The organism is unidentified bacterial endosymbiont, assembly GCF_918797525.1.
In the GTDB taxonomy this organism is placed as follows: Bacteria; Pseudomonadota; Gammaproteobacteria; order Enterobacterales; family Enterobacteriaceae; genus Enterobacter.
In genome coordinates, this window is sequence record NZ_OU963893.1 from 1,952,523 (window position 1) to 2,009,113 (window position 56,591).

Genomic DNA, 56,591 nt, shown 5'->3' on the forward strand with positions numbered 1-56,591 from the left:
ATGGCGATCGTAATGCGCTCAAAGGCCCTATTACGACGCTGGCAGAAGATCTGGCGAAGCTGCGTGGCGTTCTGGGTCTGGACTGAGCACGATGAACAAGCATGATGATGACCACGTTGCTGAACCTTCACGACGTCGATTATTAAAAGGGGTAGGGGCACTGGCCCTCGCCAGTGGGTGTCCGGTGGCGCATGCGGCAAAACCGCAAAGTGCACCAGGCACGCTGTCGCCGGGTGCTCGCATGCAGACGCAGCCGTTTTATGCTGAGCACCAGTCGGGCATTCTGACGCCGCAGCAGGCCTCCATGATGCTGGTGGCCTTTGATTCGCTGGCAAGTGATAAAGCCAGTCTGGAACGTCTGTTCCGCTTGTTAACCACGCGCATTGCCTTTCTTACCGCGGGCGGTCCGGCGCCGGACACGCCCAATACGCGTCTGCCGCCGATGGACTCCGGTATTCTTGGGGCGTTTATTGCGCCAGATAACCTGACCATCACCGTTTCACTGGGGGCGTCGCTGTTTGATGGGCGTTACGGGCTGGCAAAACAGAAGCCAAAAGCACTGCAAAAAATGACGCGCTTTCCGAATGATTCTCTCGATGCAAGCCTGTGCCATGGTGACGTGCTGCTGCAAATTTGTGCTAACATCCAGGATACGGTGATCCACGCTCTGCGCGATATTATTAAGCACACGCCGGATCTGCTGAGCGTGCGCTGGAAGCGGGAAGGGTTTATCTCCGATCACGCTGCCCGCAGTCAGGGTAAAGAGACGCCGGTTAATCTGCTGGGCTTTAAGGATGGTACGGCTAATCCCGATAGCAGCGATAGAGCGTTAATGAACGACGTGGTGTGGGTGAGCGCAAACCAGGGCGAGCCAGCGTGGGCGGTTGGAGGCAGCTACCAGGCGGTGCGGATCGTTCAGTTCCACGTTGAGTTCTGGGATCGTACACCGCTTAAAGAGCAGCAGACGATCTTTGGGCGCGACAAGCTGAGTGGCGCACCGCTTGGCATGACGCACGAGCGAGATGTTCCGGACTACGCCCGCGATCCGAATGGCGAGGTTATTGCTCTGGACAGCCATATTCGCCTCGCCAACCCGCGTACCAAAGAGACACAGTCGAGCCTGATGATGCGCCGCGGCTACAGTTATTCTCTGGGCGTGACCCACTCGGGTCAACTGGATATGGGATTGCTGTTTGTCTGCTATCAGCACGATCTGGAGAAGGGCTTCCTGACCGTACAAAAGCGGTTAAACGGAGAGGCGCTGGAGGAGTATATTAAACCCATCGGCGGCGGTTATTTCTTTGCGCCGCCTGGTCCGCGCGATCAAGGCGCATATCTTGCTCAGGGTCTGCTGGAGGCGTGAACATTGCCCCTGCGACAGTTCGCGGGGACATTATTTTTTTATATGACTCTTTTCTTATAATATATCTGTAATATTACTGTATTAGACTGAATCCACTGCAGGTGAAGTCTTAAAAGTTGCGTATGGGTAAAATAAATGTTGCATTTATGATAATCCCTGATGTACTTAAGATAAGACAGCGGTAGTACCCGGCAGTGATGTTAATCACAATGGAGATCGCGAATGGTTGCGTCCTGTAGTGGACAAGGTAAACAAAACAACCGCAACACCCGGCGCGGAGGCTCTGACTCCGGCAGCGATTTCTTCACCACTCACGTATCCTCCTCCTCTTCAGAACCTCTTTCTACCGACGTGCAAAATGGTGCGCGTAGCCGTTCTGTTGCGTCAAGACCAATAGCAAGTAATGGCTTAAAAGGAAGCCAACCCTCTGATGTTCGTGCGCATAATCGTGCCGATGCTGGCACGTGTGATGAATACCAACAACTCAAGGTGCTATCCATGGGAAGACAAAAAGCAGTGATCAAAGCTCGTCGCGAAGCAAAACGTGTGCTGAGACGGGATTCGCGTAGCCACAAGCAACGTGAAGAAGAATCGGTCACCTCGCTTGTGCAGATGAGTGGCGTAGAAGCAATTGGCATGGCGCGGGACTGCCGTGACACTTCTCCAGTTGCCGCGCGCAATGAAGCTCAGGCGCACTACCTGAATGCTATCGAGAGTAAACAGCTTATCTTTGCGACCGGTGAAGCCGGATGCGGGAAAACGTGGATCAGCGCAGCCAAAGCTGCGGAGGCGCTGATCCATAAGGACGTGGAGAGAATTATCGTTACCCGTCCGGTACTGCAAGCTGATGAAGATCTCGGCTTCTTGCCCGGAGACATTTCAGAGAAATTTGCTCCCTACTTCAGGCCTGTTTATGACGTGCTGGTCAAGCGCCTGGGGGCATCTTTCATGCAGTACTGCCTGCGACCAGAGATTGGTAAGGTGGAAATCGCGCCGTTCGCCTATATGCGCGGACGTACATTTGAAAATGCGGTCGTCATTCTTGACGAGGCTCAAAATGTGACCGCTGCGCAAATGAAGATGTTTTTAACGCGCCTCGGGGAAAATGTGACGGTTATCGTTAATGGCGATATTACCCAGTGTGACCTGCCATCCGGCGTAAAATCCGGCTTGAGCGACGCGATGTCACGTTTTGAAGAAGATGAGATGATTGGCGTGGTTCGCTTCACTAAAGATGACTGCGTGCGCTCAGCGCTGTGCCAGCGCGCGCTGCAAGCGTACTACTGAGTTTGCTGTTGTATTCAAGGCCCGGGAAGCCGGGCTTTGTTTTAGAGGCTTACGCTTCCCTCGCCCCGATCGTATTGCTGACAAGTAACAGGCGAAAAAAAAGCCCGCATTTTCATGCGAGCTCTTTCTTAAATGTGGCGGTGAGAGAGGGGTTCGAACCCTCGATACGTTGCCGTATACACACTTTCCAGGCGTGCTCCTTCAGCCACTCGGACACCTCACCGTGTTGTTTCGCTGCCTGACCGCTTGGGGGCAACGGGGCGCTACTATAGGGAGTTGCGCTAAAACGGTCAAGCAGATTTTATGCGTAAATGCTTGTTCGGTTATGCAGTAATCAGCTCTACCTGGTGCTCAACCAAAAAAAAGCCCGCATTTTCATGCGAGCTCTTTCTTAAATGTGGCGGTGAGAGAGGGGTTCGAACCCTCGATACGTTGCCGTATACACACTTTCCAGGCGTGCTCCTTCAGCCACTCGGACACCTCACCGTATTGTCATCCCGTTGTTGCCGGAACGGGCGCTAATGTAAGGAAAAGCCGAACAGCCGTCAACCCACTTTTTCAGTAAACTGGCGCGTTTAGACAAACTTCAGACAACCTGATTCCTTAATGTGCTGAAAGCGGCTTTTTTATCAGCAACACGGTAGACAAAAAAATTTGTTATGCTGATTTTCCAGTTGAAAAATGAAAACAAAATAGCGCAATAAAAGGCAGGAATGAGTATGGATATTATCTTCTATCACCCCACGTTTGATGCGGCTTACTGGATTAAGGCGCTTTCCGCAGCGTTGCCGGGCGCGCGCGTGCGTGAATGGAAAGGCGGTGATAATGAACATGCAGACTATGCGCTGGTCTGGCATCCGCCGGTTGAGATGCTTCAGGGCCGTAAACTGAAGGCCGTTTTTGCCCTCGGGGCCGGAGTGGATTCCATTCTGAGCAAACTGAAAGCACACCCGGAAATGCTGCCTGAAGATATTCCCCTGTTTCGTCTTGAAGATACCGGCATGGGCCAGCAAATGCAGGAGTATGCCGTCAGTCAGGTACTGCACTGGTTCCGCCGCTTTGACGATTATCAGGCTTTTAAACAACAGTCGCACTGGGAGCCGCTGGCGGATTATCAGCGTGAAGATTTCACCGTCGGTATTCTGGGCGCGGGTGTGCTGGGGTCGAAGGTTACAGAAGCCCTTGCCCCGTGGGGATTTCCACTGCGTTGCTGGAGCCGTAGCCGCAAGGATTATCCGGGCGTACAGAGTTTTGCCGGAACTGATGAACTCCCGGCGTTCCTGAAAGAGACCCGTGTGCTCATCAACCTGCTGCCTAACACGGCAAAGACGGTCGGGATAATTAATGCAGATCTGCTGAATCAACTGGCCGATGGGAGTTATCTTATGAACCTGGCGCGCGGCATTCATCTGGTTGAAAGCGACCTGCTGGCTGCCCTGAACAGCGGCAAACTTAAAGGGGCGATGCTGGATGTATTCAGCCGCGAGCCGCTGCCGACAGACAGCCCGCTTTGGGCCCATCCTCGTGTGGCAATGACGCCGCACGTGGCGGCGGTGACTCGTCCCGCAGAAGCGGTGGCCTATATTACCCATACAATCAGCGAGATGGAGCTGGGCCACGCGGTGACGGGACAGGTCGACAGGCAGCGCGGTTACTAAGTGACACCCGGCGTTAGCCGGGTGTATGCTAATATTTACTGCCGATAACGGTTATCCTTTGGAAAAACTCTACCGCAGTGGCCAGTTTTTGTTGACCACTACAGTATGGCGCCGATTGATGAATTTGCCGATCTTTACTTGTGTGATGGAATAAAAAATGAATGAATTTTCAATCATCTGCCGTGTGCTGGGTACGCTCTATTATCGCCAGCCGCAGGATCCGTTGCTGGTTCCGCTGTTCACCTTAATTCGTGAAGGGAAACTGGCGCAGAACTGGCCGCTGGAACAGGATGATTTGCTTGAGCGTCTGCAAAAAAGCTGCGATATGCAGCAGATTTCTACGGATTACAATGCACTGTTCGTCGGCGAGGAGTGTCGCGTCTCGCCATACCGCTCGGCCTGGCAGGAAGGGGCAACGGAAGCGGAAGTGCGTACGTTTTTGTCTGAGCGCGGTATGCCGCTCACCGATACGCCAGCCGATCACCTCGGTACGCTGCTGCTGGCCGCCTCGTGGATTGAAGACAATGCAGGGGAGGGGGAAAATGAAGCCATCGAAACGCTTTTTGAAGAGTACCTGCTGCCATGGTGCGCTACTTTCCTCGGTAAAGTTGAGGCGCATGCGACGTCACCCTTCTGGAGAACGCTGGCTCCCTTGACCCGTGATGCGATCGCCGCCATGTGGGATGAATTAGAAGAAGAGAATAAAGAGTGATTAGCATCACATAAATTCTGCAACGATGAGCTATAACTTGCATATAACATGCTCACGATCGCATTTTTATGGCGCACTTCTGCTAAGATGCGCGCCATGAACATATTAGTTTGTATTGCGCTTACAACAGGCATTCTCTCCGGGCTTTGGGGATGGGTGGCGGTATCTCTGGGTTTGCTTAGCTGGGCTGGCTTTCTTGGTTGTACGGCTTATTTCGCCTGCCCACAGGGCGGAATTAAAGGGGGGGTTATCTCTGGCTGCACGCTGATGAGCGGCGTTATCTGGGCGCTGATCATTATGAAGGGTAGCGCTCTTGCCCCGCATCTGGAGATCCTCGGCTATGCGATGACGGGCGTGGTGGCATTTTTAATGTGCATTCAGGCAAAGCATATCCTGCTGTCGTTCGTACCCGGAACATTTATGGGCGCATGCGCGACCTTCGCAGGAGAGGGGGACTGGAAGCTGGTCGTCCCTCCCTGGCGCTGGGGTTAGTGTTTGGCTTTGCCATGAAGAACAGCGGCCTGTGGCTGGCGGCGCGGCGGGAAAAGATGCAAAACATCACTGCGGTGAGTGAATAAAAAGGCGAGGGAACGATCTCGCCTTTTTTATGCGCTTCCACTCAGGTATCAGGAGGCACCGACATTTCGCAGTATTTTATAAGGATCGGATCCGGGCTTTGGCCTCCCTGAGCGTTTCAGGGGATTAACGCCCGGGGTTATCGTTTGCCGATGACATAGCTTGCGAGCTTTTGCGCGAAATAACGCTCACCGCTGAAAATATCCTGTAGGCCCTCCACCCGCTGATGTTCTTCTCCAGTGACATAATATCGCAGCAATGGTCTGGCCCGGGTGAAGCCTTTTGATCATTCCTAAAATCAATGAGTTGAACGGGGTGGCGACAATCGTACATTGTTACTATGATGTTAATAGGTGCTGAGCAAAATACGCGTTCTGTAGCCTGATGTGGCGTTTGCCGTAATGGAGCCTTTACCCCTCAAGGACGATTTTCATTGAGGAGTACTTATGGTGACCAAATTTTTTACTCAGCTCGTTACAGGCCTTGGCCTGATTCTCTCTGCTTCTGTGACGCCAGCCTTTTCAGCGACGGTTGCTGACGGTGGCGTGATCCATTTTCGTGGCGCCATTGTCGCCGATCCCTGTGAGATAACACCGCAACAGCGACAGCTTGCGATGTCATGTCCTGAAAATAACCGGATGCAAACCCGGATGGTCAGCTATGAGGACGCCCTTAACGGTAAGATAAGCAACGCCAGCCTTGCCACTATGAATATGTCATGGCTCAACCCTGAAAAAACGCTCGCGATTGTAAAAATTGAGTATCGCTAAGCGTCTCTCTTGCGCCGATCGGCGCAAGAGGTTTTGCCGCGATAGTTTTTTCTCAGGACCTCCTCTGCGATACACTGGAGTAAAAGGCGGGTAGCAGAGGGTATTTATGAGACCGCAAATTGAGGTTATTCACGGCGATATCACGACGCAGCACGTCGACGTGATCGTCAATGCAGCAAATTCATCGCTCATGGGCGGCGGGGGCGTGGATGGGGCTATCCATCGCGCTGCAGGGCCGCAGTTGTTAGAGGCCTGCAAAGCGGTGCGCCAGCAACAGGGGGAATGCCCGCCCGGGCATGCCGTTATCACCCTCGCGGGCGAACTGCCGGCAAAAGCGGTGATACATGCCGTGGGGCCGGTATGGCACGGAGGCGAGCAGCACGAGGCCCGCCTGCTGGAAGACGCATACCGTAACTGTCTGCGTCTTGCCGCTGATAATGGCTACCAAACGATGGGCTTCCCGGCCATTAGCACGGGCGCGTACGGCTATCCTAAAGCCGCTGCGGCGGCAATCGCCGTTGATACCGTGTATCGCTATCTGTCCCTCAAGCCACTGCCGGAGAAGGTATTTTTTGTCTGCTTTGAGGAAGAGACGGCGCAGCTTTATCTGCGCTTGTTAACCCAGCGCAGGCAAGAGTTAGAGTCCTGAAATGCACAGCGGCGCACCGGGGGGCCGCTGTGCTATCAGGCTTTGGTTTGCGGTTTTCCCGAGAAGAGGAATCGCAGTAAGGGGATGCGCAGATGGATCTCGTAAAGCACCACCGCAATGCCAATCACAAAGACCAACCCGGTGAAGAAACCCAGCGTGTTTGAGGCGATATGCGGCGTAATATAGGCCCCGAAGAACAGCGTCAGCGGATGGTGAACAAGATAGATAAACAGCGATGCGTTGACGAAATAGGTGACCCGGCTGGATTTAAAATTCAGCAGACGGTGGCCTGCCGCAAACACCACATTGACCATCCACAGGCCGAGCAGCATGGTAATCACGCTCTCCGTTTCGTACATCCAGCCATCGCCGCTGCCGTAGCGTTGATTCAACAGATAGGCCACGAAAGCCACTGCCGCACCGAACATGTACCAGGGGGAGGGCGTCGTAAACAACGCTTTCAGCTTCGGATAGATAAAGGCCAGCGCGCCGATTAAAAAGAAGGGGATGTAATACAGCGTTTGCATCACCACGAAATTGAACAACCCATCGCTCAGTATGGGCGGATAAACAATAAACAAGGTCCGTCTTATGGCCGCCCAGGCGATACCCAGCAATAAAAAGAGTAACGACAGTTTACCCAGAGTAACGTTAGCAAAGAAAGCGTCGGCGCCATCGCTCAAGTGGCGGCGCAGGCGGCTGAAAATGAGCACACTCACCGTCGTAAGCACCACCAGCACCAGCAGGAACCAGAGATGGGACACCAGCTCCCAGACCAGGGTGTTATATTTTTCGTATGGCGAAAGCGTAGGCCAGATCTGCGTTTTACCTTTAACGTACTGTAACATCATGAACTGAGGCAGCGTCAGCAGTGGAATGGCGGTGAGCATTGGAATACCGACGCGCTCCACGCGCACTTTCCACCAGCGCTTTATCGGATAGCGCAAAAACAGCATATATGAGAAATAACCTGAAATGACAAAAAATACCTGCATACGGAAGGCGTGTATAAAGTCATTAAAGAGGGTGAGCCACCATGAGGGCATTTGGCTGTTTACGTGCCAGGTATGGCTGGAGTAGATCAATGAAATGTGAAAGGGGATCCCTAATAGCATCAGCCATGCCCGGATCGAGTCGAGGAAGTATTCACGTTGTACAGGTGTTGTGCTCATATAGCTTTGTGCATTCTCAGACTTTTCGCCTTATCCCTAAGGCTCAATGTGGTTACATTCGAAGCCAACCCTACACCAAGACCGACACCCTGTCTCCAGGATAAGCACGCAAAGTGAAAAGCGGGTTCTTTCATTTGTTTAATCCCTGAGCCAGCGAGCTGAACAAAGCAGTGATAATGTTGTCGGATTGCCTGAGTTTCCATTAAAATGGATCGGATCGATATAAGCACACAAAGGGGGAAGTGCTTACTTATTATGAAACATAAACAACAAATGATGAAAATGCGTTGGTTGGGTGTTGCAGTGGTGTTGTCCCTGTATACCTCAGCGGCACTGGCCTTTACCATCGACGATGTCGCAAAACAGGCAAAATCGATGGCAGGCAAGAGCTATGAAGCGCCGAAAAGTAACCTGCCCTCCGTCTTTCGCGACATGAAGTACGCGGACTATCAGCAGATCCAGTTTAATCATGACAAAGCCTACTGGAACAAAATTAAAACCCCGTTCAAGCTTGAGTTTTATCATCAGGGTATGTATTTCGACACGCCTGTTGCTATCAATGAAGTGACGGCGACCGCAGTACATAAAATTAAGTACAGCCCGGATTATTTCAATTTTGGCAACGTGCAGCATGACAAAGACACAGTTAAAGACCTGGGCTTCGCTGGCTTTAAGGTGCTTTACCCGATCAACAGCAAAGATAAAAACGACGAAATTGTCAGCATGCTCGGCGCCAGCTACTTCCGCGTGATTGGCGCGGGGCAGGTATACGGGCTTTCGGCCCGTGGCCTGGCCATTGATACCGCGCTGCCTTCAGGGGAAGAATTCCCACGTTTTCGTGAATTCTGGATTGAGCGTCCAAAACCTGCGGACAAACGGCTGACGATTTACGCACTGTTGGATTCCCCACGCGCGACAGGGGCATACCGCTTCGTGATTATGCCAGGGCGTGACTCGATTGTTGACGTGCAGTCCAAAGTTTACCTGCGTGATAAAGTGGGCAAATTGGGCGTTGCGCCGCTGACCAGCATGTTCCTGTTTGGGCCTAACCAGCCGTCGCCGGCGACGAATTTCCGTCCTCAACTGCATGATTCCAACGGTCTTTCTATTCATGCTGGTAATGGTGAATGGATCTGGCGTCCGCTGAACAACCCGAAACACCTGGCGGTGAGCAGCTTTGCGATGGAAAACCCACAAGGTTTTGGTCTGCTGCAACGCGGCCGTCAGTTCTCTCGCTTTGAAGACCTGGACGACCGCTACGACTTGCGTCCAAGCGCTTGGGTAACACCAAAAGGCGACTGGGGTAAAGGCAAGGTCGAACTGGTTGAAATTCCAACCAACGACGAAACCAACGATAACATCGTGGCTTACTGGACGCCGGATCAACTCCCGGAAGCCGGTAAAGAGATGAACTTCAAGTACACCATTACCTTTAGTCGTGATGAAGATAAGCTGCATGCGTCGGATAACGCCTATGTCATGCAGACCCGCCGCTCTACGGGGGATGTGAAGCAGTCTAACCTTATCCGTCAGCCTGACGGTACCGTGGCATTTGTGGTGGACTTCACGGGCCAGGAGATGAAAACACTCTCTCCAGATACAGCAGTGGTCGCCCAGGCCAGCATCGGTGATAACGGTGAAATCGTTGAGAATTCCGTACGTTACAATCCGGTAACCAAAGGGTGGCGCATGACTCTGCGCGTGAAAGTGAAAGATCCAAAACAGACCACCGAAATGCGTGCTGCGCTGGTTAGCAACGATCAGCCGCTGAGTGAAACCTGGAGCTATCAGCTACCTGCCAATGAATAATACATCTGAATATATCGATGCCCTGCCGCTGACGGATAGTGAGAAAGCGGCACTGCTAAAGAGCGACATTCGCGCCGTGCAAACGGCGCTGGATGGTGAGCATCATCAGTTTACCCGTGATGATGACACCCCGCTGGGGTCAGTAAAGGCGCGTCTGGAGCAGGCATGGCCAGCGTCGCTGGCAGAAGGGCAGTTGATCAAAGACGACGAAGGACGCGACCAGCTCCAGGCGATGCCGAAGGCGACACGTTCCTCCATGTTCCCCGATCCGTGGCGTACCAACCCGGTCGGCCGTTTCTGGGATCGCTTGCGTGGGCGCGACGTTACCCCGCGCTACCTGTCGCGTTTGACTAAAGAAGAGCAGGCCTCCGAGCAGAAATGGCGTACCGTGGGAACCCTGCGTCGCTACACGCTGCTGCTGCTAACGCTGGCGCAAACGGTGGTCGCGACCTGGTATATGAAAACCATTCTGCCATACCAGGGCTGGGCGCTGATCAACCCGTTTGACATGGTGGGCCAGGATATCTGGGTATCCTTCATGCAGTTGCTGCCTTATATCCTGCAAAGCGGCATTCTTCTGCTGTTTGCCGTTCTCTTCTGCTGGGTATCTGCCGGTTTCTGGACGGCGCTGATGGGCTTCCTGCAACTGCTGATGGGGCGAGACAAATACAGCATTTCAGCGTCGACGGTCGGGGATGAACCCCTCAATCCCAAGCACCGTACCGCGCTTATTATGCCTATCTGTAATGAAGACGTTGACCGCGTGTTCGCGGGGCTGCGGGCAACCTGGGAGTCCGTAAAGGCGACCGGCAACGCTGCCCATTTCGACGTTTACATCCTGAGCGACAGTTACAACCCGGATATCTGCGTGGCAGAGCAAAAAGCCTGGATGGAGCTGATTGCTGAAGTGCAGGGCGAAGGCCAGATTTTCTACCGCCGCCGCCGCCGCCGTGTGAAGCGTAAAAGCGGTAACATTGATGACTTCTGCCGTCGCTGGGGGAATCAGTATAGCTACATGGTGGTGCTGGATGCAGACTCCGTGATGAGCGGTGACTGCCTGAGCGGTCTGGTTCGCCTGATGGAGGCTAACCCGAATGCCGGTATCATTCAGTCCTCGCCAAAAGCTTCTGGTATGGACACCCTCTATGCGCGCTGCCAGCAGTTCGCGACTCGGGTTTATGGGCCGTTGTTTACTGCCGGTCTGCACTTCTGGCAACTGGGCGAGTCTCACTACTGGGGCCACAACGCCATCATTCGCGTGAAACCGTTCATTGAGCACTGCGCGCTGGCGCCATTGCCAGGTGAAGGCTCCTTTGCCGGTTCCATTCTGTCCCACGACTTCGTGGAAGCGGCGCTGATGCGTCGCGCAGGGTGGGGCGTCTGGATTGCCTACGATCTGCCTGGATCGTATGAAGAGCTGCCGCCGAACCTGCTGGATGAGCTTAAGCGTGACCGTCGCTGGTGCCACGGTAACCTGATGAACTTCCGCCTGTTCCTGGTGAAAGGGATGCACCCGGTGCACCGTGCGGTATTCCTGACGGGGGTGATGTCCTATCTGTCTGCACCGCTATGGTTCATGTTCCTGGCACTCTCAACCGCGTTACAGGTGGTACATGCCCTGACGGAACCGCAGTACTTCCTGCAGCCGCGTCAGCTGTTCCCGGTGTGGCCGCAGTGGCGTCCGGAACTGGCAATCATGCTGTTTGCCTCAACCATGGTGCTGCTGTTCTTACCTAAGCTGCTCAGTATCATTCTTATCTGGTGCAAAGGCTCGAAGGAGTACGGCGGATTCTGCCGCGTGACGATCTCTCTGCTGCTGGAGGTATTGTTCTCCGTGCTTTTGGCTCCGGTTCGCATGCTGTTTCACACCGTGTTTGTGGTCAGCGCCTTCCTGGGATGGGAAGTGGTCTGGAACTCACCACAGCGCGACGATGACTCTACGCCGTGGAGTGAAGCCTTTATGCGCCACGGTTCCCAGCTGTTGTTGGGCCTGGTGTGGGCCGCTGGCATGGCGTGGCTGGATCTCCGCTTCCTGTTCTGGCTGGCACCTATCGTCTTCTCGCTGATCCTGTCACCGTTTGTGTCGGTGATCTCAAGCCGCTCGACGATAGGTTTGCGAACCAAGCGCTGGAAGCTGTTCCTGATCCCGGAAGAGTATTCACCGCCGCAGGTACTGGTTGATACGGACAAATACCTTGAGCTTAACCGTCGCCGCTCTTTGAGTGATGGCTTTATTCACGCGGTGTTCAACCCGTCATTCAATGCCCTCGCGACGGCTATGGCGACTGCGCGTCACCGTGCAAGTCAGGTGCTGGAAATTGCTCGCGATCGTCACGTTGAGCAGGCTTTAAACGAAACGCCGGAAAAACTGAACCGCGACCGTCGTCTGGTTCTGCTAAGCGATCCGGTCACCCTGTCCCGACTTCACTATCGCGTGTGGTCTGCGCCGGAGAAATACTCTTCGTGGGTGAACTACTATAAGACACTTGAGCTTAATCCACTGGCGCTGAAGGCGAAGTAAGTCCCAGGACTGGCTATAAATAAAATACCGGCGTAATGCCGGTATTTTTATGAGGTGAGAAATGAAAATAGTCATCGTGGTGATGATGACACTGCTGCTGAGCGGCTGTGGAAGCATCATCAGTCGCACCATTCCAGGCCAGGGACATGGCAATCAATATTATCCTGGCGTTAAATGGGACTTGCGCGATTCGACATGGCGTTACCTGACCGTGCTTGATTTGCCGTTCTCGCTTATTTTCGATACGTTGCTGCTTCCCATCGACGCCAGCCATGGCCCCTACGAGTAAGCCGGTTTAGCGCTCATCCCACTCATCGGCCGCGGCCCGGCCTTCTTCTGTATCCAGCGGTGGCTCAAGCTGGAATTCACCCTCATCCCACTCATGCAGGGTATTTTCTTCCAGCCACTCCTGACGCAATTCAATTTCGTCAAACTCGCCGTCGAAAACGGCCTGGGCAGCTTCGCCGCTCAATAATGGCAAACATTCCCCGGCCTGACTGTCATCAGCAAAGAATTCGGCCTGCCACATGATGTCCCCGTCCTGCAGAACATATTTTTGGATATTGAACTGCTGCACATCGGCATCTTGTTCCTCAATGCCGGGATTATCGGCGAGGAAGGCTTCACGAGCAGCATCAATAGCTTCTTCCAGTGTGCTATAGAATGCATATTCTTTGTCAGACATAATGAGTTCCTCAATGATTAGGTTTATCAAATGTATAGGCGTCTGAATGCGAACTGTCAAAGCGTATGTGTATAGCAGATTACGTGCTCTGTCTTACAGAGGAAGTCCGAATTGAAAGTTGTGGTATTGCTGATATGCGATCTTGAGTATTCTTTAAGCGTGCAGCCTTATACGTATTTGTCGTGTCTTTACATGGTGGCGTATTATTCAGGTGCCCGGCGCAACGTCCTGGATAAACTGAACCACGAGTAGAAAGCATTAAACAGGACCACGCCCGCCGTAACGATAAAGACGGCGCGAAAGCCGAACGTGGCGGAAATCCCTGCCCCGACCAGCGGCCCGGTCACATTGCCGATATCCCGAAATGACTGGTTATAGCTAAAGATACGACCGGCAATCTGGTTGGTAGAGTTATAAACCAGTAAGGTCTGCACCGCGGGTAACAATGCGCCATCCGCTGCGCCTAATAAGAAGCGCAACAGGCCGAGCTGCCACGGGGCGTGCACCATCGACATGGGGATAAGCAGCAGGACGGAAATAATCAGCGCACATATCAGGATCTTCTCAGGACCCACGCGATCGCCCAGTTTACCCAGCCTCGGCGCGCTGAGCAGTGCCGCCACGCCGGGTACGGAGGCAATGAGCCCGCTGATAAACGCAATATTACTCACGTTGCCCGCCAGATCCCGTACATACAAGGTCAGGATAGGGGCAATGGAGCCGGTCGCTACCTGAATAATCAGGGTCGTCACAAACAGGCTCAGCACCAGCTTAGGATTTTTCAGCGAGGTGAGCACATCCCTGGCGTTAAGCATCTCTTTTTTGGCAATCGGCGTGAAATTTTCACGGATGCACAGCATCGTGACGATAAAGCACAGGAACAACACACTGGCGGTGATGAAAAAGACCGGCCGCAGGCCATAGCAGTCTGCCAGTAACCCACCCGCAAGCGGGCCAAGCAGCGCGCCGCTCACGCCCCCGGTGGAGAGCGTTCCCAGCGCCCAGCCGCTTTTATGCCGTGGGATCTGCGTGGCAATCAGGGCATTTGCATTCGGGATAAACCCGCCCAGCAGGCCAAGTAACGCACGCAGGATCAGGAACTGCCAGACGTTCTGCGCCACTCCCATCAGCGCCATGATAATGGCCATTCCCAACGCAGAGCGCAGCAGCATGATTTTACGCCCCTTACGGTCGGCCAGCCCACCCCAGAAGGGTGATGCAATAGCCGAAAACAGGAAGGTAATGCTGAAAACCAGGCCAGACCACATATTTAGGGAACTGTGTCCCGTTACGCCCAACTGTTCAACGTAGAGAGGAAGAAAGGGCATGACCAGGCTAAACGCCGCCCCGGTGAGAAAACAGCCAAGCCAGGTAACCGTGAGGTTACGCTTCCAGTTTATGGGGACATCTGAGGGTGACATAACAATCCGCGTGACGAGGTGCAGGGCACCATTAACAAGAGAGTAATAAGCCTGCTAATTATGCGCCAGGGTGATGACTGCTGCAATGCGGGAGAGCTTTTAAAGCTAAAACAGCATGCGGCCGGGATGGCCGCATGCGGATCAGTAGCGCGAGGGAACGCCTTCCGGACGGGTTTTGAAGCGGCGATGAAGCCACATGTACTGCTCCGGAGCGAGCATAATGCATTTTTCGACTATGCCGTTCATCCAGCGGGCCGTCGTCTCAGCATCGTCCAGCGGTGGAGACAGCTCCGGTTCCAGCATGATTAACTGGTAGCCTGAGCCATCCGGTTTACGCCGGGGCACAAAGGGAACAATCGCGGCTTTAGACATTCGCGCCAGCATCCAGGTACCGGTGGTTGTTGCCGCCTCATCAACGGCAAAAAAGGGAACAAACACGCTGGACTGTGGGCCGTAGTCGTGATCGGGAGCATACCAAATCACCTCACCTGACTTCAGAGCACGGATCATCCCCTTTAGATCTTTACGGTCGATCATGCTTTTATTGGAACGCATGCGTCCCCAGGTCTGTAGCAAGTCAATAACCGGGTTGTCATTCGGGCGATAAACGCCAATCCCGGGAGCCTGCATGCCGAACATACGCGCACCGATCTCCAGCGTAAGAAAGTGAACGCCAATCAACAAAACGCCAGTCTTATTGGCCTGAAGCGTATGTACTGGCTCCATCCCGGTGCCAGCAACTTCCGTCCAGCGGGCCATGCGTTTGTCTGACCAGAACCACGCCATCCCTGTTTCAATCAACCCCATTCCAACGGATTCGAAATTTTTCACTACCCTCTCTTTACGCTCGGCAAGGCTCATCTGCGGAAAGGCGAGTTCCAGGTTACGGTAAGCAATACTGGCGCGGCGTTTCATGAACGTCAGGGCAAGACGCCCCAGCCATTTTCCCGTATGAAAAAGAACAGGATAGGGAAGCTGCACGACAAGCCACAAGATGCCGATTCCTGTCCAGGTTAACCAATGGCGGGGATGCAAAAGGGCGGGAGTAAATTTGGGTAACTGGGTCATGTCTTTCCTGTGTTCTAACGTCCTGTCTGGCTAGTATCTCATTTTTTGCAGCATAGCCAAAATGTGTCTCTTCGAAACGTGCCCGAAAGCGGTAAATGTAAAACCTGTTTCATCAGACCGTATGAAATGTAGCGTAAAATGTATGGATGTAAATTGGCTTTGTTTGCTATATGATGCCGACCGATTTTAATTCTCACACACGATTGCAGGACTTGTACACCATGCCAGTGTTACACAACCGCGTATCGAATGAGATGTTGAAAGCGCGCATGTTAGCTGAAACCGAACCGCGCACAACGATCTCATTCTACAAATATTTTACTATTAACGATCCGCAAACCACCCGCGATCGTCTTTATCAAGCCTTCACTTCGCTGAACGTGTTCGGGCGCGTCTACCTCGCGCGCGAGGGGATCAACGCGCAAATTAGCGTGCCGGAAAGCAACGTTAGCGCATTCCGTGCTTTTCTGTATGGTTTTGACCCGGCCCTCAATGGGTTACGGATGAACATAGCCCTGGATGATGACGGTAAATCGTTCTGGGTACTGCGTATGAAAGTGCGCGATCGCATTGTGGCGGATGGCATTGACGATCCAGGTTTTAATGCCGGTGATGTGGGCGAGTATCTCAAGGCTGCCGAAGTAAACGCGATGCTTGATGACCCGGATGCTGTGTTTATTGATATGCGTAACCACTATGAATATGAAGTGGGCCATTTCGAGAACGCGATGGAAATCCCGGCGGACACCTTTCGCGAGCAACTGCCAAAAGCGGTTGAGATGATGCAGGAGCATAAAGACAAAAAGATCGTGATGTACTGCACCGGTGGGATCCGCTGCGAAAAAGCCAGTGCCTGGATGAAACATAACGGCTTCAACAAGGTCTGGCACATTGAAGGCGGCATTATTGAATATGCTCGCCGTGCCCGTGAGCAGGGTTTACCGGTACGTTTTATGGGTAAAAACTTTGTCTTCGACGAACGTATGGGCGAGCGCATTTCAGATGATGTCATTTCGCATTGTCATCAGTGTGGTACGCCGTGCGACACGCATACGAACTGTAAAAATGACGGTTGTCATTTGCTGTTTATTCAGTGCCCGGGCTGTGCCGAAAAGTTCAACGGCTGCTGTAGTGAACTGTGCAGTGAAGAGAGTGTGCTGCCGGAAGAAGAGCAACGTCGCCGTCGCGCAGGGCGTGAGAACGGGAACAAGATCTTTAATAAATCCCGTGGCCGGCTGAATACCAAACTCGGTATTCCCGATCCTGAGTAAGAAGAGCGCCCGGGAGAACGAACGTTCGCCGGGCCGCTTTTTTATGATTTCTGCTTAACCCCTTCAACAGAGATAATCAGTTCCACATCCTTGGAAGCAGGGCCTAAATCCGTTGTGATATTAAAATCTTTCAGGCTAATTTTGCCCGAAGCTTCAAAACCTGCGCGTTTGCCACCCCACGGATCGTCGCCCTGGCCAATTAATTTCGCATCCAGAGTGACCGGTTTCGTCACGCCGTTCAGCGTCAGATCGCCGGTAATATCCAGCTTATCCCCCTCCTTTTTCACCTCTTTAGAGGTGAACGTGGCCTGCGGGAATTTAGAGACGTTCAGGAATTCAGCGCTGCGTAAATGTTTATCACGTTCAGCGTGGTTCGTGTCCACGCTGTTGGTATTAATCGTCACACTGACTTTATCGGATGCAGGATTTTTCTCATCAAAGCTGAATGTCCCGTCAAAATCCTTGAAGGTGCCATACAGCCAGCTATAGCCAAGATGTTGAATACGGAAATTGATGAAAGCGTGCTGGCCTTCTTTATCAATTTTATAATCAGCCGCAACGGCTGAACCGGTGGTGAATAACAGAGAACCTAATGCGATACCTAACAGGCGTTTTTTCATTTTATGCTCCAGAGTCAATTGACGATCGGCCAAGCATGCGCTTGAGCGTATCGTCTTTATCGATGAAATGATGTTTGAGGGCGGCAAGCCCGTGTAAAACCGAAAGGATCACCACGCTCCACGCCAGCCAGAGATGGACAACCCCGGCGGTGTCAGCCTGTACGCCTGCATCGGCAAGCGTAGCGGGGATCTCAAAAAGCCCAAAGACGCTAACAGGCTTTCCGTCTGCCGTTGAAATCAGATAGCCGCTAATCAGGATGGCGAAGAGCAGAGCATAAAGGGCGATATGCGCAGCAACGGCACTCAAACGAGTGAATGAACTGTGGCTTTTCGGTGCGACAGGCGGTGGAGAAATATGTCGCCAGATTACACGAATCACCAGCCCCATCATCAGCAGAACACCGATGCTTTTATGCAACTCCGGCGCCTGATGATACCAGCCATCGTAATAGCTGAGCGTTACCATCCACAGCCCAAGTCCGAACATGGCATACACGGCAACAGCAAATATCCAGTGCAAGCCTATGGATATCAACCCGTAGCGCCGGGAAGTGTTACGCAATTGCATAGCGGTTACCATTCTCAAATATTAGAACAGATAAAATGAATGGCAGAGAAAGATATTGCAACTGAAATAAATAGATAATTATTTTTATTTTTCTTATTTCAGCTATTTTGAAGGTATTGCGTAAAGCTAATTCAGTGGCTTCGAGTAAGCCGCATACATAGCCTCGGTTATGTTTAAAAAAATTCAAAGTAGTGTCAGTAATTGTCAGTGCTTTTTAGTAAAATACTCTGCTTAATAAAACGGCTCCGCATATTCGGAGCCTGGAGGGGTTATCGGGTATACCCGTCACATTTCAAGTTGCATGTGCGTTGGCTGCACCTTGACTTAATTAGGGTATAAAACGCGAGAGCGAGAAAGGCGTGAGATCAAACGGTGGCGTAATACCCTGGGCAAACTGGGCGGCAATCTCACCTAAAACGGAAGCAAACTTAAAGCCGTGACCGCTAAGCCCGGTAATGAGCAAGGTGTTGGCATGTGAGGGTAGGGTGTCAATGATAAAATCTTCATCTGGCGTGTTGTCGTAGGTACAGGTTGCGCCATAAAGTAGGCCACCGACGCCGGGTAAGATATTTCGCAGAAATGCAAAGGCTTCAGAACCATCCTCGGGACAGGCGCCGAAAGGTTTGCGGTCTTCCTGAGAGGTGATGATTTGGCCCCCGTTGTGTTTACCAATTTTAAGCGCGTCTTTCTCCGACGGGAAGCCGTAGAACTGGTCTCCGTTGGGCAACTCGCCGGTAAATGCCGGGAATTTATTCTGCGAACTGTAACGACCATCAGACTGGAACCATGAGAAGACCTTGCGCACTGGCTGTACGGGCAGGTTGGGTACGAGCCGGGTAACCCAGGTTCCTGCGCTAATCAGCAGACGCGTCGCTGAATATTCGCCGTCCGGGGTAGTGACCGTTACGCCTTTAGCGTGGTGCGCAATGGCTTGCACCGGACAATTGAAAAGCTGGGCACAGCCTGCTTTGGCAGCGAGATCGATCCAGGTTTTAATCGCGGCCTCACAGTGCAATACACCAGAGTTAGCTTCATACAGCCCGATATAATCATCCGGAACGTTAATTTCCGGCCAGCGTTGCATGATGCCTGGCGCATCTAACCGCTCTACATCAAGATTAAAAACCTTTGCGCTGTGTTCGACGGTAGCGAGAAATTCAGAACGGGCAGGGCCGAGGTTGATCACGCCCGTGCGTTCGAATATCCGTTCTTCGCTCAGCGTTGCCAGCTCATCCCACAGCGTCTGGGCGCGGAGCACCAGCGGAACATAGCGTTCACCTTCACCGTAAGCGTGACGCATGAGTCGGGTATCGCCGTGATGGCTGCCTTCCGAGTGCGGCGGCAGGTGGGCATCTACCATCAGTACCTTTAAACCGGCCCGGGTGGCATAATAACCGGCGGCGGATCCAACGGAGCCGCTACCCATAACGATTAAGTCGTATTCCATAGGTATCTCATAAACTAACGCTTTGTTAGCAGAGTAATTAACATCCGCAGGAGATACAAGGGAGAAATAAATAAGGCACCGCGAGGGTGCCTGTTGAGTGAAAAGTGGGCAGAGGATTAATGCCGTTTATACTCATTTTCCTGGTAGTCACCAGACTCGATTTTGGCAATGCCTGCTTCTAAAATAGAAATAAACTGACGAGCGACATCTGTCGTAAGCCATAGCGTTTGTCCAACTTCCGCTTCTTCACGGTTGAGTTGATCTGGGGTCTGGTAGTGCAAACGCAGCATCAGCGCATCGTAGCTATCTACGGTACTGATATCCCAGCCGACGAGCGGGTGGGTCTGGATGACATCACTATTCTTTACCATGATAACCCCCTTAATGCGTGTTAGAAGACAACGGCTTTGAGGTTCAATGCATGTTTTTCTGAAAGCAACTTCAGTATACAAGTAATAAGGGCTACGAAGAGAAAAATAAATAGCTGGCAACACATTTTTCTGTATTTTAGGATTCTTCGAACAATAAAACACCATTTTGTTCACGATTTTCTAAGAAGATGCTGAATTATTTTGAGCTTTGAAGGTTTAAGATAACAAAAAAAGCCGGGGCGACCCGGCAAAAAACACAATGAGGGAGAACGTTTTAATCGGTAATGAACCAGTCTTCGGCACTTTCCCACGTTTCCTGCAGGATTTCGCTGATCCGGTCTTTATCTTCTTTTGCGCCGCCAAGGACGGACAGATTGTTTGCAGTGGCGTACCTTACCGTGACGGCGCTGGGGTTTTCTGGAAAGGTAGAGTGAATACGACGGGATAACTCACCTGCCAGTGCATCGAGTGCGCCAGCGGGTAATACGGTAGTTTTGGCTACGGTGACTTCAATACGCATAAATGCCCCCTGTCTGATATACTGGTTATTTATACAGTTAAGTCATCCTTTTGGCAACAAGGGGCTGCGATTTTCTAGCGTTTTACCGTCCAGCGCACGGTTTCACCAGCCAGGAAGGGGATCAGCGTGTCATCCGTCAGAGGAATAGATTCCTCAACCAGGCGCTCTTTGCGCTCCAGCTCAATAAACGTCTCGTTCATCGGCAGGCCATAAAAACGCGGACCATTAACAGAACAGAAAGCGTCAAAATGGTCCAGCGCGTTCATCTCTTCAAACACGGTCGCGTAGCTCGCGAGCGCGGTAGGGGCGTTGAAACAGCCCGCGCAGCCACAGCACGATTCTTTACGATGCCGCGCATGGGGGGCGGAGTCGGTACCCAGAAACGCGCGTGAAAAACCGCTGGCCACCAGTTCACGCAGCGCCTGCTGGTGGATATTTCGCTTGAGAACGGGAAGGCAATACAGATGCGGACGAACGCCGCCAACCAGCATATGGTTGCGGTTAAACATCAGGTGCTGAGGCGTAATAGTGGCGGCGATCAGTTCGTTACCCTCGCGCACATAGTCGGCGGCATCTTTGGTGGTGATATGTTCAAAAACCACCTTCAGCGCCGGGAGGCGCTGGCGCAGCGGCTCCATTACGGTTTCGATGAAACGGGCTTCACGATCGAAGATGTCGATCTCGGCGTGGGTGACTTCACCGTGCACCAGCAGTGGCATGCCCAGTTTTTGCATCCGTTCCAGAACCGGCATGATGGCGTCGATGCTGGTGACGCCGTGGCTGGAGTTGGTGGTAGCGTTGGCCGGGTAGAGTTTCGCGGCGGTGAAAACCCCTTCGTTAAATCCGCGTTCCACGTCGTCCGGGTCGAGTGAGTCGGTCAGGTAGCAGGTCATCAGCGGGGTAAAATCATGCCCGGTGGGAACGGCATCCAGAATACGCTGGCGATAAGCGATAGCGGCATCGACGGTGGTGACTGGCGGAACCAGGTTAGGCATGACAATCGCGCGGCCATAGATTTCGCTGGTATAAGGGACGACGGTATTTAGCATATCGCCATCACGCAGATGGATATGCCAGTCGTCTGGGCGGCGGATTTTAAGAACCTGGGGTTGTGCAGTCATGGAAGCTCCGGCTTGTCAGAATTCAGTCACAAGGATGGCTGTTTATGCCGGACACAAATCATAGGCGGAAACGTTTTCGTTTGCACATGTTTCCGTAAAAAAAGGGGCGCGTTTGCGCCCTCAGGTTAATCAGTAAAAGGAATGATGATTTGTCCTGGCTTCACCTCTATACCTTTTGCATATTTTTTCGCGAGCGCTTCTCCCTTGCTTTTATCTTCACTTAAGACATACGCCGGCTGTTGATTAAAATAATTGCGTAGCGATTGATTGAGGTACGGCAACAGAGTTTGCAGAATCGGCTTCATTTTGTCCGGAGAGACCTCTGCATCGACCACTTCCATTTCCTGCAGGAAAATGGCCCCTTTTTCTTTGTTAAAGACCGGCAGCGCTTTCAGCTTTAACCTGATATTGGCTTTCTGATTACCAAAGAGCGACGTCATGTCCAGCTTTGCATCACCGGCAAGGGTAATTTTGTTTGGCTCTTCACGCCCAATCTGGCTGGTGAGGTTGCTGAGCACGATATGCGCATCGGCAAGCCCAGGTACGCCAATGTCCTTAGAAAAATTGTTATGTTTTTCCAGCGCCTGATTAATTTCCTGTTCGCTGACAGTATATTGTGTGAGTTGATTACAGCCTACCAGCAGGCCGCTGACAATGAATGCCGCGGCAATGACAATCTTTTTCATAGTGTTCCTCAACGAAAAATCAGCGCTTCAGTCCTGACAGGCAGTATGTCAGGGTAAAATGGCAGAAACCAGCAGAATAAACTGATAAGAATGGCGGGAACGACGCGCGCCAGAGAGAAGGGCCAGGCAAAATTTTTACAAAAAGGGTGCGTTGATACAGAGTTCTCATCGAAAAATGTGAAAAGAGGTCAAAATGGTATGTCACTGTTTTCACAGACGGCGCAGGCGCAGGTATAGTAAAGCTAATGGCAGAGATGAAGTGATGGGAAGGAGTGGTATCGATGTTTGGCTATCGCAGTAATGTGCCAAAAGTGCGTCTGACAACGGACAGGCTGGTCGTTCGTCTGGTGCATGAGCGTGATGCCTGGCGGCTGGCGGACTATTACGCCGAGAATCGCCAGTTTTTAAAACCCTGGGAACCCATTCGGGATGAAAGCCATTGCTACCCGTCAGGCTGGCAGGCGCGTCTTAGCATGATCGCGGAGTTTCATAAGCAGGGAAGCGCATTCTATTTCGCACTGCTGGATCCACAAGAAAAGGAGATCCTGGGTATCGCCAACTTTTCTAACGTGGTGCGTGGATCGTTTCACGCCTGTTATCTCGGTTACTCCCTCGGTCAGAAATGGCAGGGGCAGGGGATGATGTATGAAGCGTTAATGGTCGCGATCCGCTATATGCAGCGTACCCAGCATATTCACCGCATTATGGCCAACTACATGCCGCATAATCAGCGCAGCGGAAATTTACTGGCGCGTTTAGGGTTCGAGAAAGAGGGCTATGCCAAAGACTATCTGCTGATTGATGGCGAGTGGCAAGACCACGTTCTCACCGCATTAACCACCCGGGACTGGACCGCAGGCCGTTAAGGAGAAACCATGAAATATCAGTTAAGCGCGACTGAAGCGCGTGTTATCGGCTGCTTGCTGGAAAAACAGGTCACTACGCCGGAACAGTATCCCCTCTCGGTGAATGCCGTCACGATGGCGTGTAATCAAAAGACCAACCGGGAACCGGTGATGAACCTTGGTGACCATGAGGTGCAGGAGGTGCTGGATGAACTGGTTAAGCGCCACTATTTGCGCACCGTCAGTGGTTTTGGCAACCGCGTGACCAAATACGAGCAGCGTTTTTGTAATTCCGAATTTGGTGATTTGAAGCTGAGCGGCGCTGAAGTGGCGGTGATAACCACCCTTTTGCTGCGCGGGGCACAGACGCCGGGCGAGCTACGTACGCGTGGGTCGCGAATGCATGAGTTCAGTGATATGCAGGAAGTCGAGAAGACGCTGGAGGGGCTTGTCTCGCGTGAGGACGGCCCTTACGTGGTGCGGCTGGCCCGGGAGCCGGGTAAACGCGAAAGCCGCTATATGCATCTGTTCAGCGGTGAGGTTGACGCCGCCGCGCTGGCGAGCGAATCTGACGCGCCAGTGGCCCATGGCAGTCTGGCGGCGCGCGTGCAGGCGCTGGAAGAAGAGGTCGCCGGGCTAAAGCAACGTCTGGGTGCCTTGCTGGCTCACCTGGGAGATTAAGATGACAACATTACGCGTAGGCGTGGTGGGGCTCGGCGGCATCGCACAAAAAGCCTGGCTTCCTGTCTTAGGCGCAGCAACGGACTGGACGCTGCAGGGTGCATGGTCGCCAACGCGCGAAAAGGCGCAGCGCATCTGTGTAACCTGGCGGATGCCTTATGCCGCATCGCTGCGGGATTTAGCTCACCAGTGCGATGCGGTATTTGTCCATACCTCAACCGCAACCCACTACCAGGTGGTGAGTGAACTGTTGCATGCCGGGGTTCACGTCTGCGTTGATAAGCCGCTGGCCGAAAACGTGCAGGATGCAGAGCGTTTGATTGCGCTGGCCGCGCATAAAAACCTGACGCTGATGGTGGGGTTTAACCGCCGCTTCGCGCCGCTCTATCAACAGTTGAAAACACACTCCGCTACACTGGCCTCGCTGCGGATGGACAAACACCGTACGGACAGCATTGGACCACACGATTTGCGTTTTACGCTCCTCGATGACTATCTCCATGTGGTCGACACCGCGCTGTGGTTGTCGAACGGCAACGCACAGTTGAAAAGCGGTACTCTGAGGACCAATGACCACGGAGAGATGGTATACGCTGAGCACCATTTTGCCGTAGAGCACATGCAGGTCACCACCAGCATGCATCGCCGCGCCGGTAGCCAGCGGGAGTCAGTGCAGGCCGTTGCGGACGGGGCGCTGTACGACATCACCGACATGCGCGAGTGGCGAGAAGAGAAGGGGAACGGCGTGGTCGCCCCGGCGGTGGCAAGCTGGCAAAGTACGCTCGAACAACGCGGGTTTGTCGGTTGCGCCCGCCACTTTATTACCTGCGTGCAAAATCAGACCGTTCCGGAAACTGCCGGCGAGCAAGCCATCATGGCGCAGCGTATTGTTGAACGGCTCTGGCGGGACGCCATGAGCGAATAATTCGCTGTAACAACTGCCAATAGCAATTCGTCTAAATCGGGGTAGACTAAGCGCTTCTTCAACGCCTGCTTTGCAGGCGTTTTGTCATAGGGTTGTGGAAATTCACGTTAATGAACTTATTAAAATCACTGGCCGCTGTCAGCTCAATGACCATGTTTTCCCGCGTGCTCGGTTTCGCGCGCGATGCCGTGGTGGCAAGGGTCTTTGGCGCCGGGATGGCAACGGACGCCTTTTTCGTCGCCTTTAAATTGCCCAACCTGCTGCGCCGTATTTTTGCCGAAGGGGCATTTTCGCAGGCCTTCGTGCCGATCCTCGCCGAATATAAAAGCAAGCAGGGCGAAGACGCCACGCGCGTATTCGTCGCCTATGTCTCTGGTCTGCTGACGCTTGCGCTGGCGCTGGTCACGGTAATAGGGATGCTGGCCGCGCCCTGGGTTATTATGGTGACGGCGCCGGGGTTTGCCGACACGGCGGACAAGTTTGCCCTGACCACTCAGCTACTGCGCATCACCTTTCCTTATATTCTGCTGATTTCGCTCGCCTCGCTGGTGGGGGCGATCCTGAATACCTGGAACCGTTTCTCCGTTCCGGCGTTTGCGCCGACGTTTCTTAACGTTAGCATGCTCGGTTTTGCGCTCTTCGCCGCGCCGTATTTCAGCCCGCCGATCCTCGCCCTGGCGTGGGCGGTGACCGTGGGCGGTGTGCTGCAGCTGGCGTATCAACTGCCGCATCTGAAGAAAATTGGCATGCTGGTGCTGCCGCGCATTAATTTTAAAGATGCCGGTGCCATGCGGGTCATTAAGCAGATGGGGCCAGCTATCCTCGGGGTGTCCGTAAGTCAGATCTCCCTTATTATCAACACCATTTTTGCCTCTTTCCTGGTCTCCGGCTCGGTCTCCTGGATGTACTATGCGGACCGTCTGATGGAGTTCCCCTCCGGTGTGCTGGGGGTGGCGCTGGGCACCATTCTGCTGCCGTCCCTGTCAAAAAGTTTTGCCAGCGGTAACCATGATGAATATTGCCGCCTGATGGACTGGGGGTTACGTCTTTGCTTCCTGCTGGCGCTGCCAAGCGCGGTCGCACTGGGGATTTTGGCGAAACCGCTGACGGTCTCTCTGTTCCAGTATGGTAAATTTTCTGCCTTTGACGCCGCCATGACCCAGCGTGCGCTGGTGGCCTATTCGGTCGGGTTAATCGGCCTGATCGTCGTGAAGGTCCTGGCCCCCGGGTTCTACTCACGTCAGGATATTAAGACGCCAGTGAAAATTGCCATTGTGACGCTGATCATGACCCAACTGATGAACCTGGCGTTTATCGGCCCCCTGAAACATGCAGGTTTGTCATTGTCGATTGGTCTGGCGGCGTGTCTGAACGCCGGGCTGCTGTACTGGCAGTTGCGTAAGCAGGATATCTTTACGCCGCAGCCGGGCTGGGCTCGTTTTCTCGTGCGCCTGGTGGTTGCGGTGCTGGTGATGGCGGCGGCGTTACTGGGCATGATGTACGTGATGCCGGCGTGGTCACAGGGGACCATGCCCTATCGTCTGCTGCGTCTGATGGCGGTTGTGGTGGTTGGGATGGCGGCTTATTTTGCCACGCTGGCGGTGCTGGGCTTTAAGGTGAAAGAGTTTACCCGCCGGACGCTATAAACAACAAAAGGGGAGTTCACCGCCCGGTGCTCCCCGCTGCCTGATTTGACGCCTGTGCCTCAAATCGAAATCTTTTTTCCACCGCTGATACGTGCGGTCGCTGCCTGGCCATCCGCCCCGTACAGTCCCGTCTCTTTATGCGGCTTTAATACCTCAAGCGCTTGCTGATTACGCACTATCTGCCCTTCCAGCAGCCAGCCGTTATGCTGATTGAGTTCGCGCAAATGCTGGGTTTTTTCTGTAATGGTCTGCCAGCGTTCTAAAATCTCATCGTTAGCGCTGCGCTGAGCGTTTTGCTCTGCGCGACGCTGCTGCTCCAGGTAGTCCAGCGTCGCCAGAAGCGAACTTTTGTCTTCAGTGATGCGCTGCAACGCGCTGCCGCTAATCTGACCGGAAGAGAGGTGCTGCTGTTCCGCGTCCATGACCGTTTTCAGGTCGTTCAGGACAACCGTCATGTGATCCAGTATTTCTGACAGTCGACTCATACGGTTAGTTACTCTGTAATAAACTCTGTGTGTCCTGAATCAGGGCGTCTGCGATTTTGCTGGTGTCCATTTTCAGTTCGCCGTTACGAATAGCCGTTTTCAGCTGTTCAACGCGTTCCATGTTGATATCGCTACTGCCTGGCTGCATCAGTTTTGCCTGAGCATCGCTCAGGGTCACGCTGGTACTGTTGGCGGTTGCCGGTTTTTCCAGACGCGTTTTCTGCGCTGGTACGTCATTCGTTTCGCGAGGTTGTACAGTACTTACTGGCTTCAGGGCTGATGTACGATCAATGCTCATAGTATGGTCCTCATCGAGGGTTCGCGGCGTTTGCGCCTGACTTCATCATTCGTTGATTATTTATCGGCAGCCGCCGCGATTTCTTTAAAAAGATTACAGGTTAATCAGAATTTTCCCATCAGAATCGACGGTCCCGCTCACCACCTGGCCTGAGGACATTCTGACCCGGGCATTTTGCGCCACTGCGGCATTGTTTAATGCCTTCCCTTCACTGTTGATACTAAAGCCGTCTCCGCTGGCGACCACCATCACCTGTTGACCCGCTTTTACCCGCCAGGCCTGACGCAGCATTGAGATCTGTATTGGCTGGCCGGGGGCAACATCGCGCAGGCTGACCGCATCCTGCGCCTGGTTGATTTCAAGCATCGCCAGCGGAGGGAGTTGATCAAGTCGCCCGCGTTTAAGCGTCACGCTATTGACCTGCAGCACGCTGCCCCGGGCGATGGGAAGGGCGGCGACAACATAATTGCCCATCGCCTTCACGGCAACCTGTAAATAGCGTTTTTCATTGGTACAACGCGCCAGCACATTCACATTGCCCCACAGCTTTGTGCTGCCCGTCACGCTGAATGACGGATGTTCGCAGGAGGGGTAAAGATTTGCCGGCGTGCGCACGGTGACGGCGACTTCATCGCTAAAGCCTGCCAGTTGCTGAGCAAAATACTCCGTCAGCCGTTCCTGTAAACCGTCTGCGTGAACCAGAGGGCTTAAAAGCATGAAGGTTGCCACCAGGCCACATTTCAACGTCCGCATCGCAAGTTCCACCGTTTCCAGAGTTGTGAGGATTCTACCTGCTGCGGTTTTGCATCAACGGAATAAATAGCGACGCATTTTGCGCTTATTCCGTCGATAAGAGCGACGGCTTGAGATTTAAGCTGTGAACTGAAATTTTGCCATCAGCGGAGGAGACATGCTCGATAAACTCGACGCCGCGTTACGTTTTCAGCAGGAAGCGCTCAATTTACGCGCCCAGCGGCAGGAGATTTTAGCCGCGAATATCGCCAACGCCGATACCCCAGGCTTTCAGGCGCGCGATATCGATTTCTCCAGTGAACTTAAAAAGGTCATGGAGCGTGGCCGTGCCGAAGGAACCGGTGTCGCACTGGCATTAACATCCTCTCGCCATATTCCTGCTCAGGCGATGACTGCGCCAACCACTGACTTACTTTATCGCGTGCCCGACCAGCCTTCTCTTGACGGTAACACCGTCGATATGGACCGGGAACGTACACAGTTTGCCGATAACAGCCTGCAATACCAGACGGGGCTGACGCTTCTCGGTGGACAAATTAAAGGCATGATGAGCGTCCTGCAGGGGGGCAACTAATCCATGGCTTTGCTGAATATTTTTGATATTGCCGGTTCGGCGTTAACCGCCCAGTCCAAACGTCTGAACGTTGCCGCCAGTAATCTGGCTAACGCCGACAGCGTGACCGGGCCAGACGGACAGCCGTATCGTGCCAAACAGGTGGTCTTTCAGGTTGATGCCGCACCGGGCGCGGTAACCGGCGGCGTAAAAGTCTCTGACGTGGTTGAGAACCAGGCGCCGGACAAACTGGTGTACGAACCCGGCAACCCGCTCGCGGATGCCAGCGGTTACGTAAAAATGCCTAACGTGGATGTGGTTGGCGAGATGGTGAACTCTATGTCTGCCTCACGCAGTTACCAGGCAAACGTCGAGGTGCTGAACACCGTGAAGAGCATGATGCTCAAAACACTCACACTCGGTCAGTAAAGGAGATTCGCATGTCCATCGCAGTAAATATGAATGATACCGCCAATACGGGCGTAGCCAGGACGAGTTCCACAAATTCACTAACGGGCAACAGTGCCAGCGATCTGCAAAGCAGCTTTCTGACGCTGCTGGTGGCCCAGCTAAAAAACCAGGACCCGACCAACCCAATGCAAAACAACGAACTGACCACGCAGCTTGCGCAGATCAGTACCGTGAGCGGCATTGAGAAACTCAATACCACGCTGGGCTCCGTCTCCGGTCAAATTGACAATAGCCAGTCGCTGCAGGCGGCCAACCTGATTGGACACGGGGTGATGATCCCGGGGACCACCATTCTGGCCGGTAGTAGCACCACCGATGGCACAACCACCACTTCAACCACGCCGTTTGGCGTTGAGCTACAGCAGGCGGCTGACAAGGTGACGGCAACGATCACCGACTCGTCCGGCGCGGTGGTACGGACGATTGATATTGGCGCGCTGAGCGCAGGCGTTCATACCTTTACCTGGGATGGCAGCATGACCGATGGCACTACGGCAGCGAACGGTTCCTATAAAGTGAGCCTCAGCGCCAGCAACGGTTCAACCCAACTGGTGGCCCAGCCGCTGCAGTTTGGGCTGGTACAGGGCGTGATCAAAGGTAGCGACGGCAGCAAACTGGATTTGGGTACCACGGGTACCACCACACTCGACGAAGTTCGGCAGATTATCTAAGCCTTTACACTTATCAGGAGTAAGTCATGGCCTTTTCTCAAGCGGTCAGCGGCCTGAATGCTGCGGCCACCAACCTGGACGTCATTGGCAATAACATCGCCAACTCCGCGACCTATGGTTTCAAATCCGGTTCTGCTTCTTTCGCAGACATGTTTGCCGGCTCTAAAGTGGGCCTCGGCGTGAAAGTCGCGGGCATCACCCAGGACTTTACCGACGGAACCACCACCAACACCGGCCGTGGTCTGGACGTTGCCATCAGCCAGAACGGTTTCTTCCGGATGGTCGATTCCAACGGCTCGGTATTCTACAGTCGTAACGGCCAGTTCAAGCTGGACGAAAACCGCAATCTGGTCAACATGCAGGGCCTGCAGTTAACCGGTTATCCGGTTGCCGGAACGCCATCTACGGTTCAGACCGGTGCGAACCCACAGGCGATTAATATCCCGACCACGTTAATGGCCGCGAAGTCCACCACCACGGCTTCCCAGCAGATTAACCTGAACTCTACTGATACTGCGCCAACAACGGCCTTTGATGCCACGAATCCCGACACCTACAACAAAAAAGGGACCGTGACCGTCTTTGACAGCCAGGGTAATGCGCACAACATGAACCTGTTTTATGTCAAAGATGCCAACTCTGCTAACGCCTGGAAAGTGTATGCCCAGGATGGAAGCGTGGAGGGTAGCGCAGCTACGCTTGCCACAACGCTGACCTTCGATAACAACGGTATTCTGACCGGTGGTGCAGATGTCAATATCACTACCGCGGTCATCCCGGGTGCGACAGCAGCCATCTTCGCGATGAGTTTTGCTAACTCCATGCAGCAGAATACCGGTACGAACAATATCGTTGCGACTAGCCAGAATGGCTTCAAACCGGGCGATCTGGTGAGCTACCAGATCAACGAAGACGGTACCGTTGTGGGCAACTACTCCAACGAACAGACCCAGGTTCTGGGGCAGATCGTGCTGGCGAACTTTGCCAACAACGAAGGCCTGCAGTCTCAGGGCGATAACGTCTGGTCTGCCACGCAGTCTTCGGGCGTCGCTCTGTTGGGAACCGCCGGAACCGGTAACTTCGGTACGCTGACCAACGGCGCGCTGGAAGCGTCTAACGTCGACCTGAGTAAAGAGCTGGTGAATATGATTGTCGCGCAACGTAACTATCAGTCGAACGCGCAGACAATTAAAACCCAGGATCAGATCCTCAACACGCTGGTTAACCTGCGTTAAGCGGCTAACAGGAACGCGCAATGGATCACGCAATATATACCGCGATGGGCGCGGCAAGTCAGACGCTCAATCAGCAGGCCGTCACGGCCAGCAACCTGGCAAATGCCTCCACGCCGGGGTTCCGTGCGCAGCTCAATGCACTGCGTGCGGTACCGGTAGAAGGTCTGTCCCTGCCAACGCGCACGCTGGTAACAGCATCGACGCCTGGCGCAGATATGACGCCAGGCCAGATGGATTACACCTCGCGTCCGCTGGACGTTGCCCTGCAGCAGGATGGCTGGCTGGCAGTACAAACGGCCGATGGCGGCGAAGGATACACCCGCAACGGTAATATCCAGGTGAGCGCCACGGGGCAGTTGACTATCCAGGGGCATCCGGTCATGGGCGAAGCTGGTCCGCTCACGGTGCCTGAAGGCTCAACGCTGACCATCGCTGCAGACGGCACTATCTCGGCGTTGAACCCGGGCGACCCGGCCAATACCGTTGCGCCTGTCGGACGCCTGAAGCTGGTCAAAGCGGAGGGTAACGAAGTGCAGCGTGGCGATGACGGTATGTTCCGACTGACCCAGGCGGCTCAAGCCACGCGTGGGGCCACGTTGCAGCCAGACCCGAGCATTCGTGTGATGTCGGGTGTTCTCGAAGGCAGTAACGTCAAGCCGGTTGCAGCGATGACCGACATGATCGCCAGCGCCCGTCGTTTTGAAATGCAGATGAAAGTTATCAGCAGCGTGGATGAAAACGCGAGCAAGGCTAACCAACTGCTGGCTATGAGTTAACAGGACTCCTTATGATCAATTCTTTATGGATCGCGAAAACCGGCCTGGACGCGCAGCAAACCAATATGGACGTAATTGCCAACAACCTGGCAAACGTCAGTACCAACGGTTTCAAGCGCCAACGTGCCGTATTCGAAGATTTGCTTTATCAAACAATCCGTCAGCCGGGTGCGCAGTCTTCTGAGCAAACGACGCTGCCGTCCGGTTTGCAGATCGGGACCGGCGTGCGTCCGGTGGCAACCGAGCGTCTACACAGCCAGGGCAACCTGTCTCAGACCAACAACAGTAAAGATGTGGCGATTAAAGGTCAGGGTTTCTTCCAGATCCAGCTCCCTGACGGAACCTCAGCCTACACCCGCGACGGCTCTTTCCAGGTGGATCAGAACGGCCAACTGGTTACGGCGGGCGGCTTCCAGGTTCAGCCTGCGATTACCATCCCGGCGAATGCTCTGAGCATTACCATTGGGCGTGATGGCGTGGTCAGCGTAACCCAGCCGGGCCAGGCTAACCCGGCACAGGTTGGACAGCTCAACCTGACCACTTTTATGAACGATACCGGCCTTGAGAGCATTGGTGAGAACCTCTACACCGAAACGCAATCCTCCGGTACGCCAAATGAAAGCACGCCGGGCCTGAACGGTGCGGGCCTGCTGTACCAGGGGTATGTCGAAACGTCTAACGTCAACGTAGCGGAAGAGCTGGTGAACATGATCCAGGTACAACGCGCGTATGAAATTAACAGCAAAGCAGTGTCGACGACCGACCAGATGCTGCAAAAACTGACGCAACTCTAAGGTGTAGTCCGGTGCGGTAAACACCGCACCGGCTCCCTGTTTTCGAAGATGAAGGCGATGCAAAAAAACGCGGCATTTCGTTATCCGATATTGACAGTTCTGGCAGTCACCCTCAGCGGGTGCGCCTTGATCCCGTCTAAACCATTGGTCGAGGGTGCCACTTCCGCCCAGCCGGTTCCCGGGCCTGCGCCTGTGGTGAACGGTTCAATTTTCCAGACCGCACAGCCGATTAACTATGGTTATCAGCCGCTGTTTGAAGACCGTCGTCCACGTAATGTCGGCGATACGTTGACCATTGTATTGCAGGAGAACGTCAGCGCGAGTAAGAGTTCGTCGTCGAATGCCAGCCGCGATGGCAAAACCAATTTTGGCTTCGACACCGTCCCACGCTATCTGCAGGGCCTTTTCGGCAATGCGCGTGCTGATGTCGAGGCGTCTGCCAGCAATACCTTTAACGGTAAAGGTGGCGCGAACGCCAGCAACACCTTCAGCGGTACGCTGACGGTGACGGTTGACCAGGTGCTGGTTAACGGCAATTTACATGTAGTGGGTGAAAAACAGATAGCCATTAATCAGGGCACTGAATTCATTCGCTTCTCCGGTGTAGTTAATCCTCGCACCATCAGTGGCACTAACACCGTACCGTCCACTCAGGTGGCGGATGCGCGCATTGAGTACGTCGGCAACGGCTACATCACCGAAGCGCAAAATATGGGTTGGCTGCAACGCTTCTTCCTTAACTTATCGCCATTGTAAGCGAGGTGACCCATGTATAAATTTCTCTTCGCCGCGGCGCTGGCTCTGGTGGCAACGCTAGCCCAGGCCGACCGCATTCGCGATCTTACAACCGTACAGGGCGTACGGGAAAACTCCCTGATTGGCTATGGCCTGGTGGTGGGGCTTGACGGAACGGGTGACCAGACTACCCAGACCCCTTTTACCACTCAAAGCCTGAACAACATGCTCTCCCAGCTCGGAATTACCGTGCCGACGGGCACCAACATGCAGCTGAAAAACGTGGCTGCCGTTATGGTCACCGCCTCCTTCCCGGCGTTTGCGCGCCAGGGGCAAACCATTGACGTGGTGGTTTCCTCAATGGGTAATGCCAAAAGCCTGCGCGGCGGTACGTTGCTGATGACGCCGCTGAAAGGCGTAGATAGCCAGGTTTATGCCCTGGCGCAGGGGAACATTCTGGTGGGCGGCGCGGGCGCATCTGCAGGCGGAAGCAGCGTGCAGGTCAACCAGTTGAACGGCGGGCGTATCACCAACGGGGCTATCATTGAGCGTGAGCTGCCAACCCAGTTCGGCTCTGGCAACACGATCAACCTTCAGCTCAATAATGAAGACTTCACGATGGCGCAGCAGATTGCCGACACCATCAACCGCAGCCGCGGCTACGGCAGCGCAACCGCGCTGGATGCGCGCACGGTGCAGATCCGAACCTCTACCGGCAGCAGCAACCAGGTGCGCATGTTGGCCGATATCCAGAATATGGACATTAACGTTCCGCTTCAGGATGCCAAAGTGATTATCAACTCACGTACCGGCTCGGTGGTGATGAACCGGGAAGTGTCGCTGGACAGTTGCGCCGTGGCTCAGGGTAACCTCTCGGTGACGGTGAACCGCACCGCCAACGTTAGCCAGCCAGACACGCCATTTGGTGGCGGTCAGACCGTCGTGACGCCGCAAACGCAGATTGACCTGCGTCAGAGCGGTGGCGCCCTGCAGAGCGTACGTTCCAGCGCTAACCTGAACAGCGTGGTTCGCGCCCTGAACGCGCTGGGGGCAACGCCCATGGAGCTGATGTCTATTCTGCAGTCTATGCAAAGCGCGGGCTGTCTGCGCGCCAGACTGGAAATCATCTAATGCTGACCGATAGCAAGCTGTTGACCAGTGCCGCCTGGGATGCCCAGTCGCTCAACGACCTGAAAACCAAAGCGGGCAAAGACCCGGCGGCAAACATCCGCCCGGTGGCCCGTCAGGTGGAAGGGATGTTTGTGCAGATGATGTTGAAAAGCATGCGCGAAACCCTGCCAAAAGATGGGATATTCAGCAGTGATTCGACGCGTCTCTACACCAGCATGTACGATCAGCAAATTGCCCAGCAGATGACGGCAGGAAAAGGGCTCGGCCTGGCTGACATGATTGTTAAACAGACCGCTGCCGCGCAGGGCATTCAGACTGAGGACGTGCCACAGCAAGTTCCGCTGAAGTTTGACCTGGAAACGGTGACCCGGTATCAGAACCAGGCGATTACCCAGATGGTGCGTAAAGCGGTGCCAAAAACCACGGGTAGCGGTGATGAGTCGCTCTCTGGCGACAGCAAAGACTTCCTGGCGCAGCTGTCTCTGCCCGCGCGTCTTGCCAGTGAAGAGAGCGGCGTGCCGCATCATCTGATCCTGGCGCAGGCCGCGCTGGAATCAGGCTGGGGCCAACGCCAAATCCTTAAGGAGAATGGCGAGCCGAGCTTTAACCTCTTTGGCGTGAAGGCCAGTTCCAGCTGGAAGGGGCCGACAACCGAGATAACCACCACCGAGTATGAAAACGGCGCCGCAGTGAAGGTGAAAGCCAAATTCCGCGTTTACAGCTCTTATCTTGAAGCGTTGTCAGATTATGTGGGGCTGCTAAGCCGAAACCCGCGTTATACCGCCGTGACCCAGGCCGCAACGCCGGAGCAGGGGGCTCAGGCCCTGCAAAACGCAGGCTACGCCACCGATCCTAACTATGCACGCAAACTCACCAGTATGATCCAGCAGTTGAAATCGATGGGCGAGAAGGTCAGTAAAGCCTATAGCACAGATATTGAAAATCTGTTCTGAAAGTTCTCAAGTCCCGATGGAGGCTGCCGATAACCTTCATCAGGACTCGTGTCTGAACGTATAAAAGGAACCCCCATGTCCAGTTTGATTAACAGCGCCATGAGTGGCCTCAGTGCCGCACAGGCGGCACTCAATACCGTCAGTAATAATATTTCAAGCTATAACGTAGCCGGTTATACTCGCCAGAATACCGTTCTGAGCGCGTCTAACAGTACGCTGACCGGCGGTGGCTGGGTAGGTAATGGGGTTTATGTCTCCGGCGTGCAGCGTGAGTATGACGCCTTCATCACCAACCAGCTGCGTGCCGCACAGACCCAAAGCAGCGGGCTGACAACGCGTTATCAGCAGATGTCAAAAATTGACGACGTGCTCTCTGATACCACCAACTCGCTGTCGACCACGCTACAGGATTTCTTTAAAAGCCTGCAAACGCTGGTGAGCAATGCCGAAGATCCGGCGGCGCGCCAGACGGTCATTGGCAAAGCGGATGGTCTGGTCAACCAGTTTAAAACCAACGATCAATACCTTCGCGACCAGGATGCTCAGGTCAATACGGCGATTTCAACCAGCATCGATCAGATCAATAACTACGCGAAGCAGATTGCTAACCTCAACGATCAGATTTCCCGTCTGACCGGCGTGGGCGCAGGCTCATCACCTAACGAACTGCTCGATCAGCGCGACCAGTTGGTGAGCGATCTGAACAAGATTGTCGGCGTGGACGTGACCGTGCAGGACAGCGGCACCTACAACCTCTCTATCGCCAACGGTTATTCGCTGGTGCAGGGCAGCACTGCCAGCCAACTGGCGGCGGTGAAGTCCAGCGCAGACCCTTCTCGTACAACGATTGCCTATGTTGATACGGTGTCCGGCAACGTCGAGATCCCTGAAAAGCTGATTACCACCGGTTCGCTGGGTGGGCTGTTAACTTTCCGAGCGAAGGACCTGGATCAGGCGCGCAACTCCCTTAACCAGATGGCGCTGGCGTTTGCTGACGCCATGAATACCCAGCATCAGGCCGGCTTTGATGCGAACGGCGATAATGGCGGCAAACTGTTTGATTTTGGTTCTCCGTCGGTACTGAGCAACACCAAAAATACCGGCAACGCCTCCGTGACGGCGACCATGACGGACAGCACCAGGGTTCAGGCGACAAACTATAAGGTTGAGTACAACGGGACCAACTGGACGATCACCCGCCTGTCGGACAACACCAGCTTTACCGCCACGCCGAATGCCGAAACGGGTAACCTGTCGTTTGACGGCCTGAATGTTAATATCAACGGCGTGGCCAATCAAAAAGACAGCTTCATCGTGAAGCCAGTGAACGACGTCATCATGAATATGGACGTTGCGATCGGCGATGAGTCAAAACTGGCAATGGCTTCCGCCAGCGACAGCGGTGATAGCGACAACACCAACGGTCAAAAAATGCTGGATCTGCAGAGCGCTAAGCTGGTGGGCAATAACAAATCCTTCAACGATGCCTATGCGTCGCTGGTCAGTACGGTGGGGAGCACCACCGCGTCACTGAAAACCAGCAGCGCGACAAAAGATAACGTGGTCACACAGTTGACCAAACAGCAGCAGTCGATTTCCGGGGTTAACCTGGATGAAGAGTATGGCAACCTGCAGCGCTATCAGCAGTACTACCTGGCGAATGCGCAGGTACTGCAAACGGCGAGCACGCTGTTTGATGCGTTAATCAACATTCGCTAAGTCAGGGGTTAAATAATGCGTATCAGTACTCAAATGATGTATGAGCAGAGCATGCGCGGAGTAACAAACTCCCAAAGCCTCTGGCTCAGCTATGGCGAGCAGATGTCTACCGGTAAGCGTGTAAACCGTCCATCTGATGACCCGATCGCCGCCTCGCAGGCCGTTGTGCTATCGCAGGCGCAGGCTCAAAACAGCCAGTATGCGCTGGCGCGTTCCTTCGCCACGACCAAAGTGTCGCTGGAAGAGAACGTGCTATCGCAGGTGACAACCGCGATTCAATCCGCACAGGAAAAGATTGTGAATGCGGGCAACGGCACCCTGAGTGACGATGACCGCGCCTCGCTGGCCACTAACCTGCAGGGGATCCGCGACCAGCTGATGAACCTTGCGAACAGTACCGATGGTAATGGTCGTTATATCTTTGCGGGTTACAAAACCGAGGCCGCAGCCTTTGACCAGACTACCGGGGCCTATAACGGTGGGGATACGGCAATCAGCCAGCAGGTTGACGCCGCGCGTACCATGCAAATTAGCCATACGGGCACACACGTTTTCGATACCTTTACCAGCAATGCGAAACCAGAGCCGGATGACAGTGCGCCGGAAACGAACCTGTTTAAGATTCTGGATAGCGCGATTGCTGCGCTGAATATACCCGTTGAAGGAGACCAGACCAAAGTCGATGCGTTTACCGCTGCGATCGATAAAGCCAACCGTGGCCTGAGTAACTCGCTGAACAACGTGCTCACCGTGCGTGCCGATCTGGGTATTAAGCTTGATGAGCTGGGTAAACTGGATTCGCTGGGTGATGACCGTGCGCTGGGCCAAACTCAGCAGATGAGCAACCTGGTGGACGTAGACTGGAACTCGGTGATCTCTTCGTACGCCATGCAGCAGGCGGCCCTGCAGGCCTCTTATAAAGCCTTCAGTGATATGCAGGGCATGTCTCTGTTCCAGTTGAATAAATAACATCCTGACCTCTTAGCATGTCTTGAAACTGGGCATGTTTTGCTGCCCAATCCGTCTGGATTGGGCATTTTTTTACATTATCTCTGCCTGAGCTGACGATGCGCGGGCGCTTTCGATAAGACGGATCGCCAGCGCAATCGCACCACACACCGTCGCCAGCGCGACCACGCCAGACCAGCCCGCCAGGCTATAAATATTGCTCCCTAACACCGAACCTAACGCCATGCCGATAAAGACCACCGTGAACAGCAGGGCATTGAGACGTCCACGAGCCTGAGGCTCCAGGCTGTACACCAGATTCTGGTGTGCGACCAGGCTTGACTGTAAACCCAGGTCAAAACCTACGGCAGAGAGTGCAATCAGGCCAAGCTGGCCGTGCGTACCCAACGCTGGCATCAGGAACATCAGCGCAAATGAGAGGGTCACGAGCGCGGCCCCTAACTGAGTCACTTTTCCAGCACCCAGTTTATCTGCAAGACCACCGGCCAGCGGGGGGGCTAACGCACCAGCGGCACCCGCAATACCAAAACCGCCCGCCACGGCGCTACCGAGGTGATAACGTTCCAGCAGCATAACGGCAAGGGTCGACCAGAATGCACTAAAGGCAATCGACAGAAAACCCTGGGCCAGCGCCGCACGACGCAGCGCCGGGTAACGACGCCACAGGTGCTCCATTGAGCGCATCAGTGCCGGATAGCTCAACGTAGAGTGAATGGCAAAGCGGGGGAGTACCGCCCACATCGCCGCACCGATGAAGGCAATGCTTACGGCGGCAAGTTGGTACATAACCCGCCAGCCAAAGGCTTCACCCACCACGCCGCTGACGGTTCTCGACAACAATATTCCCAGCAACAGACCCGTCATCACGGTGCCGACGGTTTTACCCTGTTTACCTTCCGGGGCGAGGATCGCCGCAGCAGGAACGATATCCTGGGCCATGGTCGCAGCCATGCCGATCAACAGGCTCATCAGTAACACGGAGTGCAATTGTCCGGTCAGGCTACAGCCCAGCAGGAATAGCGCCAGCGCCGCGCTTTTAATCAGGATCAGCGTCCTGCGGTCGTGGCGATCGCCAAGCGGTAACAGGAACAGAATACCGAGCGCGTAGCCTGCCTGGGTCAGCGTGGGAACCAGCCCCATGCCCTCAATGCTGAGATGAAGGTCGGCCCCCATCAGCGGAAGCAACGGTTGGGCGTAATAAATAGAGGCGACGCTAAACCCGGCGCCGAGCGCCAGCATTAAAATCACCCAGCGGCTCACCACGTGGGACGTTGTTGATGTATTCATAAGAGGTTCCTCAGTCAGGTTGTGCGCGTATTTTTCATCAACGCGCCTTGCGAGGGTAGAGGCTCCGGTGGTAAAACGCTTATACGTATAGCGTATGACAGATAAAAACATGAAACGTATCGAGCGTATAGACAGAGTGGAACTGATGCGCACCTTTGTGCGCATTGTGGACAGCGGTTCCTTATCGGCAGCGGCCAGACAGCTCTCTGTTACGCAGGCCACGGTGAGCCGTCGCCTGCAATCTCTGGAAACCCTGCTGGGGGTTCGCCTGCTGTTACGCACGACACACGCCATAAAGCTCACTGACGACGGTGAGCGCTGTTATCAGCATGCCAGACGGGTGATTGACAGCTGGCTGGCGCTGGAAGATGAAGTGGGACAAACGGAAGATGAGCCGGTTGGCGTATTGCGGGTACGGGCGCCTCATGCCTTCGGACAGGATCAGCTCCTGAAACCTCTGACGGCGTTTTTACAGCGTTATCCGCACCTGTCCGTCGAATGGATGCTGAATGATAAGTCGGTTGATTTTCTGAGCGACAATATTGACTGTGCTATCCGCGTTGGGGCAGAGGTCGATCCGGCGACGGTGTCCGTGTTGCTGGCTGAAGTGCCGCGATCGGTGGTGGCATCTCCGCAATTGCTGGCGCATTTTCCCGAAGTCAAAACGGCGGATGATTTGCAGGCGCTTCCGTGGGTCGCCATCAGCACGTTTTACCAGCGGCACGTGGAGCTCTATGAGGGGACATCGTTACAGCCGAAACGGATTGCCATTACCCCACGGCTAAGCACCGACAGTCTGCATGTGGCCCGCAATAGTGCTCTGACAGGCCTGGGAGTGGCAGTGGTTTCAAGCTGGACGGTACAAGAGGATATCGCGCAGGGACGTTTAGTACATCTGCTACCGGAATGGCAACCCGCGGCACTGCCTGTCCATCTGGTTTACCCCTGGTCTCGCTATTATCCGGCACGTTTGCGGCGATTTCTGGAAATGATGAAGCAGGTTATGCCGGGCATCGCCGGCATGAGAAAGCCGGCAAAAGAGAAATAAAAAAGCCGACCCGAAGGTCGGCTTCCTGACACGATGTCGTTTTAGTCGACAGACTGCGGACGGGTTGCAGGCGCAGTTGCCTGATGCGAAGCACTGTGCCCCCCGGCAGAACCTTTGCCATCAAAGTTGAAATCAGGGCGAACCCAGTCGCTTTGACGTGGCGCTTCCGCTATATATTCAGGTGCAGGCGCGCGGGTCATTGGCGCAGTAGCAACGTGCGCTGGCGCGTTGTGTACTGGCGCTTTCTGCTGTGGCGCGTTGTGGGCTGGCACAGGCGCGGCAACAACCGGCTCTGGTTTCACCTCTGGCGCTTCGCGAACAGGTTCAACGTCAATGGCGATGTCCTGAACCTCCTCTTCTGCAACCGTTTCAACCACAGTCTCAGGCGTTTCTTCGACCATAGCGGCTGGTTGTGCTTCTTCAACAACCTGTTTAACTACCACGGAGTCTTCTTCGGCAATCAACTGCGGCGCGGCATCAACCGGCGCGGCAATCACTTCAGGATGTGTGGTCTCTACTTCAACGGCTTCGACTGCCTGAGGTTCAACCACCGTTGCGGCTTCCGTCACCACCGCTTCAACGGTTGCTCCAGGTGCAATCACCTCTTCGTTAACAACCTGTTCTTCAACGGCTTGTTCCGGGCGTGCAACCGGGTAGCGGATCCAGACTTTACCGGATGCCATTTCCGGCGACGCGCACGCCACGGTTAACGGCATGGGAGACTGAGTCGGATAACGCTCATCGCGGTAGCGACGACGACGCTGTCCGCTGACGCGTAGATGGCGCGGAGAACGGCGTGAACGACGCGGCATACCTGCGTTATCACGGCCTTCACCGTTTTCATCCTGCTCAGCGTTATTTTCGACTACCGCAGGCAGGTCAACTTTTGCCAGTTGGGTGCCCGGTGCGGTTTCACCGACGTCAGCAACGGTATTCACGATCTCTTCTGCTGGCTGTTCATCGAAGCGGACTTTCTGTGACAGCTGGCGCTGCTTGCGACGCGGCATCACCTGAGTACGTTCTTCCTGCTCAGTGTCCTGCTGTTCAACAGGTTCTTCGCGGTTCAGGCTCTTAACTTCCTGCTGCGCCTGACGCTTATCGTCGTTACGGCGACGATTACGTTCACGGCGAGGCTGCTGCTCGTCGCGCTGTTTGCTTTTCTCAGACTCGTCACCCGCCTGCTGGCGAATTTCGCGATCTTCAACATTTTGCTGTTGTTTATCACGACGGTTGCGACGGTTGTCTTCGCGTTGCTCACGGCCTTCGTTATTGTCAGAACGGTTGTCACGGCGCTCATTACGCTCGTTACGTTCGTTGCGGTCATTACGATCGCTACGGTCATTACGGTCATTACGATCGCGACGGTTGTTCTGGCGTTTACGACGATCCTGCTGGCGCTCTGGCTTCGCTTCTTTCGGGGCTTCTTTTGGTTGCTCCGGCTGAACGTCTTCGCCCGCAAACAGCTTCTTCAGCGCACCGAACAAACGGCTCAGGAGGCCCGGTTGTTGCGGTTGTGCTTTCGCCGCCTCTGGTGCTGGTTTTTGTACAGCAGGTTTAGCGACGGTTTTTTCCATCGCCATCTCCGGCGGTGCTTCCGGCATGATGAAGGTCGCTAATGCAGGCTGTTCAGGCAGTTTACGCTCGGCAGGCTCTTCATCGGATGGCATTGCCATCTCTTCTTCATGCAGTTTCGGCAGCAGGTAGCTGAGCGTTGTGGTCTCTTCACCTTTACGCACGCGCAGCACATGGTAGTGCGGAGTTTGCATCTGATCGTTTGGCACGATGATGCAGCGAACGCCGCCCTGTCGCGCTTCGATTGCACTCACGGCTGTACGTTTTTCGTTTAGCAAATAAGAGGCAACAGGCACCGGCACAATGGCGTGAACCTCTTTGGTGTTCTCTTTCAGCGCTTCTTCTTCAATCAGACGCAGAATGGAGAGAGAGAGCGATTCGTTATCGCGCACCGTACCGGTACCGGAACAGCGCGGACAGACGTGATGGCTGGACTCACCCAGGGACGGGCTAAGACGCTGACGGGACATCTCCAGCAGGCCAAAACGTGAAATATGGCTGATCTGAATGCGTGCCCGGTCCTGACGTACCGCTTCGCGCAGACGGTTTTCTACCGCACGCTGGTGACGAACAGGGGTCATGTCGATGAAGTCGATGACAATCAGACCACCCAGGTCGCGCAGGCGGAGCTGACGGGCGATTTCATCTGCGGCTTCAAGGTTGGTGTTAAAGGCCGTTTCTTCGATATCGCCTCCACGCGTGGCACGTGCGGAGTTGATGTCGATAGCAGTCAGCGCTTCAGTGGTATCGATAACGATAGAACCGCCGGACGGCAGACGCACTTCACGCTGGAAGGCAGACTCAATCTGCGATTCAATCTGATAGTGGCTGAATAGCGGGATTTCACCCGTGTACAGCTTGATTTTGCTGGTGAAATCCGGACGACCCAGCGCGGCGATGTGCTGGCGCGCCAGCTCGAGCACTTTCGGGTTATCAATCAGAATTTCGCCGATATCCTGACGCAGATAGTCGCGGAAGGCACGTACGATAACGTTACTTTCCTGGTGGATCAGGAACGGCGCAGGGCGGCTTTCTGCTGCTTTTTTGATCGCTTCCCAGTGCTTGAGGCGAAAGCTTAAGTCCCACTGCAGCGCTTCGGCAGATTTGCCTACGCCTGCGGTGCGCACGATAAGCCCCATGCCGTCCGGCAGCTCAAGGCTTGCCAGCGCTTCTTTCAGCTCGGTACGGTCATCACCTTCGATACGGCGTGAGATCCCCCCCGCACGCGGGTTGTTAGGCATCAGAACCAGGTAGCTCCCCGCCAGGCTGATAAAGGTGGTGAGGGCGGCGCCTTTGTTGCCGCGCTCTTCTTTATCAATCTGTACAATAACTTCCTGGCCTTCGCGCAGAACATCTTTGATGTTCGGACGGCCGTGAGCGTTATAATTTGCAGGGAAATATTCGCGGGCGATTTCTTTCAGAGGGAGGAAACCGTGACGCTCGGCACCGTAATCAACAAATGCAGCTTCAAGGCTTGGTTCAATGCGGGTGATTTTGCCTTTGTAAATGTTCGCTTTTTTCTGTTCGTGTCCAGGACTTTCGATATCCAGATCGTACAGGCGCTGCCCATCCACAAGGGCGACACGCAACTCTTCTTGCTGAGTTGCGTTGATTAACATTCTTTTCATCGTAACTTACTCGTTATTCTTACATTGACGACAAAGCTGCGGGCAAGGTGACGCTTTCCGGGGTATGAACCGATGGCCTCGTGTCTATTCACGTCGCCAACCTCACGGTTGTCGCTCGCTTAAGAGGCGCAGAGTGTCGGTTGCCTGTATTTTATACGGAAATACAGCGCAATTATCAGGGGAATTGCCTGGGATAACTCTCCAGAAAACAATCCTTATACCGGGAAGTACTGCAACCCGCAGCCCGCTAACTGCCTGAAAGATCAATACGTCTTACGCCATTGCTGCGTGGATGATCGGTCAGACAAAATTGGTCATTCCGTCAACATCCTTACATAACCTGGATTTAACACGGAAAACGGGTTCATTATTCCATTGCAAGCCGGGTTATAGCAAGATGACTTTTACCAATTATCACCCGGTTACTCACAGTTTCTTCACTTCAAGCGGGTGATTGGTTTAATAACCACCAAATCGATTGCGTGAAACACAAGTCAGAGCGGGTAGACGTAAATATAAGCATAGAAAAATGAGTGGCGCGAATCTCTGACGATATTTAGAATCGCCAACCATGAAAACAGAGACTCCAGCCGTAAAAATAATTGCTATCGCGGATGACTACGCGGGGCAACGTATCGATAACTTTTTACGTACCCAGTTGAAAGGGGTACCTAAAAGCATGATTTATCGCATCCTGCGTAAGGGCGAGGTGCGGGTTAACAAAAAACGCGTGAAGCCAGAGTATAAGCTTGAAGCCGGTGACGAGGTGCGTATTCCCCCGGTGCGCCTTGCTGAACGTGAAGAGGACGTCGTATCACCTAAGCTACAGAAAGTTGCGGCCCTCAACGAGGTTATCCTCTATGAAGATGACGCTATTCTGGTGCTGAATAAGCCATCCGGCACGGCGGTGCATGGCGGTAGCGGTCTGAGCTTCGGCGTGATTGAAGGACTGCGCGCTTTGCGTCCGGAGGCGCGCTTCCTCGAACTGGTTCATCGTCTTGACCGCGACACGTCCGGCGTGCTGCTGGTGGCGAAAAAGCGTTCCGCGCTGCGTTCTTTGCATGAGCAACTGCGCGAAAAAGGGATGCAGAAAGATTATCTGGCGCTGGTTCGCGGACAGTGGCAATCCCATGTGAAAGTGGTGCAGGCGCCGTTGCTGAAAAATATTCTGCAAAGCGGTGAGCGTATTGTCCGCGTCAATCAGGAAGGTAAAGCATCTGAGACGCGCTTTAAAGTTGAAGAGCGCTTCGCGTTCGCTACGCTGGTTCGCTGTAGCCCGGTAACGGGGCGTACCCACCAGATCCGCGTCCATACCCAACATGCCGGACACCCTATCGCCTTTGATGACCGCTATGGCGACCGGGAGTTTGACAAGCAGTTGGCGGGGACGGGGCTGTCTCGTCTGTTCCTGCATGCGGCTGCGCTGACGTTTACGCATCCTAATACGGGCGAAACGATCCGTATTGAAGCGCCGCTTGATGAGCAGTTGAAGCGTTGTCTTAGCGTTTTGCGCGGCTGACTTTACCTTGCGCCCTCTCCGCGTGGGAGGGCATCAGGCCGCACTTTTACAATGGCAAAAATCACGCTGTCAGCGGATTATACTCTTCGCGTCTTAGCATCTGACACAGCGCAATCAGCGGCAATCCCACCAGCGTGTTAGGGTCTCGCCCGTCCAGCTTGTCGAACAGTGCAATGCCCAGCCCCTCGCATTTAAAACTGCCCGCACACTTCAGGGGACGCTCCCGGCGCACATAATCTATAATCTCTTGCTCGCTCAGATGGCGGAAGTGCACGTCAAACGGCTCACACTCGGTTTGCAGGTGGCCCGAGGCCGAGTTGTAAAGCGCAAGCCCGGTATAGAAGGTAACGATGCTGCCACGCGCGCGCATCAACTGCCGACAGGCGTTTTCTTCCGTGTGGGGCTTGCCGGTTATCTCGCCGTCCAGCACGCAAACCTGATCGGAGCCTATAATCAAATGAGCAGGATAACGGGCGGCAAGAGACTGGGCTTTCTCTTTAGCCAGCCGGGTCACCAGATGACGCGGTGATTCACCGGACTGTGGCGTCTCGTCGACGTCCGGGGCGGCGCAATCGAACGGGATCCCGAGCTTTTCCAGCAACATTCGGCGGTAGGGTGAGGTGGAGGCAAGAACGAGATTTGGCATATTTTTTTCACCAGATGTAGCGTATCGATGCCAGCCATTTTAAACTACAGGCCGCAATGTGTGCGAATAATTGGCAAAAGGCAGCTCTGGTTGCCTTTTTCTTTGACTCTATGACGTTACAAAGTTAATATGCGCGCCCTATGCAAAAGGTAAAATTACCCCTGACTCTTGATCCGGTTCGTACGGCTCAGAAACGCCTCGATTACGAAGGAATCTATTCTTCCGATCAGGCTGAGCGTATTGCCGAATCCGTAGTCAGTGTGGACAGTGATGTAGAATGCTCCATGTCGTTCGCTATCGACAACCAGCGTCTCGCCGTTTTAACCGGTGATGCAAAGGTCACGGTAACGCTCGAGTGTCAGCGTTGCGGGAAACCGTTTGTACAGCATGTTCACACAACGTATTGTTTCAGTCCGGTTCGTTCTGACGAACAGGCTGAAGCACTCCCGGAAGCGTATGAGCCGATTGAGGTTAACGAATTCGGTGAAATCGATCTTCTGGCGGTGGTTGAAGATGAAATCATCCTCACCTTGCCAGTGGTTCCGGTGCATGATTTTGAACACTGTGAAGTGTCCGAGGCGGACATGGTCTTTGGGGAATTGCCTGATGAAGCGCAAAAACCCAATCCATTTGCCGTATTAGCCAGCTTAAAGCGTAAGTAATTGAGGAGTAAGGTCCATGGCCGTACAACAGAATAAACCAACCCGTTCCAAACGTGGCATGCGTCGTTCCCATGACGCGCTGACCGCAGTTACCAGCCTGTCTGTAGACAAGACTTCTGGTGAAAAGCACCTGCGTCACCACATCACTGCTGACGGTTTCTACCGCGGCCGCAAGGTAATCACTAAGTAATCACGCGTCAGCGTGATTAGGCTTAGTGAGGAATTTCCCCGTGCAAACGGGGAATTTACCGAACCAGGCTGTGACGATACCTTGACACGTCTAACCCTGGCGTTAGATGTCATGGGGGGAGATTTTGGCCCTTCCGTGACAGTGCCTGCAGCATTGCAGGCACTGAATTCTAATTCGCAACTCACACTTCTTTTAGTCGGCAATCCCGACACAATCACGCCATTACTTGCAAAAGCTGACTTTGAACAACGTTCACGTCTGCAGATTTTTCCTGCGCAGTCAGTTATTGCCAGTGATGCCCGGCCATCGCAGGCTATTCGCAATAGCCGTGGCAGCTCTATGCGAATGGCGCTGGAGCTGGTGAAAGAAGGGCGAGCGCAGGCTTGCGTCAGCGCAGGCAATACCGGCGCGCTGATGGGGCTGTCGAAATTATTGCTCAAGCCTATTGAGGGTATTGAGCGTCCGGCGCTGGTCACGGTGTTACCGCATCAGCAAAAGGGCAAAACGGTGGTGCTTGATCTGGGTGCTAACGTCGATTGTGATAGTACAATGCTGGCTCAGTTTGCCGTAATGGGGTCGGTGCTGGCAGAAGATGTGGTCGGGATTAATAACCCCCGCGTTGCGCTTTTGAATATTGGTGAAGAAGAAACTAAGGGCCTGGACAGTATCCGCGACGCTGCGGAAATACTCAAACAGGTTCCGTCCATTAACTATATTGGTTATCTCGAAGCCAATGAGCTACTAACAGGTAAAACAGATGTCCTGGTCTGTGATGGTTTCACCGGAAACGTAACGTTAAAGACCATGGAAGGGGTTGTGAGGATGTTCCTTTCTCTGCTGAAATCGCAGGGGAATGGTCAGAAACGATCCTGGTGGCTGATTTTATTAAAGCGATGGCTACAAAAAAGCCTGATGCGGCGATTCAGTCACCTCAACCCCGACCAGTATAATGGCGCCTGTCTGTTAGGATTGCGCGGCATCGTGATTAAGAGTCATGGCGCCGCCAATCAGCGAGCATTTGCTGTCGCGATTGAACAGGCAGTGCAGGCGGTGCAGCGACAAGTTCCCCAGCGGATTGCCGCTCGCCTGGGATCTGTATTAGCTAAAAGTGACTGAGCGTACATGTATACGAAGATTTTAGGTACCGGCAGCTACCTGCCAAAACAAGTGCGTACCAACGCCGATCTTGAAAAAATGGTAGAGACGTCTGACGAGTGGATTGTCACGCGCACAGGTATCCGTGAACGTCGTATCGCCGCGCCAGACGAAACCGTGTCCTCCATGGGTTACGAAGCCGCTCTGCGCGCCATTGATATGGCCGGCGTCGATAAAGAGCAGATTGGTCTGATCGTGGTTGCGACGACGTCAGCGACGCATGCTTTCCCAAGCGCGGCGTGCCAGGTGCAGAACATGCTCGGCATTAAAGGTTGCCCGGCGTTTGACGTTGCCGCAGCCTGCGCAGGTTTCACCTATGCCCTGAGCATCGCCGATCAATATGTTAAATCCGGCGCCGTGAAATATGCGCTGGTGATTGGCGCTGACGTGCTGGCGCGTACCTGCGATCCGAGCGATCGTGGAACGATCATTATCTTTGGTGACGGTGCGGGCGCAGTGCTGCTTGGCCAGTCCGAAAAACAGGGCATCATCTCCACGCATCTGCATGCTGACGGAAGCTATGGCACGCTGCTGACGCTGCCTAACGCCGATCGCGTTAATCCGGATAACCCGATTCATCTGACGATGGCAGGGAATGAGGTGTTCAAGGTGGCGGTGACCGAGCTTGCGCACATTGTTGATGAAACGCTGGAAGCCAACAACCTTGAACGCTCTGCGCTGGACTGGCTGGTGCCGCATCAGGCTAACCTGCGCATTATCAGCGCTACCGCCAAAAAGCTGGGCATGTCGATGGATAACGTTGTGGTAACGCTGGATCGCCACGGCAACACCTCTGCGGCATCGGTACCGTGCGCATTTGACGAAGCGGTACGCGATGGACGAATCAAACGGGGCCAACTGGTCTTGCTTGAAGCCTTTGGAGGCGGGTTCACCTGGGGTTCCGCGCTGGTTCGTTTCTAGGATAAGGATTAAAAAATGATGCAATTTGCTTTTGTCTTTCCGGGCCAGGGCTCGCAAACCGTTGGCATGTTGTCTGAAATGGCAGCACACTATCCGGTGATTGAAGAGACTTTCCGTGAAGCTTCCGTTGCACTGGGTTATGATTTATGGGCGCTGACCCAGCAGGGGCCTGCCGAAGAACTCAACAAAACCTGGCAGACTCAGCCTGCGCTGCTGAGCGCGTCCGTTGCGCTGTGGCGCGTATGGCAGCAGCAGGGCGGTAAAGCGCCAGCGCTGCTCGCGGGCCACAGCCTGGGTGAGTATTCTGCGCTGGTGTGTGCTGGGGTGATTGCCTTTGCAGATGCGGTACGTCTGGTTGAACTGCGCGGTAAATTCATGCAAGAAGCGGTGCCGGAAGGCACGGGCGGCATGTCTGCCATTATCGGACTTGATGATGCTTCCATTGCCAAAGCCTGTGAAGAATCCGCTGAAGGCCAGGTGGTTTCTCCGGTTAACTTTAACTCGCCAGGCCAGGTGGTTATCGCCGGTCATAAAGAAGCAGTTGAACGTGCAGGCGCTGCCTGTAGAGCGGCGGGCGCGAAACGTGCTCTGCCGCTACCGGTAAGCGTACCTTCTCACTGCGCGCTGATGAAACCTGCTGCTGATAAACTGGCCCTGGAGCTGGAGAAAATTACGTTTAACGCACCGACGATTGCCGTTGTGAACAACGTCGATGTGAAATGCGAAACCGCGCCGCAAGCCATCCGTAGCGCACTGGTTCGCCAGCTTTATAGCCCGGTACAGTGGACCAAAAGCGTTGAGTTTATGGCCTCACAGGGTGTAGAGCGTTTGTATGAAGTCGGCCCTGGTAAAGTCCTCACCGGCCTGACAAAACGGATTGTTGACACCCTGACCGCCTCGGCGCTCAACGAGCCTGAAGCGCTGTCAGCAGCACTCTCGCAATAAAAGAGGAATACCATGAGTTTTGAAGGAAAAATTGCGCTGGTTACTGGCGCAAGCCGCGGTATCGGGCGTGCAATTGCTGAAACACTGGTTGCGCGTGGCGCAAAAGTGATTGGTACTGCAACCAGCGAGAATGGCGCGAATGCCATCAGCGAGTATCTGGGCGCTAACGGTAAAGGTCTGGTATTGAACGTGACCGAACCTGCATCTATCGAATCTGTTCTGGAAAATATTCGCGCAGAATTTGGCGAAGTGGATATTCTGGTAAATAATGCCGGTATCACACGCGACAACCTGCTGATGCGAATGAAAGATGATGAGTGGAACGATATTATCGAAACCAACCTGTCATCTGTATTCCGTCTGTCAAAAGCGGTAATGCGCGCTATGATGAAAAAGCGTCATGGTCGTATTATCACTGTTGGTTCTGTGGTTGGTACCATGGGAAATGCTGGTCAGGCTAACTACGCTGCGGCGAAAGCTGGCCTGATTGGTTTCAGTAAGTCGCTGGCACGTGAAGTTGCGTCCCGCGGTATTACTGTAAACGTTGTTGCTCCGGGCTTTATTGAAACGGACATGACGCGTGCGCTGACTGATGATCAGCGTGCGGGTACACTGGCAGCTGTTCCTGCGGGCCGACTTGGCGACCCTAAAGAAATTGCCAGTGCGGTTGCATTTTTAGCTTCTGACGAAGCGGGTTACATCACTGGTGAGACCCTCCACGTCAATGGCGGGATGTACATGGTTTAACCACGATCGAAAATATTTGCGTTATTAGGGCCAATGGCCTCAAAATAACGTAAAATCGTGGTATGAACTGCCGGGATTTAGTTGCAAATTTTTCAACATTTTATACACTACGAAAACCATCGCGAAAGCGAGTTTTGATAGGAAATTTAAGAGTATGAGCACTATCGAAGAACGCGTTAAGAAAATTATCGGCGAACAGCTGGGCGTTAAGCAGGAAGAAGTTGTGAACTCCGCTTCCTTCGTTGAAGACCTGGGCGCAGATTCTCTTGACACCGTTGAGCTGGTAATGGCTCTGGAAGAAGAGTTTGATACTGAGATTCCGGACGAAGAAGCTGAGAAAATCACCACCGTTCAGGCTGCCATTGATTACATCAACGGTCACCAGGCGTAAGTGAACATCTCCAGGCGGTCATTCGACCGCCTGAGTTTTATCTTTTTTAGTCCCACGAAACTCTTTTTTATCCCTCCCTGGAGGATATACGTGTCTAAGCGTCGTGTAGTTGTGACCGGACTTGGCATGTTGTCTCCTGTCGGCAATACCGTAGAGTCCACCTGGAAAGCTCTCCTTGCCGGTCAGAGCGGCATCAGCCTAATCGACCATTTCGATACTAGCGCCTACGCAACGAAATTTGCTGGCTTAGTAAAGGATTTTAACTGTGAAGAGATCATCTCGCGCAAAGAACAGCGCAAGATGGACGCCTTCATTCAATACGGAATTGTCGCTGGCGTGCAGGCCATGCAGGATTCTGGCCTTGTTATTACACAAGAGAACGCAACCCGTATCGGTGCCGCTATCGGCTCTGGGATTGGCGGTCTTGGTCTGATTGAGGAAAACCATACATCCCTGGTGAATGGCGGCCCGCGTAAAATCAGCCCGTTCTTTGTTCCGTCCACGATTGTTAACATGGTGGCAGGTCATTTGACCATTATGTTTGGTTTGCGTGGGCCAAGCATTTCAATCGCTACCGCATGTACATCGGGCGTACATAACATCGGCCAGGCCGCGCGTATTATTGCGTACGGCGATGCAGATGCTATGGTTGCGGGTGGCGCTGAAAAAGCCAGCACCCCGTTGGGTGTCGGTGGTTTCGGTGCGGCACGTGCACTCTCTACCCGCAACGATAATCCTCAGGCGGCGAGCCGTCCGTGGGATAAAGATCGTGACGGTTTTGTACTGGGCGACGGTGCGGGCATGATCGTACTGGAAGAGTACGAACACGCTAAAAAACGCGGTGCGAAAATTTATGCTGAAGTCGTTGGCTTTGGTATGAGTAGCGATGCTTACCACATGACATCTCCTCCGGAGAACGGCGCTGGTGCTGCTCTGGCGATGGCAAATGCGATTCGTGATGCGGGTATTACTCCGGCACAGATTAGCTACGTCAACGCGCACGGTACCTCTACGCCAGCGGGCGATAAAGCAGAAGCTCAGGCTGTTAAGTCTATCTTCGGCGAATCTGCCAGCCGCGTAATGGTGAGTTCAACCAAATCTATGACCGGTCACCTGTTGGGAGCCGCGGGGGCAGTAGAGTCTATTTACTCTATCCTTGCGCTGCGCGATCAGGCTGTACCGCCAACCATCAACCTGGATAACCCGGATGAAGGTTGTGACCTGGATTTTGTTCCTCACGAGGCGCGTCAGGTCAGTGGAATGGAGTACACCCTGTGCAACTCCTTCGGCTTTGGCGGCACTAACGGTTCTCTGATCTTTAAAAAGGTCTGAGCCTGATTGCCCGCTAGCCCGTAAAAAAAGGTCCGCTTGTCGGGCCTTTTTTTATAAAGTGACCCGGCCAGACCGATCCTTCACGCATAAGGTGCCACTATGTTTGTCATCAATGGCCTTGAACAGGATAGCTTGCCCGCGAGCGACAGGGCGACGCAGTTTGGTGATGGCTGCTTTACCACAGCACGTATCCTTGATGGAAGAATATGCCTGTTTGATGCGCACATCCGTCGCCTGCAACTGGCGTGCGCAGCCTTAATGATCCCTTTTCTTGACTGGGAAACGCTGCGCGGCGAAATGAGCCAGCTGGCATCCGGGAAGGCGCGCGGTGTACTTAAAGTGATTATCAGCCGCGGCAGCGGTGGCCGGGGTTACAGTGGCGCTACGTGCCTGCATCCGACGCGCATGGTATCAGTTTCCGCCTGGCCTGCCCATTATGAACGCTGGCGTGAAGAGGGAGTGACTCTGACGCTCAGCCCGGTACGACTGGGAAGAAACCCGATGCTTGCCGGAATAAAACACCTCAATCGCCTCGAACAGGTGCTAATCCGTACTCATCTTGAACAGACGGATGCTGATGAGGCGCTGGTTCTTGACAGCGAAGGGGTCATTACGGAATGCTGTGCGGCTAATTTATTCTGGCGGCAGGATGATAATGTTTATACGCCTTCGCTGGAACAGGCTGGCGTAAAAGGCATTATGCGACAAGTTTGTATCGAACACCTGGCACGCTCAGGCTTTCGTGTTGTCGAAGTAAGCGTAAAGGAAGATGCGCTCCTGAAGGCTGATGAAGTTGTGATTTGTAATGCGCTGATGCCTGTTATACCGGTCCGTGCCTGGGGCAAACTCACTTTCCCTTCGCGCGAGCTGTTCCAGTTTTTAGCCCCACTATGTGAGCAGACCCAATAGTCATGAAAAAAATGTTGCGCGTTGTCCTCCTCCTCATTGTTGTGCTCGGCATCGCTGGCGGCGCAGGAGTGTGGAAAGTTCGCCAGCTGGCGGACAGCAAGATCCTGATTAAAGACGAGACGATTTTTACCCTTAAAGCAGGCACCGGCCGGCTGGCGCTGGGTAAGCAGTTACACAGCGACAAGATTATTAACCGTCCGCGCGTATTCCAGTGGTTACTGCGCGTTGAGCCTGAACTGGCTCATTTCAAAGCCGGTACCTATCGCTTCACCCCAGGCATGACCGTCAGAGAGATGCTGCACCTGCTGGAGAGCGGTAAAGAAGCCCAGTTTCCGCTGCGTTTTGTGGAAGGTATGCGCCTGAGCGATTACCTGAAACAGCTGCGAGACGCACCGTATATTAAACACACGCTCAAAGATGACAGTTATCAGACGGTCGCTGAGGTGCTGAAATTCGAACATCCGGAATGGGTGGAAGGCTGGTTCTGGCCAGACACCTGGATGTATACGGCCGGGACGACCGACGTCGCTATCCTCAAGCGCGCGCATAATAAAATGGTCACGGCGGTTAACTCCGCGTGGGAAGGGCGCGCAGAGGGCCTGCCTTACAAAGACCAAAATCAGTTTGTTACCATGGCCTCTATCATTGAGAAAGAGACGGCCGTGGCGGAAGAGCGCGAGCGGGTGGCCTCGGTCTTCATCAACCGTCTGCGCATCGGCATGCGTTTGCAAACCGATCCTACCGTCATCTATGGCATGGGCGAACGCTACGCCGGGAGAATATCCCGAAAAGATCTGGAGACGCCAACGGCGTATAATACCTACGTGATAGGCGGTCTGCCGCCTGGGCCGATTGCAACGCCGGGCGAAGCGTCGCTGCATGCGGCCGCGCACCCGGCGAAAACACCCTATCTCTATTTTGTGGCTGATGGAAAAGGGGGGCATACCTTTAATACCAACCTTGCCAGCCACAATCGCTCTGTTCAGGACTATCTGAAGGCACTTAAGGAAAAAAATGCGCAGTAAATACATTGTCATTGAGGGGCTCGAAGGGGCGGGTAAAACCACCGCTCGTAACGTGGTGGTGGAGACGCTTAACGCGCTTGGCGTGGCGGAGATGGTGTTTACCCGCGAGCCGGGCGGTACGCAGCTGGCTGAAAAATTACGCAGCCTGGTACTGGATATCAAATCCGTCGGCGACGAAGTTATCACTGACAAAGCCGAAGTGCTGATGTTCTACGCGGCGCGCGTTCAACTGGTGGAGACGGTGATCAAGCCAGCCCTGGCCGACGGCAAATGGGTCATTGGCGACCGTCACGACCTCTCGACACAGGCGTATCAGGGCGGCGGACGCGGTATTGACCAGACAATGTTGGCAACGCTTCGCGATGCGGTGCTCGGTGATTTCCGCCCCGACCTGACGCTCTATCTGGATGTGACGCCAGAGGTGGGCCTGAAGCGCGCCCGCGCCCGCGGCGAACTGGACCGCATTGAGCAAGAGTCTTTCGACTTTTTTAACCGCACACGTGCGCGTTATCTTGAACTGGCCGGACAGGACCGCTCTATTCTCACCATCGATGCGACACAAACTCTGGACGACGTGACGCGTTCAATTCAGAAAGCGATTACACGCTGGATACAGGAGCAGCAGGCATGAAATGGTACCCATGGTTGCGCCCGCATTTTGAGCAGTTGATCAACAGCTACCAGGCTGGACGGGGGCATCATGCGTTACTGATTCAGGCGTTACCGGGGATGGGTGATGATGCGCTGATTTATGCCGTTACCCGTTTTCTGATGTGTCAGCAGCCGGAAGGACACAAAAGCTGCGGCAAATGCCGTGGCTGCCAGTTGATGCAGGCAGGCACACATCCTGACTACTACACGCTGGAGCCTGAAAAGGGCAAAAGTACGCTCGGCATTGACGCCGTTCGAGAGGTCAGTGAGAAATTATATGAACACGCGCGGCTCAACGGCGCAAAAGTCGTCTGGCTGCAAGATGCCGCGTTGCTTACCGAGGCCGCGGCTAACGCGCTGCTGAAAACGCTGGAAGAACCGCCGGTAAAGACATGGTTTTTACTCTCCTGCCGCGATCCCGGGCGATTGCTTGCCACGCTGCGCAGCCGTTGTCGCGTTCATCACCTCTCCGTTCCTCCTGAACCCTGGGCTTTGAGCTGGCTTGAACGAGAAGTGACGGCGTCACAAGAGGCGGCACTGTCGGCGTTGCGCTTGTGCAGCGGCGCCCCCGCGGCCGCGCTGGCGTTGCTGCAGCCAGAGGTCTGGTCGCAGCGAGAGGCGCTTTGTCGCGCCGTTGAATTAGCCCTCGATAGCGCAGACTGGTTAAGCTTAGCGCTGGTGCTTAACGGTGAGCAGGTGGCCGAGCGTCTGCACTGGCTGGCCGCGCTGTTACTTGATGCTCTGAAGCTTCAGCAGGGCGCAACGCTTCTGACCAATCCCGACGTCTGGCCGTTGGTCAGTACCCTGGCAAACCGCCTGTCCGCAGCATCGTTACGCGCTATCCTGCACGATGTGTGCCAGAGCCGTGAGCAACTTTTAACCGTAACGGGTCTTAATCGCGAGCTTGTACTCACGGATCAGCTACTACGTATTGAACATTACCTGCAACCAGGCGACACACCGCCTGTTTCCCATCTCTGAGAGAGACATTATGTTTTTAGTCGACTCACACTGCCATCTTGATGGCCTGGATTATCAATCTGTGCATAAAAACGTGGACGATGTGCTGGCAAAAGCCGCCGCCCGCGATGTGAAATTTTGCCTTGCCGTTGCGACGACGCTGCCGGGCTATCGCGCCATGCGCGAGCTGGTAGGCGTTCGCGATAACGTGGCCTTCTCCTGTGGCGTTCACCCGCTCAATCAGGATGAAGAGTACGAGGTGGAGGATTTACGCCGTCTGGCGGCGCAGCAGGGCGTGGTTGCGATGGGCGAAACCGGGCTGGACTATTTCTACACGCCGGAAACCAAACCACGTCAGCAGGCCTCCTTTCGACACCATATCCGCATCGGCCGGGAGCTTAATAAGCCGGTCATCGTCCATACCCGCGATGCGCGCGCCGATACGCTGGCGATCCTCAGGGAAGAAAACGTGACGGATTGCGGTGGCGTACTACACTGTTTCACAGAAGACAGAGAAACGGCGGGTAAGCTGCTTGATTTAGGTTTTTATATCTCGTTTTCGGGGATCGTGACGTTTCGTAACGCCGGGCAGTTGCGTGATGCCGCGCGTTATGTGCCGCTCGACCGGATCCTGGTGGAAACAGACTCGCCTTATCTGGCGCCGGTACCGCATCGTGGTAAAGAGAATCAGCCAGCGATGACGAGAGATGTGGCTGAGTATATGGCCGTGCTGAAGGGGATCAGCGTTGAAGAGCTGGCTCGCGTCACAACGGATAACTTTGCCACCCTGTTCCATATCGATCCTACCCGGCTGCAATCTGTCTGAGAGTTCTGTTTTTTTTTGGCTCGTAATTAATAAGCAAAGCGAGTAAAGTTCACCGCCTCATTTGGGGCGGTGATGGTGTTTTTAGAAACATCCAGAAATGCTTATTGTAAATATGTGAAAGTTTTTCGACCAACCTAAGCTGAAACGTGATAGCCGTCAAACAAACTCACAGGGATTTATTTTACTCTGTGTAATAAATAAAGGGCGCTTAGATGTCCTGTCCACGGCGCGGCACTCCCCCC

58 protein-coding genes, 2 tRNA genes and 1 pseudogene (1 of these 61 only partly in view) are annotated in these 56,591 nt (G+C 54.1%); 42 read left to right on the top strand and 19 right to left on the bottom strand.

Going from position 1 to position 56,591, the window contains the following annotated elements:
- From efeO to phoH, 3 genes are all read left to right on the top strand, one after another.
- Positions 1-86: the 3' end of an iron uptake system protein EfeO gene (gene efeO / locus NL510_RS09290; protein ID WP_253383970.1), read on the top strand. It extends 1,036 nt beyond the left edge of the window; only the last 86 of its 1,122 coding nucleotides appear in the window; its start codon lies beyond the left edge, outside the window; its stop codon occupies positions 84-86.
- Positions 87-91: 5 nt separating this feature from the next.
- Entirely contained in the window at positions 92-1,363 is a 1,272-nt protein-coding gene (gene efeB, locus NL510_RS09295) for an iron uptake transporter deferrochelatase/peroxidase subunit (RefSeq protein WP_253383971.1), read from the top strand.
- Between the two features lie 498 nt (positions 1,364-1,861).
- Positions 1,862-2,650, top strand: coding sequence for a phosphate starvation-inducible protein PhoH (gene phoH, locus NL510_RS09300; protein ID WP_253384831.1), 789 nt, complete (start codon positions 1,862-1,864; stop codon positions 2,648-2,650).
- A gap of 135 nt (positions 2,651-2,785) precedes the next feature.
- Here phoH and NL510_RS09305 read toward each other — a convergent pair.
- Together NL510_RS09305 and NL510_RS09310 are read right to left on the bottom strand one after the other, a co-directional pair.
- Positions 2,786-2,873 (bottom strand) — tRNA-Ser (locus NL510_RS09305).
- A 175-nt stretch (positions 2,874-3,048) separates the two neighbouring features.
- Positions 3,049-3,136: transfer RNA gene (locus NL510_RS09310), tRNA-Ser, on the bottom strand.
- A 233-nt stretch (positions 3,137-3,369) separates the two neighbouring features.
- On the opposite strand from NL510_RS09310, the gene ghrA reads away from it, so the two are divergent.
- From ghrA to ymdB, 5 genes and pseudogenes are all read left to right on the top strand, one after another.
- A complete protein-coding gene (ghrA, locus tag NL510_RS09315; protein ID WP_253383972.1) occupies positions 3,370-4,308 on the top strand; it encodes a glyoxylate/hydroxypyruvate reductase GhrA in 939 nt (312 codons plus the stop codon).
- Between the two features lie 157 nt (positions 4,309-4,465).
- Entirely contained in the window at positions 4,466-5,020 is a 555-nt protein-coding gene (locus NL510_RS09320; protein WP_253383973.1) for a TorD/DmsD family molecular chaperone, read from the top strand.
- A gap of 96 nt (positions 5,021-5,116) precedes the next feature.
- Positions 5,117-5,598 (top strand): annotated as a pseudogene (locus NL510_RS09325) (DUF1097 domain-containing protein).
- A 447-nt stretch (positions 5,599-6,045) separates the two neighbouring features.
- A complete protein-coding gene (locus NL510_RS09330) occupies positions 6,046-6,366 on the top strand; it encodes a YmdA family protein (RefSeq protein ID WP_436299129.1) in 321 nt (106 codons plus the stop codon).
- Positions 6,367-6,472: 106 nt separating this feature from the next.
- Positions 6,473-7,015: an O-acetyl-ADP-ribose deacetylase gene (ymdB, locus tag NL510_RS09335; RefSeq protein ID WP_253383975.1), complete on the top strand. Its 543-nt coding sequence runs from the start codon at positions 6,473-6,475 to the stop codon at positions 7,013-7,015.
- 35 nt (positions 7,016-7,050) lie between these two features.
- Here ymdB and mdoC read toward each other — a convergent pair whose 3' ends face one another.
- Positions 7,051-8,187, bottom strand: a complete 1,137-nt coding sequence (gene mdoC, locus NL510_RS09340; protein WP_253383976.1) for a glucans biosynthesis protein MdoC — start codon at positions 8,185-8,187, stop codon at positions 7,051-7,053.
- Between the two features lie 255 nt (positions 8,188-8,442).
- Between mdoC and mdoG the strand changes: the two genes are divergently transcribed.
- The 3 genes from mdoG to NL510_RS09355 all read left to right on the top strand — a co-directional run bounded on the left by mdoG (position 8,443) and on the right by NL510_RS09355 (position 12,806).
- On the top strand, positions 8,443-9,996 hold the full coding sequence (gene mdoG / locus NL510_RS09345; protein WP_253383977.1) for a glucans biosynthesis protein MdoG: 1,554 nt from the start codon (positions 8,443-8,445) through the stop codon (positions 9,994-9,996).
- Positions 9,989-12,517: a glucans biosynthesis glucosyltransferase MdoH gene (mdoH, locus tag NL510_RS09350; RefSeq protein WP_253383978.1), complete on the top strand. Its 2,529-nt coding sequence runs from the start codon at positions 9,989-9,991 to the stop codon at positions 12,515-12,517. The genes mdoG and mdoH overlap by 8 nt, the downstream gene beginning before the upstream one ends.
- Positions 12,518-12,578: 61 nt before the next feature.
- A complete protein-coding gene (locus NL510_RS09355; RefSeq protein WP_253383979.1) occupies positions 12,579-12,806 on the top strand; it encodes a YceK/YidQ family lipoprotein in 228 nt (75 codons plus the stop codon).
- Positions 12,807-12,812: 6 nt separating this feature from the next.
- Here NL510_RS09355 and NL510_RS09360 read toward each other — a convergent pair whose 3' ends face one another.
- The 3 genes from NL510_RS09360 to NL510_RS09370 all read right to left on the bottom strand — a co-directional run bounded on the left by NL510_RS09360 (position 12,813) and on the right by NL510_RS09370 (position 15,691).
- Positions 12,813-13,202 (bottom strand): MysB family protein, encoded by a 390-nt coding sequence (locus NL510_RS09360; RefSeq protein WP_253383980.1) that lies wholly within the window; start codon positions 13,200-13,202, stop codon positions 12,813-12,815.
- Between the two features lie 203 nt (positions 13,203-13,405).
- Positions 13,406-14,623, bottom strand: coding sequence for a multidrug efflux MFS transporter MdtG (gene mdtG, locus NL510_RS09365; RefSeq protein ID WP_253383981.1), 1,218 nt, complete (start codon positions 14,621-14,623; stop codon positions 13,406-13,408).
- A gap of 141 nt (positions 14,624-14,764) precedes the next feature.
- Positions 14,765-15,691 (bottom strand): Kdo(2)-lipid IV(A) acyltransferase, encoded by a 927-nt coding sequence (locus NL510_RS09370; protein WP_253383982.1) that lies wholly within the window; start codon positions 15,689-15,691, stop codon positions 14,765-14,767.
- 221 nt (positions 15,692-15,912) lie between these two features.
- On the opposite strand from NL510_RS09370, the gene trhO reads away from it, so the two are divergent.
- Positions 15,913-16,962 (top strand): oxygen-dependent tRNA uridine(34) hydroxylase TrhO, encoded by a 1,050-nt coding sequence (gene trhO, locus NL510_RS09375; protein ID WP_253383983.1) that lies wholly within the window; start codon positions 15,913-15,915, stop codon positions 16,960-16,962.
- 41 nt (positions 16,963-17,003) lie between these two features.
- On the opposite strand, the gene NL510_RS09380 is transcribed toward trhO, so the two are convergent.
- The 7 genes from NL510_RS09380 to NL510_RS09410 all read right to left on the bottom strand — a co-directional run bounded on the left by NL510_RS09380 (position 17,004) and on the right by NL510_RS09410 (position 22,295).
- Positions 17,004-17,582, bottom strand: coding sequence for a YceI family protein (locus NL510_RS09380; RefSeq protein ID WP_253383984.1), 579 nt, complete (start codon positions 17,580-17,582; stop codon positions 17,004-17,006).
- 1 nt (position 17,583) lies between these two features.
- Positions 17,584-18,150, bottom strand: coding sequence for a cytochrome b (locus NL510_RS09385; protein WP_253383985.1), 567 nt, complete (start codon positions 18,148-18,150; stop codon positions 17,584-17,586).
- A gap of 328 nt (positions 18,151-18,478) precedes the next feature.
- Positions 18,479-19,597 carry an N-methyl-L-tryptophan oxidase gene (gene solA / locus NL510_RS09390; protein ID WP_253383986.1) on the bottom strand — a complete coding sequence of 373 codons (1,119 nt, stop codon included), beginning with the start codon at positions 19,595-19,597 and terminating at the stop codon, positions 18,479-18,481.
- Positions 19,598-19,713: 116 nt separating this feature from the next.
- A complete protein-coding gene (gene bssS, locus NL510_RS09395; protein WP_253383987.1) occupies positions 19,714-19,968 on the bottom strand; it encodes a biofilm formation regulator BssS in 255 nt (84 codons plus the stop codon).
- Between the two features lie 274 nt (positions 19,969-20,242).
- Entirely contained in the window at positions 20,243-20,488 is a 246-nt protein-coding gene (dinI, locus tag NL510_RS09400) for a DNA damage-inducible protein I (protein ID WP_253383988.1), read from the bottom strand.
- 74 nt (positions 20,489-20,562) lie between these two features.
- A complete protein-coding gene (gene pyrC / locus NL510_RS09405) occupies positions 20,563-21,609 on the bottom strand; it encodes a dihydroorotase (RefSeq protein WP_253383989.1) in 1,047 nt (348 codons plus the stop codon).
- Between the two features lie 125 nt (positions 21,610-21,734).
- The gene (locus tag NL510_RS09410; protein ID WP_253383990.1) at positions 21,735-22,295 is read right to left on the bottom strand and encodes a lipoprotein; all 561 of its coding nucleotides are present in this window, start codon (positions 22,293-22,295) and stop codon (positions 21,735-21,737) included.
- Positions 22,296-22,576: 281 nt separating this feature from the next.
- Between NL510_RS09410 and rimJ the strand changes: the two genes are divergently transcribed.
- The 4 genes from rimJ to murJ all read left to right on the top strand — a co-directional run bounded on the left by rimJ (position 22,577) and on the right by murJ (position 26,392).
- Positions 22,577-23,161, top strand: a complete 585-nt coding sequence (rimJ, locus tag NL510_RS09415; protein WP_253383991.1) for a ribosomal protein S5-alanine N-acetyltransferase — start codon at positions 22,577-22,579, stop codon at positions 23,159-23,161.
- A 9-nt stretch (positions 23,162-23,170) separates the two neighbouring features.
- Positions 23,171-23,821, top strand: coding sequence for a YceH family protein (locus tag NL510_RS09420; RefSeq protein ID WP_253383992.1), 651 nt, complete (start codon positions 23,171-23,173; stop codon positions 23,819-23,821).
- Between the two features lies 1 nt (position 23,822).
- Positions 23,823-24,746 (top strand): Gfo/Idh/MocA family protein, encoded by a 924-nt coding sequence (locus NL510_RS09425; protein ID WP_253383993.1) that lies wholly within the window; start codon positions 23,823-23,825, stop codon positions 24,744-24,746.
- A gap of 110 nt (positions 24,747-24,856) precedes the next feature.
- Positions 24,857-26,392, top strand: coding sequence for a murein biosynthesis integral membrane protein MurJ (gene murJ / locus NL510_RS09430; RefSeq protein ID WP_253383994.1), 1,536 nt, complete (start codon positions 24,857-24,859; stop codon positions 26,390-26,392).
- A gap of 59 nt (positions 26,393-26,451) precedes the next feature.
- Here murJ and flgN read toward each other — a convergent pair whose 3' ends face one another.
- The 3 genes from flgN to flgA form a co-directional block, all read right to left on the bottom strand.
- On the bottom strand, positions 26,452-26,877 hold the full coding sequence (flgN, locus tag NL510_RS09435) for a flagella biosynthesis chaperone FlgN (RefSeq protein ID WP_253383995.1): 426 nt from the start codon (positions 26,875-26,877) through the stop codon (positions 26,452-26,454).
- Between the two features lie 4 nt (positions 26,878-26,881).
- Positions 26,882-27,175 (bottom strand): flagellar biosynthesis anti-sigma factor FlgM, encoded by a 294-nt coding sequence (gene flgM, locus NL510_RS09440; protein WP_253383996.1) that lies wholly within the window; start codon positions 27,173-27,175, stop codon positions 26,882-26,884.
- Between the two features lie 93 nt (positions 27,176-27,268).
- A complete protein-coding gene (flgA, locus tag NL510_RS09445) occupies positions 27,269-27,928 on the bottom strand; it encodes a flagellar basal body P-ring formation chaperone FlgA (RefSeq protein WP_253383997.1) in 660 nt (219 codons plus the stop codon).
- Positions 27,929-28,085: 157 nt separating this feature from the next.
- On the opposite strand from flgA, the gene flgB reads away from it, so the two are divergent.
- The 11 genes from flgB (at position 28,086) to flgL (ending at position 37,935) form a co-directional block, all read left to right on the top strand.
- Positions 28,086-28,502, top strand: a complete 417-nt coding sequence (gene flgB, locus NL510_RS09450) for a flagellar basal body rod protein FlgB (protein WP_253383998.1) — start codon at positions 28,086-28,088, stop codon at positions 28,500-28,502.
- A gap of 3 nt (positions 28,503-28,505) precedes the next feature.
- A complete protein-coding gene (flgC, locus tag NL510_RS09455; protein ID WP_253383999.1) occupies positions 28,506-28,910 on the top strand; it encodes a flagellar basal body rod protein FlgC in 405 nt (134 codons plus the stop codon).
- An 11-nt stretch (positions 28,911-28,921) separates the two neighbouring features.
- Positions 28,922-29,623: a flagellar hook assembly protein FlgD gene (gene flgD, locus NL510_RS09460; protein ID WP_253384000.1), complete on the top strand. Its 702-nt coding sequence runs from the start codon at positions 28,922-28,924 to the stop codon at positions 29,621-29,623.
- A 26-nt stretch (positions 29,624-29,649) separates the two neighbouring features.
- Positions 29,650-30,858, top strand: coding sequence for a flagellar hook protein FlgE (gene flgE / locus NL510_RS09465; RefSeq protein ID WP_253384001.1), 1,209 nt, complete (start codon positions 29,650-29,652; stop codon positions 30,856-30,858).
- Positions 30,859-30,878: 20 nt separating this feature from the next.
- Positions 30,879-31,634 (top strand): flagellar basal body rod protein FlgF, encoded by a 756-nt coding sequence (locus NL510_RS09470; RefSeq protein ID WP_253384002.1) that lies wholly within the window; start codon positions 30,879-30,881, stop codon positions 31,632-31,634.
- Positions 31,635-31,645: 11 nt separating this feature from the next.
- Positions 31,646-32,428 carry a flagellar basal-body rod protein FlgG gene (gene flgG / locus NL510_RS09475; protein WP_253384003.1) on the top strand — a complete coding sequence of 261 codons (783 nt, stop codon included), beginning with the start codon at positions 31,646-31,648 and terminating at the stop codon, positions 32,426-32,428.
- A gap of 57 nt (positions 32,429-32,485) precedes the next feature.
- Complete coding sequence (gene flgH / locus NL510_RS09480) at positions 32,486-33,184, top strand: flagellar basal body L-ring protein FlgH (RefSeq protein ID WP_253384004.1); 699 nt, start codon at positions 32,486-32,488, stop codon at positions 33,182-33,184.
- Positions 33,185-33,196: 12 nt separating this feature from the next.
- Positions 33,197-34,294: a flagellar basal body P-ring protein FlgI gene (locus NL510_RS09485; RefSeq protein WP_253384005.1), complete on the top strand. Its 1,098-nt coding sequence runs from the start codon at positions 33,197-33,199 to the stop codon at positions 34,292-34,294.
- Positions 34,294-35,247 carry a flagellar assembly peptidoglycan hydrolase FlgJ gene (gene flgJ / locus NL510_RS09490; protein WP_253384006.1) on the top strand — a complete coding sequence of 318 codons (954 nt, stop codon included), beginning with the start codon at positions 34,294-34,296 and terminating at the stop codon, positions 35,245-35,247. The genes NL510_RS09485 and flgJ overlap by 1 nt, the downstream gene beginning before the upstream one ends.
- A 75-nt stretch (positions 35,248-35,322) precedes the next feature.
- On the top strand, positions 35,323-36,966 hold the full coding sequence (gene flgK, locus NL510_RS09495) for a flagellar hook-associated protein FlgK (protein WP_253384007.1): 1,644 nt from the start codon (positions 35,323-35,325) through the stop codon (positions 36,964-36,966).
- 15 nt (positions 36,967-36,981) lie between these two features.
- Positions 36,982-37,935, top strand: a complete 954-nt coding sequence (flgL, locus tag NL510_RS09500) for a flagellar hook-associated protein FlgL (protein WP_253384008.1) — start codon at positions 36,982-36,984, stop codon at positions 37,933-37,935.
- A gap of 72 nt (positions 37,936-38,007) precedes the next feature.
- Here the strand turns inward: flgL and NL510_RS09505 are convergent, their stop codons facing one another.
- On the bottom strand, positions 38,008-39,504 hold the full coding sequence (locus NL510_RS09505) for an MFS transporter (RefSeq protein WP_436299119.1): 1,497 nt from the start codon (positions 39,502-39,504) through the stop codon (positions 38,008-38,010).
- On the opposite strand from NL510_RS09505, the gene NL510_RS09510 reads away from it, so the two are divergent.
- Positions 39,389-40,270, top strand: a complete 882-nt coding sequence (locus NL510_RS09510) for a LysR family transcriptional regulator (RefSeq protein WP_436299130.1) — start codon at positions 39,389-39,391, stop codon at positions 40,268-40,270. The genes NL510_RS09505 and NL510_RS09510 overlap by 116 nt on opposite strands.
- 41 nt (positions 40,271-40,311) lie before the next feature.
- Here NL510_RS09510 and rne read toward each other — a convergent pair whose 3' ends face one another.
- On the bottom strand, positions 40,312-43,470 hold the full coding sequence (gene rne, locus NL510_RS09515; RefSeq protein ID WP_253384011.1) for a ribonuclease E: 3,159 nt from the start codon (positions 43,468-43,470) through the stop codon (positions 40,312-40,314).
- 571 nt (positions 43,471-44,041) lie between these two features.
- Here rne and rluC point away from each other — a divergent pair.
- Entirely contained in the window at positions 44,042-44,989 is a 948-nt protein-coding gene (gene rluC / locus NL510_RS09520) for a 23S rRNA pseudouridine(955/2504/2580) synthase RluC (protein WP_253384012.1), read from the top strand.
- A 61-nt stretch (positions 44,990-45,050) separates the two neighbouring features.
- Here the strand turns inward: rluC and NL510_RS09525 are convergent, their stop codons facing one another.
- A complete protein-coding gene (locus NL510_RS09525; protein WP_253384013.1) occupies positions 45,051-45,635 on the bottom strand; it encodes a Maf family protein in 585 nt (194 codons plus the stop codon).
- Between the two features lie 140 nt (positions 45,636-45,775).
- Here NL510_RS09525 and yceD point away from each other — a divergent pair, with 140 nt between their 5' ends.
- The 13 genes from yceD (at position 45,776) to NL510_RS09590 (ending at position 56,349) form a co-directional block, all read left to right on the top strand.
- Positions 45,776-46,297 (top strand): 23S rRNA accumulation protein YceD, encoded by a 522-nt coding sequence (yceD, locus tag NL510_RS09530; protein ID WP_253384014.1) that lies wholly within the window; start codon positions 45,776-45,778, stop codon positions 46,295-46,297.
- 16 nt (positions 46,298-46,313) lie between these two features.
- Positions 46,314-46,487: a 50S ribosomal protein L32 gene (rpmF, locus tag NL510_RS09535; protein ID WP_003857964.1), complete on the top strand. Its 174-nt coding sequence runs from the start codon at positions 46,314-46,316 to the stop codon at positions 46,485-46,487.
- 81 nt (positions 46,488-46,568) lie between these two features.
- Positions 46,569-47,603, top strand: coding sequence for a phosphate acyltransferase PlsX (gene plsX, locus NL510_RS09540; RefSeq protein WP_253384015.1), 1,035 nt, complete (start codon positions 46,569-46,571; stop codon positions 47,601-47,603).
- Between the two features lie 6 nt (positions 47,604-47,609).
- Entirely contained in the window at positions 47,610-48,563 is a 954-nt protein-coding gene (locus NL510_RS09545) for a beta-ketoacyl-ACP synthase III (RefSeq protein ID WP_253384016.1), read from the top strand.
- Positions 48,564-48,578: 15 nt separating this feature from the next.
- Positions 48,579-49,508 (top strand): ACP S-malonyltransferase, encoded by a 930-nt coding sequence (gene fabD, locus NL510_RS09550; RefSeq protein ID WP_253384017.1) that lies wholly within the window; start codon positions 48,579-48,581, stop codon positions 49,506-49,508.
- 12 nt (positions 49,509-49,520) lie between these two features.
- The gene (gene fabG, locus NL510_RS09555; protein WP_253384018.1) at positions 49,521-50,255 is read left to right on the top strand and encodes a 3-oxoacyl-ACP reductase FabG; all 735 of its coding nucleotides are present in this window, start codon (positions 49,521-49,523) and stop codon (positions 50,253-50,255) included.
- A gap of 154 nt (positions 50,256-50,409) precedes the next feature.
- Positions 50,410-50,646 (top strand): acyl carrier protein, encoded by a 237-nt coding sequence (acpP, locus tag NL510_RS09560; RefSeq protein WP_003857954.1) that lies wholly within the window; start codon positions 50,410-50,412, stop codon positions 50,644-50,646.
- Positions 50,647-50,736: 90 nt separating this feature from the next.
- Positions 50,737-51,978, top strand: coding sequence for a beta-ketoacyl-ACP synthase II (gene fabF / locus NL510_RS09565; protein WP_253384019.1), 1,242 nt, complete (start codon positions 50,737-50,739; stop codon positions 51,976-51,978).
- A gap of 99 nt (positions 51,979-52,077) precedes the next feature.
- Complete coding sequence (gene pabC / locus NL510_RS09570; protein WP_253384020.1) at positions 52,078-52,887, top strand: aminodeoxychorismate lyase; 810 nt, start codon at positions 52,078-52,080, stop codon at positions 52,885-52,887.
- A 2-nt stretch (positions 52,888-52,889) separates the two neighbouring features.
- A complete protein-coding gene (gene yceG / locus NL510_RS09575) occupies positions 52,890-53,912 on the top strand; it encodes a cell division protein YceG (protein WP_253384022.1) in 1,023 nt (340 codons plus the stop codon).
- Positions 53,902-54,543, top strand: coding sequence for a dTMP kinase (tmk, locus tag NL510_RS09580; protein ID WP_253384024.1), 642 nt, complete (start codon positions 53,902-53,904; stop codon positions 54,541-54,543). Before yceG ends, tmk begins: the two co-directional genes overlap by 11 nt.
- Positions 54,540-55,544, top strand: coding sequence for a DNA polymerase III subunit delta' (gene holB, locus NL510_RS09585; RefSeq protein WP_253384027.1), 1,005 nt, complete (start codon positions 54,540-54,542; stop codon positions 55,542-55,544). Before tmk ends, holB begins: the two co-directional genes overlap by 4 nt.
- Before the next feature lie 10 nt (positions 55,545-55,554).
- The gene (locus tag NL510_RS09590; RefSeq protein ID WP_253384029.1) at positions 55,555-56,349 is read left to right on the top strand and encodes a metal-dependent hydrolase; all 795 of its coding nucleotides are present in this window, start codon (positions 55,555-55,557) and stop codon (positions 56,347-56,349) included.
- Positions 56,350-56,591: the final 242 nt, after the last annotated feature.

Excerpts from the sequence above, each read along its gene's own strand:
- mdoH (WP_253383978.1), top strand. The coding sequence starts at position 9,989 with ATGAATAATACATCTGAATATATCGATGCCCTGCCGCTGACGGATAGT.
- flgC (WP_253383999.1), top strand. The coding sequence starts at position 28,506 with ATGGCTTTGCTGAATATTTTTGATATTGCCGGTTCGGCGTTAACCGCC.
- murJ (WP_253383994.1), top strand. The coding sequence starts at position 24,857 with ATGAACTTATTAAAATCACTGGCCGCTGTCAGCTCAATGACCATGTTT.
- flgM (WP_253383996.1), bottom strand. The coding sequence starts at position 27,175 with ATGAGCATTGATCGTACATCAGCCCTGAAGCCAGTAAGTACTGTACAA.
- NL510_RS09485 (WP_253384005.1), top strand. The coding sequence starts at position 33,197 with ATGTATAAATTTCTCTTCGCCGCGGCGCTGGCTCTGGTGGCAACGCTA.
- ymdB (WP_253383975.1), top strand. The coding sequence starts at position 6,473 with ATGAGACCGCAAATTGAGGTTATTCACGGCGATATCACGACGCAGCAC.
- NL510_RS09590 (WP_253384029.1), top strand. The coding sequence starts at position 55,555 with ATGTTTTTAGTCGACTCACACTGCCATCTTGATGGCCTGGATTATCAA.
- pyrC (WP_253383989.1), bottom strand. The coding sequence starts at position 21,609 with ATGACTGCACAACCCCAGGTTCTTAAAATCCGCCGCCCAGACGACTGG.
- flgB (WP_253383998.1), top strand. The coding sequence starts at position 28,086 with ATGCTCGATAAACTCGACGCCGCGTTACGTTTTCAGCAGGAAGCGCTC.
- ghrA (WP_253383972.1), top strand. The coding sequence starts at position 3,370 with ATGGATATTATCTTCTATCACCCCACGTTTGATGCGGCTTACTGGATT.
- tmk (WP_253384024.1), top strand. The coding sequence starts at position 53,902 with ATGCGCAGTAAATACATTGTCATTGAGGGGCTCGAAGGGGCGGGTAAA.
- flgG (WP_253384003.1), top strand. The coding sequence starts at position 31,646 with ATGATCAATTCTTTATGGATCGCGAAAACCGGCCTGGACGCGCAGCAA.
- flgD (WP_253384000.1), top strand. The coding sequence starts at position 28,922 with ATGTCCATCGCAGTAAATATGAATGATACCGCCAATACGGGCGTAGCC.
- NL510_RS09385 (WP_253383985.1), bottom strand. The coding sequence starts at position 18,150 with ATGCAATTGCGTAACACTTCCCGGCGCTACGGGTTGATATCCATAGGC.
- mdoG (WP_253383977.1), top strand. The coding sequence starts at position 8,443 with ATGAAACATAAACAACAAATGATGAAAATGCGTTGGTTGGGTGTTGCA.
- rpmF (WP_003857964.1), top strand. The coding sequence starts at position 46,314 with ATGGCCGTACAACAGAATAAACCAACCCGTTCCAAACGTGGCATGCGT.
- dinI (WP_253383988.1), bottom strand. The coding sequence starts at position 20,488 with ATGCGTATTGAAGTCACCGTAGCCAAAACTACCGTATTACCCGCTGGC.
- rne (WP_253384011.1), bottom strand. The coding sequence starts at position 43,470 with ATGAAAAGAATGTTAATCAACGCAACTCAGCAAGAAGAGTTGCGTGTC.
- mdoC (WP_253383976.1), bottom strand. The coding sequence starts at position 8,187 with ATGAGCACAACACCTGTACAACGTGAATACTTCCTCGACTCGATCCGG.
- NL510_RS09545 (WP_253384016.1), top strand. The coding sequence starts at position 47,610 with ATGTATACGAAGATTTTAGGTACCGGCAGCTACCTGCCAAAACAAGTG.
- rimJ (WP_253383991.1), top strand. The coding sequence starts at position 22,577 with ATGTTTGGCTATCGCAGTAATGTGCCAAAAGTGCGTCTGACAACGGAC.
- flgN (WP_253383995.1), bottom strand. The coding sequence starts at position 26,877 with ATGAGTCGACTGTCAGAAATACTGGATCACATGACGGTTGTCCTGAAC.
- acpP (WP_003857954.1), top strand. The coding sequence starts at position 50,410 with ATGAGCACTATCGAAGAACGCGTTAAGAAAATTATCGGCGAACAGCTG.
- NL510_RS09470 (WP_253384002.1), top strand. The coding sequence starts at position 30,879 with ATGGATCACGCAATATATACCGCGATGGGCGCGGCAAGTCAGACGCTC.
- flgE (WP_253384001.1), top strand. The coding sequence starts at position 29,650 with ATGGCCTTTTCTCAAGCGGTCAGCGGCCTGAATGCTGCGGCCACCAAC.
- fabG (WP_253384018.1), top strand. The coding sequence starts at position 49,521 with ATGAGTTTTGAAGGAAAAATTGCGCTGGTTACTGGCGCAAGCCGCGGT.
- flgL (WP_253384008.1), top strand. The coding sequence starts at position 36,982 with ATGCGTATCAGTACTCAAATGATGTATGAGCAGAGCATGCGCGGAGTA.
- NL510_RS09525 (WP_253384013.1), bottom strand. The coding sequence starts at position 45,635 with ATGCCAAATCTCGTTCTTGCCTCCACCTCACCCTACCGCCGAATGTTG.
- flgA (WP_253383997.1), bottom strand. The coding sequence starts at position 27,928 with ATGCGGACGTTGAAATGTGGCCTGGTGGCAACCTTCATGCTTTTAAGC.
- fabD (WP_253384017.1), top strand. The coding sequence starts at position 48,579 with ATGATGCAATTTGCTTTTGTCTTTCCGGGCCAGGGCTCGCAAACCGTT.
- NL510_RS09360 (WP_253383980.1), bottom strand. The coding sequence starts at position 13,202 with ATGTCTGACAAAGAATATGCATTCTATAGCACACTGGAAGAAGCTATT.
- yceD (WP_253384014.1), top strand. The coding sequence starts at position 45,776 with ATGCAAAAGGTAAAATTACCCCTGACTCTTGATCCGGTTCGTACGGCT.
- NL510_RS09380 (WP_253383984.1), bottom strand. The coding sequence starts at position 17,582 with ATGAAAAAACGCCTGTTAGGTATCGCATTAGGTTCTCTGTTATTCACC.
- flgJ (WP_253384006.1), top strand. The coding sequence starts at position 34,294 with ATGCTGACCGATAGCAAGCTGTTGACCAGTGCCGCCTGGGATGCCCAG.
- NL510_RS09370 (WP_253383982.1), bottom strand. The coding sequence starts at position 15,691 with ATGACCCAGTTACCCAAATTTACTCCCGCCCTTTTGCATCCCCGCCAT.
- solA (WP_253383986.1), bottom strand. The coding sequence starts at position 19,597 with ATGGAATACGACTTAATCGTTATGGGTAGCGGCTCCGTTGGATCCGCC.
- NL510_RS09420 (WP_253383992.1), top strand. The coding sequence starts at position 23,171 with ATGAAATATCAGTTAAGCGCGACTGAAGCGCGTGTTATCGGCTGCTTG.
- bssS (WP_253383987.1), bottom strand. The coding sequence starts at position 19,968 with ATGGTAAAGAATAGTGATGTCATCCAGACCCACCCGCTCGTCGGCTGG.
- phoH (WP_253384831.1), top strand. The coding sequence starts at position 1,862 with ATGGGAAGACAAAAAGCAGTGATCAAAGCTCGTCGCGAAGCAAAACGT.
- flgH (WP_253384004.1), top strand. The coding sequence starts at position 32,486 with ATGCAAAAAAACGCGGCATTTCGTTATCCGATATTGACAGTTCTGGCA.
- holB (WP_253384027.1), top strand. The coding sequence starts at position 54,540 with ATGAAATGGTACCCATGGTTGCGCCCGCATTTTGAGCAGTTGATCAAC.
- NL510_RS09425 (WP_253383993.1), top strand. The coding sequence starts at position 23,823 with ATGACAACATTACGCGTAGGCGTGGTGGGGCTCGGCGGCATCGCACAA.
- trhO (WP_253383983.1), top strand. The coding sequence starts at position 15,913 with ATGCCAGTGTTACACAACCGCGTATCGAATGAGATGTTGAAAGCGCGC.
- rluC (WP_253384012.1), top strand. The coding sequence starts at position 44,042 with ATGAAAACAGAGACTCCAGCCGTAAAAATAATTGCTATCGCGGATGAC.
- NL510_RS09355 (WP_253383979.1), top strand. The coding sequence starts at position 12,579 with ATGAAAATAGTCATCGTGGTGATGATGACACTGCTGCTGAGCGGCTGT.
- NL510_RS09320 (WP_253383973.1), top strand. The coding sequence starts at position 4,466 with ATGAATGAATTTTCAATCATCTGCCGTGTGCTGGGTACGCTCTATTAT.
- flgK (WP_253384007.1), top strand. The coding sequence starts at position 35,323 with ATGTCCAGTTTGATTAACAGCGCCATGAGTGGCCTCAGTGCCGCACAG.
- mdtG (WP_253383981.1), bottom strand. The coding sequence starts at position 14,623 with ATGTCACCCTCAGATGTCCCCATAAACTGGAAGCGTAACCTCACGGTT.
- pabC (WP_253384020.1), top strand. The coding sequence starts at position 52,078 with ATGTTTGTCATCAATGGCCTTGAACAGGATAGCTTGCCCGCGAGCGAC.
- yceG (WP_253384022.1), top strand. The coding sequence starts at position 52,890 with ATGAAAAAAATGTTGCGCGTTGTCCTCCTCCTCATTGTTGTGCTCGGC.
- efeB (WP_253383971.1), top strand. The coding sequence starts at position 92 with ATGAACAAGCATGATGATGACCACGTTGCTGAACCTTCACGACGTCGA.
- NL510_RS09410 (WP_253383990.1), bottom strand. The coding sequence starts at position 22,295 with ATGAAAAAGATTGTCATTGCCGCGGCATTCATTGTCAGCGGCCTGCTG.